This is a genomic window from Microbulbifer sp. ARAS458-1 (assembly GCF_045348205.1).
Taxonomy (GTDB): domain Bacteria; phylum Pseudomonadota; class Gammaproteobacteria; order Pseudomonadales; family Cellvibrionaceae; genus Microbulbifer.
This window is the reverse complement of sequence record NZ_CP155838.1, coordinates 471695-528640: the sequence shown is the minus strand read 5'-3', so window position 1 is coordinate 528640 and position 56946 is coordinate 471695. Positions and strand designations below refer to the sequence as shown.

General features: G+C 57.6%; 57 protein-coding genes. 42 read left to right on the top strand and 15 right to left on the bottom strand.

The genetic code is table 11. The features are described 5' to 3' along the window. Positions 1 to 402: 402 nt before the first annotated feature. Complete coding sequence (locus AAFH99_RS02065) at positions 403 to 2211, top strand: acyl-CoA dehydrogenase (RefSeq protein ID WP_406828524.1); 1809 nt, start codon at positions 403 to 405, stop codon at positions 2209 to 2211. Between the two features lie 105 nt (positions 2212 to 2316). Here the strand turns inward: AAFH99_RS02065 and AAFH99_RS02060 are convergent, their stop codons facing one another. Beyond that, positions 2317 to 3213, bottom strand: coding sequence for a LysR family transcriptional regulator (locus AAFH99_RS02060; RefSeq protein ID WP_406828523.1), 897 nt, complete (start codon positions 3211 to 3213; stop codon positions 2317 to 2319). 186 nt (positions 3214 to 3399) lie between these two features. Between AAFH99_RS02060 and AAFH99_RS02055 the strand changes: the two genes are divergently transcribed. From AAFH99_RS02055 to AAFH99_RS02045, 3 genes are all read left to right on the top strand, one after another. Next, the gene (locus tag AAFH99_RS02055; protein ID WP_406828522.1) at positions 3400 to 4071 is read left to right on the top strand and encodes a histidine phosphatase family protein; all 672 of its coding nucleotides are present in this window, start codon (positions 3400 to 3402) and stop codon (positions 4069 to 4071) included. Positions 4072 to 4116: 45 nt separating this feature from the next. Next, positions 4117 to 5166, top strand: a complete 1050-nt coding sequence (locus tag AAFH99_RS02050) for a phosphotransferase (protein WP_406828521.1) — start codon at positions 4117 to 4119, stop codon at positions 5164 to 5166. 202 nt (positions 5167 to 5368) lie between these two features. Next, on the top strand, positions 5369 to 6295 hold the full coding sequence (locus tag AAFH99_RS02045; RefSeq protein ID WP_406828520.1) for an SDR family NAD(P)-dependent oxidoreductase: 927 nt from the start codon (positions 5369 to 5371) through the stop codon (positions 6293 to 6295). A gap of 188 nt (positions 6296 to 6483) precedes the next feature. Here the strand turns inward: AAFH99_RS02045 and AAFH99_RS02040 are convergent, their stop codons facing one another. Together AAFH99_RS02040 and AAFH99_RS02035 are read right to left on the bottom strand one after the other, a co-directional pair. Next, complete coding sequence (locus tag AAFH99_RS02040) at positions 6484 to 7482, bottom strand: alpha/beta hydrolase (protein WP_406828519.1); 999 nt, start codon at positions 7480 to 7482, stop codon at positions 6484 to 6486. Between the two features lie 40 nt (positions 7483 to 7522). Then, entirely contained in the window at positions 7523 to 9427 is a 1905-nt protein-coding gene (locus AAFH99_RS02035) for an AMP-binding protein (protein ID WP_406828518.1), read from the bottom strand. A 166-nt stretch (positions 9428 to 9593) separates the two neighbouring features. Between AAFH99_RS02035 and AAFH99_RS02030 the strand changes: the two genes are divergently transcribed. Together AAFH99_RS02030 and AAFH99_RS02025 are read left to right on the top strand one after the other, a co-directional pair. Further along, entirely contained in the window at positions 9594 to 10787 is a 1194-nt protein-coding gene (locus AAFH99_RS02030) for an acyl-CoA dehydrogenase family protein (RefSeq protein WP_406828517.1), read from the top strand. Between the two features lie 2 nt (positions 10788 to 10789). Further along, on the top strand, positions 10790 to 11914 hold the full coding sequence (locus AAFH99_RS02025) for an acyl-CoA dehydrogenase family protein (RefSeq protein ID WP_406828516.1): 1125 nt from the start codon (positions 10790 to 10792) through the stop codon (positions 11912 to 11914). Positions 11915 to 11930: 16 nt separating this feature from the next. Here the strand turns inward: AAFH99_RS02025 and AAFH99_RS02020 are convergent, their stop codons facing one another. Next, entirely contained in the window at positions 11931 to 12791 is an 861-nt protein-coding gene (locus AAFH99_RS02020) for a helix-turn-helix domain-containing protein (protein WP_406828515.1), read from the bottom strand. Positions 12792 to 12977: 186 nt separating this feature from the next. Continuing rightward, on the bottom strand, positions 12978 to 15506 hold the full coding sequence (locus tag AAFH99_RS02015; protein ID WP_406828514.1) for a TonB-dependent receptor: 2529 nt from the start codon (positions 15504 to 15506) through the stop codon (positions 12978 to 12980). A 648-nt stretch (positions 15507 to 16154) separates the two neighbouring features. Here AAFH99_RS02015 and AAFH99_RS02010 point away from each other — a divergent pair. The 8 genes from AAFH99_RS02010 to AAFH99_RS01975 all read left to right on the top strand — a co-directional run bounded on the left by AAFH99_RS02010 (position 16155) and on the right by AAFH99_RS01975 (position 22936). Further along, positions 16155 to 17369: an acyl-CoA dehydrogenase family protein gene (locus AAFH99_RS02010; RefSeq protein WP_406828513.1), complete on the top strand. Its 1215-nt coding sequence runs from the start codon at positions 16155 to 16157 to the stop codon at positions 17367 to 17369. 75 nt (positions 17370 to 17444) lie between these two features. Then, positions 17445 to 17903 carry a MaoC family dehydratase gene (locus AAFH99_RS02005; RefSeq protein ID WP_406828512.1) on the top strand — a complete coding sequence of 153 codons (459 nt, stop codon included), beginning with the start codon at positions 17445 to 17447 and terminating at the stop codon, positions 17901 to 17903. Positions 17904 to 17914: 11 nt separating this feature from the next. After that, positions 17915 to 19096: an acetyl-CoA C-acyltransferase gene (locus AAFH99_RS02000; RefSeq protein ID WP_406828511.1), complete on the top strand. Its 1182-nt coding sequence runs from the start codon at positions 17915 to 17917 to the stop codon at positions 19094 to 19096. 16 nt (positions 19097 to 19112) lie between these two features. Next, positions 19113 to 20093: an NADPH:quinone oxidoreductase family protein gene (locus AAFH99_RS01995; RefSeq protein WP_406828510.1), complete on the top strand. Its 981-nt coding sequence runs from the start codon at positions 19113 to 19115 to the stop codon at positions 20091 to 20093. 117 nt (positions 20094 to 20210) lie between these two features. After that, positions 20211 to 21596 (top strand): hypothetical protein, encoded by a 1386-nt coding sequence (locus AAFH99_RS01990; protein ID WP_406828509.1) that lies wholly within the window; start codon positions 20211 to 20213, stop codon positions 21594 to 21596. Between the two features lie 100 nt (positions 21597 to 21696). Further along, complete coding sequence (locus AAFH99_RS01985; protein WP_406828508.1) at positions 21697 to 21918, top strand: DUF3565 domain-containing protein; 222 nt, start codon at positions 21697 to 21699, stop codon at positions 21916 to 21918. After that, entirely contained in the window at positions 21918 to 22379 is a 462-nt protein-coding gene (locus AAFH99_RS01980; RefSeq protein ID WP_406828507.1) for a YaiI/YqxD family protein, read from the top strand. Before AAFH99_RS01985 ends, AAFH99_RS01980 begins: the two co-directional genes overlap by 1 nt. Then, positions 22376 to 22936 carry a GNAT family N-acetyltransferase gene (locus AAFH99_RS01975; RefSeq protein WP_406828506.1) on the top strand — a complete coding sequence of 187 codons (561 nt, stop codon included), beginning with the start codon at positions 22376 to 22378 and terminating at the stop codon, positions 22934 to 22936. The genes AAFH99_RS01980 and AAFH99_RS01975 overlap by 4 nt, the downstream gene beginning before the upstream one ends. On the opposite strand, the gene AAFH99_RS01970 is transcribed toward AAFH99_RS01975, so the two are convergent. Both AAFH99_RS01970 and AAFH99_RS01965 read right to left on the bottom strand, forming a co-directional pair. Then, the gene (locus tag AAFH99_RS01970; RefSeq protein WP_406828505.1) at positions 22923 to 24413 is read right to left on the bottom strand and encodes a YifB family Mg chelatase-like AAA ATPase; all 1491 of its coding nucleotides are present in this window, start codon (positions 24411 to 24413) and stop codon (positions 22923 to 22925) included. The genes AAFH99_RS01975 and AAFH99_RS01970 overlap by 14 nt on opposite strands. Before the next feature lie 66 nt (positions 24414 to 24479). Next, entirely contained in the window at positions 24480 to 24701 is a 222-nt protein-coding gene (locus AAFH99_RS01965; protein ID WP_043320513.1) for an accessory factor UbiK family protein, read from the bottom strand. Between the two features lie 441 nt (positions 24702 to 25142). On the opposite strand from AAFH99_RS01965, the gene AAFH99_RS01960 reads away from it, so the two are divergent. The 5 genes from AAFH99_RS01960 (at position 25143) to AAFH99_RS01940 (ending at position 28708) form a co-directional block, all read left to right on the top strand. After that, on the top strand, positions 25143 to 25871 hold the full coding sequence (locus tag AAFH99_RS01960) for a TorF family putative porin (RefSeq protein ID WP_043319770.1): 729 nt from the start codon (positions 25143 to 25145) through the stop codon (positions 25869 to 25871). Positions 25872 to 25927: 56 nt separating this feature from the next. Next, positions 25928 to 26266: a P-II family nitrogen regulator gene (locus AAFH99_RS01955; RefSeq protein ID WP_406828504.1), complete on the top strand. Its 339-nt coding sequence runs from the start codon at positions 25928 to 25930 to the stop codon at positions 26264 to 26266. A 91-nt stretch (positions 26267 to 26357) separates the two neighbouring features. Beyond that, a complete protein-coding gene (locus tag AAFH99_RS01950; protein ID WP_043319768.1) occupies positions 26358 to 27617 on the top strand; it encodes an ammonium transporter in 1260 nt (419 codons plus the stop codon). A gap of 113 nt (positions 27618 to 27730) precedes the next feature. Then, complete coding sequence (locus AAFH99_RS01945) at positions 27731 to 28069, top strand: P-II family nitrogen regulator (RefSeq protein WP_043319767.1); 339 nt, start codon at positions 27731 to 27733, stop codon at positions 28067 to 28069. Between the two features lie 426 nt (positions 28070 to 28495). Next, on the top strand, positions 28496 to 28708 hold the full coding sequence (locus tag AAFH99_RS01940; RefSeq protein ID WP_043319766.1) for a hypothetical protein: 213 nt from the start codon (positions 28496 to 28498) through the stop codon (positions 28706 to 28708). A 214-nt stretch (positions 28709 to 28922) separates the two neighbouring features. Here the strand turns inward: AAFH99_RS01940 and AAFH99_RS01935 are convergent, their stop codons facing one another. From AAFH99_RS01935 to AAFH99_RS01920, 4 genes are all read right to left on the bottom strand, one after another. After that, positions 28923 to 29684 carry a DUF484 family protein gene (locus tag AAFH99_RS01935; protein ID WP_081848107.1) on the bottom strand — a complete coding sequence of 254 codons (762 nt, stop codon included), beginning with the start codon at positions 29682 to 29684 and terminating at the stop codon, positions 28923 to 28925. 59 nt (positions 29685 to 29743) lie between these two features. Continuing rightward, on the bottom strand, positions 29744 to 30574 hold the full coding sequence (gene dapF, locus AAFH99_RS01930; RefSeq protein ID WP_406828503.1) for a diaminopimelate epimerase: 831 nt from the start codon (positions 30572 to 30574) through the stop codon (positions 29744 to 29746). Between the two features lie 116 nt (positions 30575 to 30690). Next, positions 30691 to 31944 carry a diaminopimelate decarboxylase gene (gene lysA / locus AAFH99_RS01925; RefSeq protein WP_043319763.1) on the bottom strand — a complete coding sequence of 418 codons (1254 nt, stop codon included), beginning with the start codon at positions 31942 to 31944 and terminating at the stop codon, positions 30691 to 30693. After that, a complete protein-coding gene (locus tag AAFH99_RS01920) occupies positions 31941 to 32195 on the bottom strand; it encodes a lipoprotein (protein WP_406828502.1) in 255 nt (84 codons plus the stop codon). The genes lysA and AAFH99_RS01920 overlap by 4 nt, the downstream gene beginning before the upstream one ends. A 113-nt stretch (positions 32196 to 32308) precedes the next feature. Between AAFH99_RS01920 and cyaY the strand changes: the two genes are divergently transcribed. Continuing rightward, a complete protein-coding gene (gene cyaY, locus AAFH99_RS01915) occupies positions 32309 to 32641 on the top strand; it encodes an iron donor protein CyaY (protein WP_043319761.1) in 333 nt (110 codons plus the stop codon). A gap of 57 nt (positions 32642 to 32698) precedes the next feature. Here the strand turns inward: cyaY and argH are convergent, their stop codons facing one another. Beyond that, positions 32699 to 34120, bottom strand: a complete 1422-nt coding sequence (argH, locus tag AAFH99_RS01910; protein ID WP_043319760.1) for an argininosuccinate lyase — start codon at positions 34118 to 34120, stop codon at positions 32699 to 32701. A 111-nt stretch (positions 34121 to 34231) separates the two neighbouring features. On the opposite strand from argH, the gene AAFH99_RS01905 reads away from it, so the two are divergent. Together AAFH99_RS01905 and AAFH99_RS01900 are read left to right on the top strand one after the other, a co-directional pair. Continuing rightward, positions 34232 to 35509, top strand: coding sequence for a sensor histidine kinase (locus tag AAFH99_RS01905; protein ID WP_051687241.1), 1278 nt, complete (start codon positions 34232 to 34234; stop codon positions 35507 to 35509). Continuing rightward, on the top strand, positions 35506 to 36288 hold the full coding sequence (locus tag AAFH99_RS01900) for a LytR/AlgR family response regulator transcription factor (protein WP_406828501.1): 783 nt from the start codon (positions 35506 to 35508) through the stop codon (positions 36286 to 36288). Before AAFH99_RS01905 ends, AAFH99_RS01900 begins: the two co-directional genes overlap by 4 nt. A gap of 26 nt (positions 36289 to 36314) precedes the next feature. On the opposite strand, the gene AAFH99_RS01895 is transcribed toward AAFH99_RS01900, so the two are convergent. The 3 genes from AAFH99_RS01895 to AAFH99_RS01885 all read right to left on the bottom strand — a co-directional run bounded on the left by AAFH99_RS01895 (position 36315) and on the right by AAFH99_RS01885 (position 39273). Then, a complete protein-coding gene (locus tag AAFH99_RS01895; protein ID WP_043319759.1) occupies positions 36315 to 36932 on the bottom strand; it encodes a LysE family translocator in 618 nt (205 codons plus the stop codon). Between the two features lie 24 nt (positions 36933 to 36956). After that, positions 36957 to 38105 (bottom strand): PilT/PilU family type 4a pilus ATPase, encoded by a 1149-nt coding sequence (locus AAFH99_RS01890; protein ID WP_043319758.1) that lies wholly within the window; start codon positions 38103 to 38105, stop codon positions 36957 to 36959. A 133-nt stretch (positions 38106 to 38238) separates the two neighbouring features. Beyond that, positions 38239 to 39273 (bottom strand): type IV pilus twitching motility protein PilT, encoded by a 1035-nt coding sequence (locus tag AAFH99_RS01885; protein WP_043319757.1) that lies wholly within the window; start codon positions 39271 to 39273, stop codon positions 38239 to 38241. Positions 39274 to 39387: 114 nt separating this feature from the next. On the opposite strand from AAFH99_RS01885, the gene AAFH99_RS01880 reads away from it, so the two are divergent. From AAFH99_RS01880 to AAFH99_RS01785, 20 genes are all read left to right on the top strand, one after another. Further along, entirely contained in the window at positions 39388 to 40083 is a 696-nt protein-coding gene (locus AAFH99_RS01880; RefSeq protein WP_406828500.1) for a YggS family pyridoxal phosphate-dependent enzyme, read from the top strand. Between the two features lie 13 nt (positions 40084 to 40096). Next, complete coding sequence (proC, locus tag AAFH99_RS01875) at positions 40097 to 40942, top strand: pyrroline-5-carboxylate reductase (RefSeq protein WP_231491902.1); 846 nt, start codon at positions 40097 to 40099, stop codon at positions 40940 to 40942. A 24-nt stretch (positions 40943 to 40966) separates the two neighbouring features. Further along, positions 40967 to 41572 (top strand): YggT family protein, encoded by a 606-nt coding sequence (locus AAFH99_RS01870; RefSeq protein ID WP_043319755.1) that lies wholly within the window; start codon positions 40967 to 40969, stop codon positions 41570 to 41572. 321 nt (positions 41573 to 41893) lie between these two features. Beyond that, the gene (locus AAFH99_RS01865; RefSeq protein ID WP_043319754.1) at positions 41894 to 43861 is read left to right on the top strand and encodes a dynamin family protein; all 1968 of its coding nucleotides are present in this window, start codon (positions 41894 to 41896) and stop codon (positions 43859 to 43861) included. Positions 43862 to 43940: 79 nt separating this feature from the next. Beyond that, a complete protein-coding gene (locus AAFH99_RS01860; protein ID WP_051687239.1) occupies positions 43941 to 45164 on the top strand; it encodes a homoserine O-acetyltransferase in 1224 nt (407 codons plus the stop codon). Next, positions 45164 to 45754, top strand: a complete 591-nt coding sequence (metW, locus tag AAFH99_RS01855) for a methionine biosynthesis protein MetW (protein ID WP_043320507.1) — start codon at positions 45164 to 45166, stop codon at positions 45752 to 45754. The genes AAFH99_RS01860 and metW overlap by 1 nt, the downstream gene beginning before the upstream one ends. A gap of 68 nt (positions 45755 to 45822) precedes the next feature. Next, on the top strand, positions 45823 to 46272 hold the full coding sequence (locus tag AAFH99_RS01850; RefSeq protein ID WP_043320506.1) for a DUF4426 domain-containing protein: 450 nt from the start codon (positions 45823 to 45825) through the stop codon (positions 46270 to 46272). Positions 46273 to 46311: 39 nt separating this feature from the next. Next, a complete protein-coding gene (gene rdgB, locus AAFH99_RS01845) occupies positions 46312 to 46953 on the top strand; it encodes an RdgB/HAM1 family non-canonical purine NTP pyrophosphatase (protein ID WP_043319753.1) in 642 nt (213 codons plus the stop codon). A 39-nt stretch (positions 46954 to 46992) separates the two neighbouring features. Further along, a complete protein-coding gene (gene hemW / locus AAFH99_RS01840; protein WP_406828499.1) occupies positions 46993 to 48225 on the top strand; it encodes a radical SAM family heme chaperone HemW in 1233 nt (410 codons plus the stop codon). 238 nt (positions 48226 to 48463) lie between these two features. Further along, entirely contained in the window at positions 48464 to 48790 is a 327-nt protein-coding gene (gene trxA / locus AAFH99_RS01835; protein ID WP_043320505.1) for a thioredoxin TrxA, read from the top strand. A gap of 410 nt (positions 48791 to 49200) precedes the next feature. After that, a complete protein-coding gene (rho, locus tag AAFH99_RS01830) occupies positions 49201 to 50460 on the top strand; it encodes a transcription termination factor Rho (protein WP_231758810.1) in 1260 nt (419 codons plus the stop codon). Positions 50461 to 50756: 296 nt separating this feature from the next. Then, positions 50757 to 51026 (top strand): RNA-binding protein, encoded by a 270-nt coding sequence (locus AAFH99_RS01825; RefSeq protein ID WP_010133764.1) that lies wholly within the window; start codon positions 50757 to 50759, stop codon positions 51024 to 51026. A gap of 148 nt (positions 51027 to 51174) precedes the next feature. Continuing rightward, positions 51175 to 52638 carry a 4-hydroxy-3-polyprenylbenzoate decarboxylase gene (gene ubiD, locus AAFH99_RS01820; protein ID WP_406828498.1) on the top strand — a complete coding sequence of 488 codons (1464 nt, stop codon included), beginning with the start codon at positions 51175 to 51177 and terminating at the stop codon, positions 52636 to 52638. A gap of 32 nt (positions 52639 to 52670) precedes the next feature. After that, complete coding sequence (locus tag AAFH99_RS01815; protein WP_406828497.1) at positions 52671 to 53066, top strand: hypothetical protein; 396 nt, start codon at positions 52671 to 52673, stop codon at positions 53064 to 53066. 131 nt (positions 53067 to 53197) lie between these two features. Then, positions 53198 to 53521: a hypothetical protein gene (locus tag AAFH99_RS01810; RefSeq protein WP_043317158.1), complete on the top strand. Its 324-nt coding sequence runs from the start codon at positions 53198 to 53200 to the stop codon at positions 53519 to 53521. 129 nt (positions 53522 to 53650) lie between these two features. Beyond that, on the top strand, positions 53651 to 54052 hold the full coding sequence (locus tag AAFH99_RS01805) for a hypothetical protein (protein WP_043319741.1): 402 nt from the start codon (positions 53651 to 53653) through the stop codon (positions 54050 to 54052). A gap of 602 nt (positions 54053 to 54654) precedes the next feature. Further along, the gene (locus AAFH99_RS01800) at positions 54655 to 54900 is read left to right on the top strand and encodes a hypothetical protein (protein WP_406828496.1); all 246 of its coding nucleotides are present in this window, start codon (positions 54655 to 54657) and stop codon (positions 54898 to 54900) included. Positions 54901 to 55484: 584 nt separating this feature from the next. Beyond that, entirely contained in the window at positions 55485 to 55946 is a 462-nt protein-coding gene (locus tag AAFH99_RS01795) for an SRPBCC family protein (protein WP_406828495.1), read from the top strand. An 87-nt stretch (positions 55947 to 56033) separates the two neighbouring features. Next, a complete protein-coding gene (locus tag AAFH99_RS01790; RefSeq protein WP_406828494.1) occupies positions 56034 to 56549 on the top strand; it encodes a hypothetical protein in 516 nt (171 codons plus the stop codon). 146 nt (positions 56550 to 56695) lie between these two features. After that, positions 56696 to 56946: hypothetical protein (locus AAFH99_RS01785; RefSeq protein ID WP_406828493.1), on the top strand; the 251-nt coding region annotated here is incomplete at its 3' end.

The following is a 56946-nucleotide window of genomic DNA, read 5'->3' as shown; positions in this document are numbered from 1 at the left end:
AGTTATCACCCGCTGTTTCATCAGGAAGCGCCCTCTTCGGTGGCTGCACCATTGGTGCTGCAGCCTGTACATGGATTTCGTGCTGCCGCTTTAGAAAAGCCGCGGCCCCAACACCAGATTGAATTTTGCCGTCACTTCAAATAGCGCGGGGTTGTCGCATACCGCTTTGGCGGACATCGCAATCCATAATCGCAGTTACTGGCAGTTACTGAAAGGTAGCAGACTCAAATGCGCCACCGCTATTGCCGGCCCCGCCGTTGTCACCGGCAATGGATGCTGCCCCCAGATTCGGTCAGTAGCCATTACCTGAGATGTCATTGCCAAGGTTGCAAGCGCTCCCTACCCTGATCTGATTCTTATAAAACTTTTAAAAAATTCTAATAAGATCGCGTTGGAGTGCTTATGAGTGCGCAGTATCTGAATGACCGGGATATCGAGTTCCTGCTGTATGAGTTTCTCGACACCGAGGCACTGCTAGAGCGGCCCCGCTACCAGGAGCATTCCCGCGAGGTGTTCAACGCGACCCTGGAGACCGCCAAGGCCATCGCGGAAAAATACTTCGCCAATCACTATGCCAAAGGTGACGCCCAGGAGCCCACCTTCGACGGCGAAAATGTCACCCTGATACCGGAAACCGCCGACGCCTGGCACGCGTTCGCCGATGCCGGCTTTCTCTCCGCCCACTACGATTTTGAAGACGGCGGTATGCAGCTTCCGGAAGTGTTATTGCGCATCGCCATGGCCTATATCAATGCCGCCAACGTGGGCACCGCTGCCTATCCATTCCTTACCCTCGGCGCTGCCAACCTGGTGCACAGTTTTGCCACCGAAGAGCTGCGCAAGCGCTATCTGCCGCCGATGATGGACGGCCGCTACGCCGGTACTATGGCGCTTACAGAGCCGGACCAGGGCTCCGCGCTCGGGGATATTCGCACCACCGCCACCCCCGCGGGAGACGGCAGCTACCGTATTCACGGGCAGAAGATGTTTATCTCCGGCGGCGACCAGCCGTTTACGGAAAACATCGTGCACATGGTCCTGGCACGCATTAAAGGGGCACCGGCCGGGGTGAAAGGTATTTCTCTGTTTCTGGTCCCCAAGGTGATTCCATCCGAGGGCGAACAGCCCGCGGTGCGCAACGATGTAAAACTGGCGGGCCTGCTGCACAAGATGGGTTACCGCAACACCACCTCAACGGTACTGAGCTTTGGCGAAGAGGAAGGTGCGGTTGGCTACTTGGTGGGCGAGCCCCACAAGGGCCTCAGCTATATGTTCCAGATGATGAACGAGGCGCGTATCGGTGTGGGCACCGGCGCTGCGGTGATTGGCTACCGCGGCTATCGACACGCCCTGCAATATGCCAGGGAGCGCCCGCAGGGCCGCCTGCCATCCAATCGCGATCCACAATCCAAACAGCTACCAATCATCGAGCACGCGGATGTGCGGCGCATGCTGCTCGCACAAAAAAGTTATGTGGAGGGCGGCTTCGCTCTATGTCTTTACGGCAGCACCCTGTTCGAGGATGCTCACAGCGCGACCTCGGACACGGAACGCCAGAAGGCGGCCGAGCTATTGGAACTGCTCACTCCTATTGTCAAATCCTGGCCGTCAAAGTACTGCCTGAAGGCCAACGATCTGGCAATTCAGGTGCTCGGTGGCTCCGGCTATATCCGTGAGTATCCCCTCGAACAACTTTACCGGGACAACCGCCTGAACCCGATTCACGAGGGCACCGAAGGTATTCAGGCCCTAGACCTGCTGGGCCGCAAAGTACCCGCCAATCAGATGGCCGGGTACAAGTCACTGACCGAAGAAATTCACAATACCCTGCAGGAATGCGCCGGCAACTCCACGCTGGAACCACTGGCCTGGGCTCTTGGTGACGCGCTCAATCAGATGCACGGAGTAACTGAAGTCCTGCTTGGATATATCGCGGAAGATGCGGATCGGGGGCTGGCCAACGCCACATTGTATCTGGACGTGGTCGGGCGCGTGGTGGTGAGCTGGATATGGTTGCGCCAGGCGTTGATCGCTGCTGTCAAGCTCTCACAAGAAGCGGCGCTGGTGCAGGAAGATCGTGATTTCTACCGCGGTAAACTGCAAGCTGCGCGCTATTACATCGAATGGGAGCTTCCGGAAATTCAGCCACAGATTGAGCTGTTGCAATGCGGCAATTCCGTTGCGTTTGAAATGCAGAGGGATTGGTTCTGATACCAATCCCTTTTGCATCCGGCAGAGCCTTTCTCGCGCCGCCTCCACTACCGCGATCCGCTCCTGCGCACGCACGAGGTTTTTCAGCCGCCCGCCAGGCTTGTCTCAACCAAACAAATCCAGCACCTGCTCCCGCAACCACCGATTGGCCCCCTCTTCCTCCTGGCTGCGGTGCCACAGCAGGTGCCAGTCCATCTGGGGAATCTGAAAGGGTAGTTCGAAACATTTCGCCGGGTACTGCCGGGCCAAACTGACCGGTACTGTTAACGCCAGGTTTGTCTTCAGTACTACCAGTGGCGCCACTCGGTAATGCTGTACTCGCAGCTTTACCTTGCGCCGCCGCCCCAGCTTGTTCAGCGCGATATCCGCAATCCCCGGCCCGCTGCGGCGGCTGGAGACATGGATATGTTCGAGTTCCAGATACTGCTCCAGTGTCAGGCTCGATACGCTCGCCAGCGGGTGATCCGGGCGCAGCATGCACTGGTAGCGATCCGCCACCAGTCGCTGTTGATTCAACTGGGTCGCCGACACCATCGGAATATCCAGGGCAAAATCCAGAGTATTTGCGGCCAGCTCCTTTGCCAGCTGATCCCTCGGCACATAATAAGACTCCACGCTGATACCCGGCGCCACCGCTTGAAGGTGCTCCAGCAGTCGTGGCAGCACCAGTGTCTCCGCCATATCGTTCATGGATACCCGCAAGGTCTTCTGTGCGCTGGCGGGGTCAAAGCGGTGGTGCTCCGTCACGCTACTTCCCAGCAGGGCCAGTGCCTGCTGTACCTTTGGCATGATGCTTTCGGTGAGCGGAGTGGGGCTCATTCCGTTGGGTGTGCGGATAAACAATTGGTCGTCCAGCGCCCGGCGCAGTCGCGCCAGGGCGTTACTCACCGCCGGCTGGGTAATGTGCAGGCGTTCAGCCGCGCGGGTGAGATTGCGGGTGTTGTAGATGGCATCCAGCACCGTGAAGAGGTTCATATCAAACTGTTGTAACTGCACGGTCACGTCTCTCCAGGGCCTGAGTACTTGGGTATAACCACTGTTAATGTTTGGATATTTACATAATAAACTTTAATGATCCACGAGGGGTCGCTAGCTTTATGGCCTAGTAAAGTCCGCGAGTGAATAACCTGCGACGTAATTCGCAAACGGCACATCATCCTTTAGGGTGCGGTAATGGAGGGAGAGGCAGTGTCAGAGATTTTCGTTGTACGCCACGGCCAGGCATCGTTTGGTAGCGACAACTACGACCAACTCTCGGAACTGGGCTGGCAGCAGGCGCGCTGGCTGGGAGAGCACTGGGCGCAGGAGGAGCTGCAATTCGATCATATCGTCAGTGGGGATCTGCAGCGCCAACGGGAAACCGCCCAGGGTATCTGCGAGGGCCTGGGATTGGATCGCCAGCGGGTGGAACAGTTACCGCAATTAAATGAGTTTGATTTCAAACAGGTGACGCAAGCCTATGGGGATAAAAATCCGCAGGCTGTACCGCAGGCTGGGGCTGAGCGCCGAGAGTTCTACCGTTTTCTAAGAATGGCCATGCACGCATGGTCCACCGGCGAAATTAATGCTGCGGAAAGCTGGCAACAGTTTGAGCAAAGAATTGAAGAGGTGTTGGGAATAATTGCGACCGGTGCGATAGGGGGAAAAACGCTGGTGGTGAGTTCCGCGGGTGCCATCGCCATGATGGTACGTCAGATTATGGGGGCGCCATCCCACAGTGTGACGCAATTGAATATGCAGATAAAAAATACCGCGGTCAGCCATTTTATTTCTGGTCGTAGTGGTATGAGTCTGCACAGCTTTAATTTCGTCCCCCACCTGGAGAATCGACAACGCCGCGAGTTTATTACATACAGTTAAAAAGTAATGCCAAAAGAAACTGCAGCGATGGTTGAGGAACGTTAAATGTCAGAGGTCAAAAGCACAGTTGAGGTGAGTCAGCTGGATACGAAAGTGCTGTCCGATTATCTCGCAGGAAAAATTCCAGGTTTTGACGGCCCGGTGCGCGCGAGCAAGTTTTCCGGTGGACAGTCTAACCCCACCTTCAAGATTGATACCCGCGAGGGCACTTACGTGTTGCGTCGTCAGCCCCCGGGAAAGTTGCTCAAGTCCGCGCACGCGGTGGATCGCGAATATCGTGTTATGCATGCACTTGAGGGGAGCGATGTTCCGGTACCCAGAGTGCTGCATCTATGTGAGGACCAGGGCGTAATTGGCTCTATGTTCTATGTGATGGAGTATTGCGAAGGCCGAATATTCTGGAATGCCGCTCTGCGGGAACTGGGCAATAGTGAGCGCAGTGCTTTTTACGAGGAAATGAACCGGGTTCTCGCGGCGCTACACAATATAGATCTGGAAGCCGTCGGACTTTCCGATTACGGGCGCCCTGGCAATTACTTCGAGCGCCAATTCGACCGCTGGCAGGGCCAGTATCGGGCATCGGAACTGCAAGCGATCAGCGCGATGGATCAGCTGATCCTGTGGCTTGGTGAACACCTGCCGCAGGACGATGGGCGAGTGTCGCTGGTCCACGGTGACTACCGCCTCGACAACATAATGTTCCATGCCTCCGAGCCGCGGGCTATAGCGGTTCTCGATTGGGAGCTCTCCACTTTGGGGCATCCATTTGCGGATCTCGCCTATCAGTGTATGCAGTTGCGCATGCCCGCCGATAGCGGAAAGGTGCCCGGATTGATGGGGGTTGACCGGCACGCGCTTGGCATACCCAGCGAGCAGGAATATGTGGCGAGTTACTGTGACCGCATGGGAATAGCGCATATTGATAACTGGGCCTTCTACCTTGCGTTCAGTTTCTTCCGTCTGGCGGCCATTATTCAGGGCGTCGCCAAGCGCGCCCACGATGGCAACGCCTCAAGTAAAGACGCAGTGAAACTCGGCGCTTTCGTGGAGCCTCTCGCAGTGATGGCACTGGATGTTATCGCGAATGAATCCTGAGCGGAAAAGTTTCGCGTGTCATCGGTGTTGCAAGTGGCTTTGGTGCATTGATTTCCGAAACGCTGGGCCGCCGTGGCGCGCGCCGGGTTCCGCGTTGTTATTTGTGACCAAAATAGATTGAACACTGCCGTTTAAAAGTTTGCTAAACAAAAACTGAAAAAGAATTTCAGCAAATATTCAAAATGCATTAATGGAGAGAATCATGTCTATTTCTTTCGAAGGTAAAGTGGCGATTGTCACCGGCGCGGGTAACGGACTCGGTCGTTCCCACGCCCTGGAGCTGGCCCGTCGCGGCGCCAAGGTCGTGGTCAATGATCTGGGCGCGGGCCGCGACGGCTCCGGTGGCTCTCGGAGTGCTGCGGAAACCGTCGTGCAGGAAATTGTGGCTGCCGGTGGTGAGGCTATCGCCAATGGTGCCAACGTGACCGACTTTGATCAGGTGGAGGAGATGGTCAAAGAAGCGGTGGATCACTGGGGCCGCGTGGATATCCTGGTGAACAACGCAGGTATTCTTCGGGATAAATCGTTTGCCAAGGCACCCATGGATGATTTCAAGCTGGTAGTGGATGTGCACCTGATGGGCAGCGTGAACTGCACCAAAGCGGTGTGGGAGACCATGCGCGAACAGAAATACGGCCGTATTGTAATGACCACGTCCTCGTCCGGCCTTTACGGTAACTTCGGCCAGTCCAACTACGGGGCAGCCAAGACCGGCGTGGTGGGCCTGATGAATACCCTTCATCTCGAAGGGGAAAAATACGGAATCAAAGTGAATTGCCTGTCGCCCACCGCCGCCACCCGCATGACCGAAGACGTCATTCCCGACCCGAAGGCGCTGGAGCTCCTGACCCCGGAATCTGTCACCGCGGGCCTGATTGCCCTGGTGGCCGATGACGCACCTAACCGCTTTATTCTGTGTGCTGGCGCAGGTGGTTATGCCAAGACTCGTATTCTGGAAACCAAAGGTATTTACTTGCCGCCGGAAAAGCAGACCGCAGAAGACGTACTCGCTAATCTAGATGCCATTGCTGATGAAACTGATCAGCAGGAGTTAGTGGGTGGTTTCAACCAGACAGTGAAATTTTTGAAAAAGGCGGCCAGCGCCATGGGCGTTAAGCTGGGAGGCTGAGTGGGGAGAACGCCTTCGCGCGGTACCTGCCGCGCGAGTGGTTTAGTACTGAGGTTGCAGTGGTAAGCAAGTGTGGCGTTGACCACTACCGATGGAGACTCTGACAGTATTGCGCTGAACCCTCGCTCAAGTCCCATGACCGGGCCGGCGCGCCCTGGTGAAATGGGTGTCTCGTTTCCGGATAGAAATTATTGCAACGTCTGCAGGTCCAGTTTCGCGAACAGGAACTTGTTCATGCGCTCCAGCAGGGGCATCTTGCTACCGTCGTCGGCGAGGGTGATGTCGTTCTGGCGGTAGAAGTGGCCGCGACCGGGCACCCACGCTAGCTGGCTGTCGACCCCGGCGCCGCGCATGCTGCGCACCATCGAGGGGGCGATCTGCAGCAGGCCGGGAATATCGTTTTCACCCCATACCATCAGCAGCGCGGGGGCGTTCTCTACAGGTGCCAACTGGTAGAGGTTATAGCCCCAGAAGCCACCGGAATTGGCGATCACCGCTTTGACCGGTGCCTGTGCGCCGAAGCCTACATTAATCGATGTAAAGGCGCCGGCCGACCAGCCGCCAATCGCCACCCGCTCCGGGTCGATGCCGAAAGTTTCGGCATTGGCGCGGATATGCGCCACGGCTTTGCCCATGTCTTCCGAGGAGCCGACGATCGCGCGCCAGAACCAGAAGCGGGTTTCGTCGTTGAGCGGTGCCAGGCCCAGTTCATCGCGCACCTTGTTTGCACCGCCGAGAAACTTGTGCTGCATGGCGAATTCCGGATTCATCAGGCGCTCGGCATTGGGCGGATTGTGCAGGCCTGGGTCTTCCTGGGTCAGTCGATAGTCGATGGCGAAGCAGGTGTAACCTCGGGCGGCGAACGCCTGGCAGTAGTCGGCCATGGGGGTGTTCTGGTTGCCCTCCGCATCGCTCATGGGCGCTGCGTTCTTACCGCCGCGATGCCAGAAGCCCCCGAAGGCCAGTATCAGCGCCGGACGCTGCTGCGGCGCGCCGTTGCCCTTCGGTTGGTAAACGTCCATGGTCAGTTTACGGGTGCGGGGTTTACTGCTGGAATCTACAACGCCCTCGCCGTAGGTCAGGTCCTTTTGCACCTGAACTTTGAATTGCGGGGTTAGGAATAGCGTTGTTTCCCCGTGGGCGCTGCTAGCGAGTAGCAGAAGCGGGACGATCAAAACTCGTAGCATTTTATTAACTCTCGGTTGGCTGGTCTCGATATAACTGGTTTCAGGAAAATCCATTGGATTCCGTGTTGAGCAGGGTCAGAGCGACCGGCAATTGCCCCAGCAGGTTCTTCACTTGCGCCGTGGATTCACTGCCCACACGTACCGATAACTTCAAGCTGCCGCTCGCAAGTAGTGCCTCCGGTTGTGCCTCGATACCTGCGCCGCGCAACAGTTCATCGGCCGCACAGGCCAGGGCGCGGCGACGCAGTTCCGGCTTGAAAATTTTGCCGACTGCAGTGAGCGGCATCTCGGTCACAATGAATATCCGCTTGGGTACCGCTGCGCGCTCGCGGATGTGTTCGGCAGCAAAATCCAGCAGTTCTTCCTCGCGGACATTCGCTCCCGCACAGGTCTGCACGAAAGCCACCGGCAGTTCGCCGGCGCGGGCATCGGGCATGCCGACCGCGACCACTTCCGCCACCGCACGGTGTTCGCGCAGCGGTTCTTCGATCAGCTGGGGGTCGATATTGTGCCCACCACGAATAATCAAGTCTTTGGCGCGGCCGGTGATATACAGGTATCCGTCGGCATCCAGGTAGCCGCAGTCGCCGGTGTCGAACCAGCGGCAACCGTCGTCGTCCGTAAACCAGACCCCCTTATTGTCACTTTCTTCGAGGTAGCCGGCGAACACATTGGGGCCGCTGATCAGGATATTGCCCACATCGTCCCTGCGCAGGGGCAGTAGCTGGCCGCTGGTGAGATTGGCAATGCAGACTTTCGTGTACGGAATGGGCAGGCCAACACTGCCCGCCGGGGCGGCGCATTCGATGGGAACCGGCGAGCCCTGGGCGCGCGCAATCAGGCAGCAGCTTTCGGTCATGCCGTAGCCCTCGGCGATACGCAGGTCAAAGCGTATTTCGAAACGTCGTTTGAGACCTTCCGGCAGTGGTGCGGCACCACTGCCCATTTCCCACAGGCAGGACAGGTCCAGTCCGTCTACATTGGCGTCCAGCAGCAGGCCGAACAGGGTGGGTACCACCGGCACTATATTGGCACGGTGTTCAGCCACCAGCTGCCAGAAGTTTTGAATGACCGCCGGGGTGCGGAAGCCTGCCGGGGTCAGGTGCACCACCCGGCAGCCGTTAATGACGCTTGCCAGACCTGCGGCCATGGAGCCGTAAATATGAAACAGCGGCAGGCCATTCAGCTGGGTGTGACCCTCGGGCAGCGCGGTCACATCGCGCATGGCTTGCGCCACAAATGCGAAGTTGGCCTGGGTCAGCTTGGCGATTTTGGGGCGACCGGTGGTGCCGCCGGTGTGAAAGTAGGCGGCGGTATCCCCGGCCGAGGGCAGTGCTGCCAGCGGCACCGCCTGGGCGTTTGCCGCACGCACGCGGTAATCCACCAGTTGCACCCGCTCCGGCAGGTCGCTTGCGAGGTTGGGGTCCAGTGGCGTGTCGGGAGGGGCGATCAGCAGCAGGCTGTGGATGGTCGGGCACGCACGCAGAAGATATTGCACCTTGGCCCAGCCCTCAGGGTCCAGTTGCGGCGCGCAGGCCGCGAGCATACACGCGCCGGTGGCGTTGATGATAGCGGCCAGATGTTCCGCATCCAGCATGGGGTTGAGCGGGTTGGCGATGCCGCCGCACTGGGCGGCGAAGGTCAGGATCTGGGTTTCCGGCAGTATCGGCAACAGCAGCGACAGCACCTGGTCGCGACCAAATCCCAGTTCTTTCAGTAGCTGGTGCGCGCGCAGGGTCGAATCGAAAAGTTGGCGGTAGCTGGTGGAGATCGGGGTTTCACCTGGCTCGCCGGTCAGTAGTAGCTGGATTGCGGTATCGTCGGTATAGCGCTCGCAGGCTTGACGCAGCAGGGCGGGAATAGTGCTCAGCGGGTAGCGCTCTGCACAGGGAGTCTGCTCCAGGCGCCGGACCTGTTCCAGTGATAGTAGGGGCAGCTCGCTCATAAGTTCTCTCAAAATTTTAATTTATTTTGTACGCGACAATTTCTCCCAGAGTGTGTGCCGGCTCCATTACTTCACAGGTAAGGCAGGTTTGATGCTGCAGGTAATGGCCCCCTGGTTGCAAGCCTTTTAGGATGTGATCCAGCAGAATGCGAGGAGAGAAGAAAAAGTGAATCTCACACAAGAAGAGCAGGCGTTTCGCGAGGAAGTGCGCAGTTTTCTCGAGAATAAATTTCCCAAGGACATTCAACACAAAGCCAAGAACCATATTCCTCTGAGTAAAGACGATATGGTGCGCTGGCAAAAAATTCTATTCGAGCAGGGTTGGGCCGCGGAAAACTGGCCAGTGGAGTACGGAGGCACCGGCTGGACCCATACCCAGAAGCATATCTTCGCCGAAGAGTGCGCCCTGGCCTATGCGCCGGAAGTAATCGCCTTCGGCATGCGCATGGTGGCGCCGGTGATTTTCACCTATGGCACCGAGGAGCAGAAACAGCGCTTCCTGCCGGATATTCTCGCCAGCAATGTATGGTGGTGCCAGGGCTACTCGGAGCCCAATGCGGGTTCGGACCTGGCCTCGCTGAAGACCACTGCCACCCGCGACGGCGACGACTACATTGTCAATGGCACCAAGGCCTGGACCACCCTCGGCCATTGGGCCGACTGGATTTTCTGCCTGGTCAAGACCGCAAGCGGCGACGTCAAAGCCCAGGAATCCATTTCCTTTCTGCTGATCGACATGCGGACCCCGGGGGTGAGCGTGTCCCCGGTGATCACTCTGGACGGCCGCCGTGAAGTGAACGAAGTGCATTTTGACAATGTGCGCGTGCCCGTGGCCAACAGAATCGGCGAGGAAGGCAAGGGCTGGACCTACGCTAAGGTACTGCTTACTCACGAGCGTACCGGCATCGCCCGCGTGGCCCACTCCAAGGTGCGCCTGCGCGATCTGAAAGAACTGGCGAAAAATACCCCCAGTGGCGAGGGCGCGCTGGCGGAGGACCCGATTTTCCGCCAGAAGGTCGCAGATATCGAGCTGGACCTGCTCGCGCTGGAGTACACCGAGCTGCGCACCCTGGCCGCGGTGTCAACGGGCAATGCGCCCGGACCGGAATCTTCCATCTTAAAAATAAAAGGGTCCAGCATCGGCCAGTTAATCGACGAACTCTATCTGGAAGTAGCCGGCCACCACGCGCTGCCGTTTGTGCCGGAACAGTTCGACACGGAATTTTCTGGCGAGCCGGTGGGGCCCTGGTACGCGGCGGATACCGCGCCCCACTATTTCAACTACCGCAAGACCACTATCTACGGCGGCTCGAACGAGATCCAGAAAAATATCATCAGTAAGTTTGTACTGGGGCTATGACCATGAATATTTCCCTCAGCGAAGAGCAATTAATGCTCCAGGAGAGCGTGCGCAAATTTGTGCGCGCGGAGTATGCATTTGAAAACCGCCAGAAGCGTCAACGGCATGCGCCGGGCTACGCGGTGGAAAACTGGAATACCATGGCCGAACTGGGTTGGCTCAGCCTGCTGGTTGAGGAAAACTACGGTGGCTTCAGCGGCGGTGCCGGTGATCTGGCGGTGGTGATGGAGGAAATGGGTAAGGGCCTGGTGGTAGAACCCTTCCTGGCCAGCGCTGTGCTGTGCACTAGCCTGCTGCAGGAACTCGCCAGCGCGGAACAAAAAGACCACTGGCTGCCGCAACTGGCCTGCGGTGACGTAGTTATGGCGCTGGCGTGCTGGGAGGGCAACAACGCATTCGATTTGCAGCGTATCGGCGCGCGCGCGGAAAAAAACAGCGAAGGCTATGTGTTGAACGGTGTCAAGACCGTGGTGCTGAACGGCGCCGAAGCAGACGCACTGCTGGTGACTGCAAACAGTGAACATGGCGTCAGTGTGTTCCTTGTGGATGCGCAGCAGGCCGGGGCGCAGATTGTCGGCTATCCGACGGTGGACGGCGGCCGTGCCGCGGAGATCACCTTCAGCGATGTACAGTTGCCCGCGCAAGCGTTGCTCGGCACGGAAGGCGCGGCGATGGCCGGGCTGGAAAAGGCGGTGGACCTGGCGACCCTGGCGATCTGCGCCGAGGCCCTGGGAGTCATACAAATGCTGGTGGACAAGACCGTGGAGTACGCCAAAACACGCCAGCAGTTCGGCCAGCCCATCGGCCGCTTTCAGGCGCTGCAGCACCGCATGGTGGATATGTTTATGGAGAGCCAGCAAGCCAGGTCAATTATGTTGATGGCGACCACGGTCTGGGACGATGCTGCAAGCACCGTTGAGGATCGCCGCCGCGCAGTCAGCGCCGCCAAGGCGCGTATCGGCAAGGCGGGCCGCTTAATCGGACAGGAGGCGGTGCAGATCCACGGTGGCATCGGTGTCACCGAGGAGCTGGATGTGGGCCACTACTTCAAGCGCATGACGATCATCGGCCAGCAGTTCGGCAATAGCGACCGTCACCTGCGCCGCTTCGCCGACGCCTCCTGGTGAGGCGTCCCTTCAACTATTAAATATTGCGATAGAGCAGCGGGTGGTTCGCTGGCGCGGCCGCCAGCTGCTCTTCGCTAAGAAGTGGTTCGCCGTCGTCGCGGTAAATGCGCCCGATCAGCAGGCGTGGCTGCACCAGTTGCGGCACCGATGATAGGGTGTCATTGAACACGGTGATATTGCACATCCTATCGTCCGTTTTCAGTGCCAGTGGATAGTCACTGGTATGCGTCAGCTTGCGCCCCAGTGCGTGCCAGTTTTCCGGTACCGAACCCGAAGCCTGCAGCCGCTGCAGCAGTTCCCAATTCTTCGGATCATTCCCCTGGAGCGTTTCCATTGCCAGGTACAGTGTCAGGCCGCTGGCCAGTGCGGTGCCGTTGTGCAGCAGCGGGCGCAAACCCTGCCCGTCCATCAGTAGTTCGTAGATATTCGCATCGTCCCCCAGCAGCGCGGGATCCACATGCGGAATAAAAAAGGCCAGCCAGGCGCGATTCACCGCCAGCAATCGACCAAAACTGTCGTGCACAAAAGCCGGCGCCGGTTCGCTGTGCTCAAGGGACGCGCGCATGGCTTTGCGAATCCACATCGCCAGTTCCGGGCTGTCGAAGACCGACTGATCGGAAGAGAAACCGGCCGCAGTCATCAGGTAGGTGCGGTCCCGCGCCGACAGTTCGAAGATGTCTGCCAGCGTCTGCACGACGATACGCGAAGGTTTGGAGCGGCCGGTTTCGAGAAAGCTGATATGGCGGGGAGACACTCCCAGCGGCCCGGACAGCTGTTCCTGGGACATGCCCGAGGCTTTGCGCCAGAAATGCATCAGGCGCCCGAAGGCGCTGTCGCCCCTGGACTTCTCGACCAGAGACAGCGTGGATGGCTTCATGATCGTTAGCTTATCTTCAGCGCGAAGAATCAATATAAGAGGTATCAATATAAAACGAAGTCGCGGTGAGTGCCATGCGGGTTGGCTCACCCGCGATTTCGCTGGCAATAAAGTGGCTGTGCTGGAGTTAAAAAAAGGGCTGCAAAAGCAGCCCTGAAGTTGCAATGGCGTCTTGCGAGGACTCGGTTAGAAGCGCTTGTTGAAGCTCAGGCCGTAACTGCGCGGCTCGCCCGGATAGGCCATGGAGGTGCCTGTCTGGACTACCGCATCAAAGACAACGGTCTTGTAGTGCTCGTCGGTCACGTTGCGGCCCCACAGTGTCAGGTCCGCATCGATACCGGCGAACAGCAGGCCGGCGCGCAGGTTCAGCAGGCCGTAAGCATCCTGTTCCATCAGCGGGTCGTTGACGTTGGAAGTCATCTGATCCGAACGGTAGTTGTACTCACCGAACAGGTAAGCGTCGATGCCGTCGGTGAGGCTGAAGTCCTGGCGTAGGCCCAGTGTCAGGAAGTGCTCGGGAGTGGTCGCCAGCGGATCGCCGCTGCGGTCACACACGCTGGCGCCCGGGGCTGTTTGACCCGGATCCGGCATACCGGTATGCCAGGGGGTGGTGACCCAGCAGTTGCCCATTTCAAACTTTTTGAAGGTGGCCTTGGTGTAGGCGTAGGCCGCGGTAACGGTAGTGTTGTCCGCAGGTGCCCAGAATACTTCCGCTTCCGCACCGTAAGACTCCAGCTCACCGGCGTTCTGCAGGTTGAAACCGTCACCGGTAAAGGCGTTGGCCTGGTAGTCGTCCAGGGTGGTGTGGTGCGCGGCCATGTTCAGACGCACCGCCTGGGCCGGGAACTCGGTCTTCACACCCACTTCAACAGACGCGGAGGTCTCTGCGTCGAATAGTGGGTCGAAACCCTGCGCGATACGGTCGGTGTTGGTGCCGCCGGATTTGTAACCGGTGCCGTAGGAGGCGTACACCATGCTGTCGTCAGACAGTGCATAGCTCAGCTTGATGGTGCCGGTGATCTGATCGTCGGACAGAGTGGTGTCGATATCCGAGCGCGGGCTGTTGGCCGCGAACAGGAAGTTACCCCAGCCCGCTTGGCTGAACGAGTTGTAAGCCGCGATGACTGCCGGATCAGCGAGGCTGGAAGTATCACCAGCGCCAAAGATTTCGCCGAGAGACGCGGCAACAACCGGAATGTTTGCCGGCGAACCGCTCCACGGAGAACCGTTTACCCATTCACTGAAGACGGTCTGCATGGCCTTGTCTTCTTCGGTGTAGCGCAGGCCGGCGGTTAGCGTCAGGTCGTCGGTCAGGCTGTAGTCAAACTGACCGAACAGGGCCCAGCTCTCGTGTTGCTGCTTGGCAGTGTGGATGGGGGTGTAGCCATCCAGGTAGGCCGCTGCCGCAGGCGCCACAGTGCCGGGAGGCAGAATTGAGGAGATGTAGTTCACACCGCCCACAAGGCCAGAAAGTCCAAGCCCTGGAACCAGATAGGCATTGGCCATGGTGTTATTGGACAGGACATAGTCCATATCCAGGTCCTGATCGAAGTAGTAGGCACCTGCCACAGCGTTAAAGCGGTCGCCGGAGAAATTCAGGCGCAGTTCCTGGGAGAAGGAGCTCTGTTCTGAATCATTACTGGTGGATAGGATATCCACATCGCCAAAGTCACTGTCGATGATGTCGTAAGAGGAGTAATCGCGGCTCGCGGTGATCGAAGTCACGGTCATGGAGTCCGACAGATCCCAGTTTACTTCCACAGAGATGCCGGAATCCTCACCTTTGGATTCGGGTGCGAAGGACAGTGCGGTTTCCAGATCGTCAAACTGGCTGCCGGTAAACACGGTTCCACCCAGGCTTTGCAGAATTGCCGAGGGGCGCGGCAGCGGCTGGCCGGTAGCGGGGTCGATACCGCCGTTGGGGCCAGTGGGCTCCAGACTGTCCTGCACGGTCAGGGCGCCACAGCAGATCTCGTCGATCTCGGACTTGTCAACAATCAAACGCGCGGAGAGGTCGTCGTTGGGGGTGTAGAGCAGCTGGAAGCGTGCGCCCCAGCGGTCGCGGTTGTTCAGGTCTACGGTTTCGCCGTCGATGGTGGCATCGATGTAGCCGTCGCGCTTGCTGGTGAATACGGTGGCGCGGGCGGCGAGCACATCTTTCACCAGCGATAGGTTGGCGGCGGCAGAGGTGTTTAGCAGACCGTAGTTACCAGCGGTCACCTCTACGAAACCATCGGTCTCGTGGCTTGGCGCCGCAGTGGTGAACTGGACGGCACCCGCCGGGGTGTTTTTGCCGAAGAGCGTGCCCTGGGGACCGCGCAGTACTTCCACCGCTGCCATATCCACCAGGTTGTTGATCATGGAGCTCGGGCGGGAGCGGTAAACGCCATCTACGTAGAGGCCCACGGAGGATTCCAGGCCGAAGTTCTGGCCGGAGGTCCCGATGCCGCGAATGGCGAAATTCGAAGTGGTAGTGGTCTGGTTTTGACCTGCGCGCAGACCGGGGGTGTTGGTTTGCAGGTCGAAGATATCCTTGATGACCGCTTCCTGCAGCTGTTCGCCGGTCACGGCGGTGACCGCAACCGGTACATCCTGCAGGTTCTGTTCGCGCTTCTGCGCGGTGACCACGACTTCTTCCAGTGCGCGTGACTCTTGGGCCACTGTGGGCATGGCTGCTGCGGCTGCCATCGGCAGACTGAGCAGACGAATTGCCATCGGTAATTTCTTGATCCCGAACATCGCTTCTCTCTCCGGATTTATATTTATTCTGTGGATGGGGTTATGAAAATCAGACGTCAAAAGTCTGTTCGATTGGGATTATTAGCAGAGCGAAAAAATATTAAAACCCTTGCTGAGGGCAAATCGAAAAATAATCTATTTTTATAGGGTAAAAACCGAATTATTTTATCTTGCAGGTAATATATTTTTTTCCGGCGCGAACCGTAAAATTTAAATATTACCTCGCAAGTAATGATTATTACCGGACGTCTGTTCGTTATTGGTCTGGTCACTTCCTCGCGGCGCTCACCGCTCTTGCCCATCTCTGCCTTCTGCGCGCGCTTCGGCACTTCCAGTTGCGCGGGGAGTGGCGGGTTTCGCTATCACCAAAGTGAATGCAGGGGCATTCGCATAATAAACTTTGATGATTCTCTTGGCGGCGATACCTTGTTTGCCAACCGGGGAGACAGGTACCGGCTGGATGTTGCGGGGGGCGCCAAGGGCGGGTCTCGTTACATCTCGCCAGGGGCCTGCACAGACCACTACCGTTTCTCCGAATGGGCGAACGCGGGGTTCGCCCCGCAAACGAATCGAACTGGAACCGAACTCGAATCAATAACTCGAATCCATTCAAGGGCGCAGACAATGAATTTTGAATATTCCGAAAAGGGACAGGCGTTGCTCGATCGCCTCCGGGGTTTTATGCAGGAACACGTGTACCCGGCGCAACCGACGTTCGAAGAGCAGCTGCAACAGGACCGCTGGGGCGAGCCGGCCATTCTCACTGAACTGAAAGCCAAGGCGAAGGAGGCGGGCCTGTGGAACCTGTTTATGCCGGATGCCCGTTTCGGTGCTGGCCTCAGCAATCTGGAATATGCACCGCTGGCCGAGGAAATGGGCAAGGTGCTGTGGTCTTCCGAAGTATTCAACTGCAACGCGCCGGATACCGGCAATATGGAAGTGCTGGCGCAGTACGGCAGCCCCGAGCAGCAGGAGCGCTGGCTGAAGCCGCTGCTGGCCGGCGAGATTCGCTCCGCCTTCGCTATGACCGAGCCGAAAGTAGGCTCCTCTGACGCGACCAATATTGAAACGTCTATCGTGCGCGATGGTGACGACTATGTGATTAACGGCCACAAATTTTATATCAGCGGCGCGCTCAACCGACGCTGCAAAATAATGATCGTGATGGGTAAAACGGACCCGGGAAATCCCAACCGCCACTTGCAGCAGTCGCAAATTCTGGTGCCCACCGACACGCCCGGAGTGAAAATTATTCGCCCGATGACGGTGTTCGGTTACGACGACGCGCCCGAAGGCCACGCGGAAATTATTTTTGACAATGTGCGGGTACCCGCGAGCAATCTGATTCTCGGTGAGGGCCGCGGCTTTGAGATCGCCCAGGGCCGCCTGGGCCCAGGCCGTATCCACCACTGCATGCGCCTGATCGGTCTGGCGCAGCAGGCGCTGGAAATGATGAGCAGGCGCGCCGAACAGCGCGTGGTCTTTGGTCGCCCCATGAGCAAACAGGGTTCGGTGCGCGAGGATATCGCCCGCTCCGCCTGCGAAGTGGAGCAGGCTCGACTGCTGACCCTGAAAGCGGCGGATCAAATGGACCGACACGGCAAAAAAGCGGCCAAGGATCTGATCGCCATGATCAAGATCGTCGCCCCGCAGATGGCCTGCACGGTGCTCGACCGCGCCATGCAGATTCACGGCGCCGCCGGTTTGAGCCAGGATTTCAACCTCGCTTATCACTACAGCTACGCGCGTACCATCCGCCTGGCGGACGGTCCGGATCAGGTGCATATGTCACAGCTTGGACGCAACCTGGCAGCGCGCTATGGCGCTGAAAACGAGTAGCGCTCTAGCTGTTGAATCGAACATCTTTCAACTGTTATCCGTCGCAGTGGCGAGAGAAATAAATCGGAGAAAACAATGCCTACGCTAATACCGCAAAATCAGATTCAGGAATTTATTGGCCACACCACCGAGCCCACCGATTGGCTGAAGGTAGAGCAGCAGCGGATTAACGAATTCGCCGAGTGCACCCTGGACCGCCAGTTTATTCACGTGGACCCGGAGGCCGCCAAGGCGACGCCGTTTGGCACCACCATTGCCCATGGTTTTCTTACCCTGTCGTTGCTGTCGCATTTCGCCGAGCAGCTGCAGGTGGGTATCGAAGGCATTCAAATGGGGGTGAATTACGGGCTCGACAAGGTGCGTTTTATCAACCCGGTGAAGGTAAATAGCAATATCCGCGCGCGCGCAAAAGTACTGGATATTCTGGAAAAAAATCCCGGCCAGTATCAGTTGAAACTCGAAGTGACTATTGAGATCGAGGACGAGAGCAAACCGGCATTGATCGCCGAGTGGTTGTTCCTGCAATTCGTATAAGGGGAAAGATAATGAAAGAAGCGGTGATTGTTTCCACAGCGCGCACGCCCATCGGCAAGGCCTATCGCGGCGCCTTCAATAATCTCGAAGGCCCGAGCCTGGCAGCACACGCGGTGCGCGCCGCGGTGCAGCGCGCGGGTATCGACGGCGGCGAGGTGGACGACTGCGTGTTCGGTGTGGCCATGCAACAGGGTTCCACCGGTTTAAACGTGGCGCGTCAGGTTGCGCTGCGCGCGGGTCTGCCGGTCAGTGTTGCCGGCATGACCATCGATCGCCAGTGCTCTTCGGGTTTGATGGCAGTGGCCACTGCGGCAAGACAGATCGCACACGACGGCGTGCCCATCGCTGTGGCCGGTGGTCTTGAGTCGATCTCGCTGGTGCAGAATGAGCATATGAACAACTTCCGTGCCACCGACCCGGCCCTGCTGGAAATGCACCCGCAAATGTACATCCCCATGATCGACACCGCGGAACTGGTAGCCAGCCGCTACGGCATCAGCCGCGAAGCGCAGGACGCCTACGCGCTGCAGTCGCAGATGCGCACCGCTGCCGCCCAGGATGCCGGATTATTCCGCGATGAAATTGTGCCGGTTACTGCCACCAAGGCGGTATTTGACAAGGAAACCAAAGCGATTTCCTATGAGGAGGTCACTCTGGAAAAAGATGAAGGCAACCGCCCGCAAACCAAACTGGCAGATTTACAGAATCTGAAACCGGTGCGCGAAGGTGGCGTGATTACCGCGGGTAATGCCTCCCAGCTTTCCGACGGCGCCGCCGCCATGGTCCTGATGGACAGCCAGCTGGCGGAGAAACGCAATCTGCAACCGCTGGGTATTTATCGCGGCATGGCCGTGGCCGGGTGCGAACCCGATGAAATGGGCATTGGCCCGATTTATGCCATCCCGAAATTGCTGCAGCGCACCGGCCTCAGCATCGACGATATCGGTCTGTGGGAACTGAACGAAGCCTTTGCCTCGCAGGTACTTTACTGCCGCGACAAACTGGGGATCGACAACGACCGCTTCAATGTCAACGGCGGTGCCATTTCCATCGGGCACCCCTACGGTATGAGCGGCGCGCGCATGATTGGCCACGCTCTGCTGGAGGGCAAGCGTCGCGGCGTCAAGTATGTGGTGATTACCATGTGCGTGGGCGGCGGTATGGGCGCGGCCGGCCTGTTCGAAGTCGTATAAATTTTTGGAGATGGTTATGCGTGCACTGGTATGCGAAGAATACGGACCGGCGGAATCCCTGGTGATCGCGGAGCGCGAGGTGCCGGAGCTTAAGCCCACGGAAGTGCGGGTTCTGGTCCGCGCCGCCGGCCTGAATTTTCCCGATGCACTGGTTATCGCCGGCAAGTATCAGGTCAAACCGCCACTGCCTTTCATTCCCGGCGGCGAGTGCGCCGGAGTGGTGGATGCGGTTGGCAGCGCGGTGGAAAACTTCAAGGTGGGCGACCGGGTTATCGCGATGCCGGGCATGTCCGCGTTTGCCGAACAGGTGAATGTGGACCAGAAGCTGCTGGTGCCCATGTCGGACAAACTGAACTTTGACCAGGGCGCGGGTTTCTGTATCACCTACGCCACTTCCCTCTACGCGCTCAAGCAGCGTGCCGGGTTGCGTGCGGGGGAAACTCTGGTGGTGCTGGGTGCCGCCGGCGGCGTCGGCGTTACTGCAATCCAGCTGGGCAAGGCTATGGGCGCGCGGGTAATCGCCTGCGCTTCCTCGGCGGAAAAGCTCGCCTTCTGCAAAGAGGTGGGTGCCGACGAGCTGATCGATTATTCCAGCGAAAACCTGAAGGACCGCCTCAAGGAGCTGACCGACGGCAAAGGCGCGGACGTGATTTACGATCCGGTGGGCGGCGAACTGACTGAACAGGCATACCGCTCCATCGCCTGGGGCGGTCGCTATCTGGTGATCGGTTTTGCCTCCGGGGATATTCCCAAGTTGCCGCTCAACCTGCCGCTGCTGAAAGCGGGGGATATTATGGGGATCTTCTGGGGCGCCTGGGCGCAGCGGGATCCCAAGGGCAATCTGAAGAATTTTGCCGAACTGTCGCAGATGGTGGACGACGGGACACTGAATCCGCTGACCACGGAGATCTATCCGTTCGAGCAGTATGCGGAAGCATTTGCCGCGATTACCGAGCGGCGCGCACGGGGCAAGGTGGTGCTGACCCTCGGCCAGTGATTTCCTTACGCGCCACATAATGGCACAGCGGCCGGCCGCGACTTAGGCTGGCCGCTGTGGTACAACCTGAACTCGGCAGGGCCGACAGATAATCATAATAAGATAGAGGTAAAGGCGATGAGCGAGCGCGACGGCACTAATGAGTCTGGCAAGGTCAACGGCTGGCGCTGGGGGCCATTTTCCCTACGCCTGCCGCTGCTGCACCTGAAAGCGGTGCCCTCGCAGATACTGCAGGGCCTCGGTGTGGCCGGCGGCACTAGCCTAATAATGGCGCCGGTGATGATCGGCTATTTCGGCCTCACCTTCGAGGAAGCGCTGGCCCTGATCATGCTGGCCAACACTATCCTCTGTGCTTCCTTTATCCTGTTCGGCGAGCCCTTCGCCCCCGGCATGCTGACTCCTGCCTTCCCGCTGGTGCTGACCTTTATCGTCAGCGGTTACCCGGAGGGGCCGGAGCGCTTCCAGGTGATGACGGCACTGTCGTTGTCGCTCGCCGCCATCGCGTTATTCTTCAGTTTGACCGGGTTATCGCGACGGGTCATGAGCGCGCTGCCGGCGGCGTTAAAGGCGGGTATTATTTTCGGCGCGGCCATCTCTGCCCTCGACCGGGTATTTGTGAAAGATGCCGCGCTGTTTGACAGCCAGCCAATTAGCGCCGTCACCGCTCTGGTGGTCGCGTTGCTGTTTACCTTCTCTGCGCCGATTCAGCGGCTGCGGGCGCGCAACCGCCTGGTCGATGCGATTTCCAGCCTCGGCTTGTTGCCCGGCTTTATTGCCGCGGGTGTGGTTGGCGCGCTGGTGGGCGAGATCAACTTTGATATCCGCTGGGGATGGCTGCTGCCGCCGGTGATCGAGACGCTGGCGAAAGTATCGCCGCTGTCCATCGGCTGGCCGCCGCTATCCATGTACCTGGAATTGTTGCCGCTCGCCTTCGTGGCTTACGTGATCGTCTTCGGAGATTTTGTCACCGGCTCCGAGATGATCAAAAGCGCACAGTCCGAACGGCCGGACGACCCCATCGACCTGAACTTTGAACGCACTCAGATCGCGGTGGCGGCCCGCAACGGCGTGTCCGCTGTATTCGCACCGCTGTTCCCCTTTCAGGGTGTGCTCTGGACCGGGGTGCATGCCGTGGTGGTGCAGGCCTGGCGGAGTGGTCGCCACAAGGTGGTGGATTTGCGCAGCGGTATTGCCTCCTACTACGTATTTGGCCTGCCGTTGATCTATATGTGCTGGCCGATGATCAGCCTGGTGAAGCCGCTGATGGCTATCGCGCTGATGCTGACCCTGGCACTGACCGCCTTCGCCTGCTTTATGGTGGCCGCACCGCTGGTGAAGAAACCGCTAGAAATGGTCTGCGCAATGGTGATCGGTTATATTCTCGCGATGTTCGACGTGTGGACCGCAATTGCCGTAGCACTCTTCCTGCTGATTGCAGTGAACGGCAATCTGCCCAGTTGGCGGCGGCCCGGCAGCGATGTTGTCGGGACCGACAAAAACTAGCATTTTACCCCTTCCGGGGCGGCGGCCTGCCGCCCCGCATATACATCCCACGCGCGATTGGCTATAACTGCCCCTGACTTTTCCGCCGGTCCGAAACCCCATGCAGCAAGCTATCATCGGCTACCATCGCGACCAAGAAAATCACTGGGTCGCCCAGCTCGCCTGCGGGCACAATCAGCATGTGCGTCATCAGCCACCCTGGCAGAATCGCCTCTGGGTAACCACGGCTGAAGGGCGCCGGCAGATGCTCGGCTTTGAGCTTGAGTGCAAGAAATGCGAGCAGGGTGCCCCGGCCGATAACCAACCGCGAGAGAATGATTAATGCCAAAAATCTGGGTGGATGCCGACGCCTGCCCCACCGTTATCAAGGAAATCCTGTTTCGCGCCGCCGAGCGCACCGAGACCGAACTGACGCTGGTCGCGAATCAGCCTGTGCGGGTACCCCCGTCCAGATTTATTCGCGCGGTACAGGTCACCTCCGGCTTCGATGTGGCCGACAATGAAATCGTGCAGCGTTGTAGCGAGGGGGACTTGATCATCACCGCGGATATTCCACTTGCGTCAGAGGTGATCGACAAGGGCGCCACCGCACTCAATCCCCGCGGTGAAAAGTATTCCAAAGCCAATATCCGCGCGCGCCTGAATATGCGCGACTTTATGGAAACCCTGCGCTCCAGCGGTGTGCACACCGGCGGGCCACCACCGCTGGGGCAGCAGGAGCGCAAGGCGTTTGCGGATCAGCTGGATCGGTGGTTGGTTCAAGCCAGGAGAGCCGGTCGGTGAAGCTAATTGAGCCGACAACGGAACGCCTGCAGTTGCGCCAGTGGCGCGACGAAGACCGCGAACCCTTCGCGGCAATGAATGCCGACCCTGCCGTTATGGAATACTTCCCGGCACCGTTGAGCCGCGAGGAAAGTGATGCGGGGGTCGACCGGCAAATGGTGCATTTTCAACAAAATGGCTGGGGGTTCTGGGCGGTTGAAACGCTTGCCGACAGTCAGTTTATCGGCTTTGTTGGGATCAAACATGTCACCGACGATATGCCGTTTGCTCCGGCGATAGAAATCGGTTGGCGATTGGCTCGCTCTGCTTGGGGAAAAGGCTATGCCAGCGAGGCGGCCAAGGCGAGCCTGCAGGTGGGATTTGAGCAATTGGGGTTGGACGAAATAGTTTCCTTTACCGTCCCCGGAAATTTTCGTTCGCGTGCGGTAATGGAAAAACTTGGGATGGTTCAGGGTGACAATTTTCTACACCCCGGACTGCCGCAGGGGCACCCAATGCAGGAGCATGTACTGTATCGGTTAAGCGCCCAAGACTACCGGATTGCTAGGCAGGCATAGTAGTTTTCCGGTCCAGGTTGCGATAGGCCAGTGCTTCGGCGATTTGGCTAGTGCCAATTTCTTTCTGCTCGTTCAGATCTGCAAGAGTGCGCGCGACTTTCAATACGCGGTGATAGCTGCGCGCAGACAGGCCGAGTTTTTCCACTGACGCGCGCAGCAGCGAACTTTCCGCTTTACCCAACCGGCAGTGCTCATCCAGCTCGCTCCCCTGCAGTTCGCCGTTGATTTTCCCCTGCCGCTGCAGCTGTATTTGCCGCGCGCTGTGCACCCGTTCGCGTACCACGTCTGATTTCTCTCCGGCCGGTGATTCCTGTAACTGCGCCGCACTCATGCTCGCGACTTCCACCTGCATATCGATACGGTCCAGCAACGGGCCGGATAGCTTGTTGCGGTAGCGGTCGATCTGGTCCGGCGTACAGCGGCAGCGGGGCTCTCCGAGATATCCACAGGGGCAGGGGTTCATCGCGGCCACTAGTTGGAAGTCCGCAGGGAAGGTGACCTGGGCGCGTGCACGGGAAATGCGTACCTCGCCGTTCTCCAGCGGTTCCCGCAAAATTTCCAAAGCAGAGCGGGGAAATTCTGGCATTTCATCGAGAAACAGCACGCCGCGGTGCGCCAGGCTGATCTCCCCCGGGCGAGGGTTGCTGCCGCCGCCCACCAGAGCGGTGGGGGAGGCGGAGTGGTGGGGCGCGCGAAATGGGCGCTGGCGAATGCGGCTAAGCCCGGCGCTGGAATAGAGGGCTGCAACTTCAATCAGCTCACGCTCCGTCAATGGCGGCAGTATGCCCGGTAGGCGGCTGGCGAGCATGGTCTTTCCTGTTCCCGGTGGACCGTAAAAAAGCAGATTGTGGCTACCTGCGGCGGCGACCTCCAGCGCCCGCCGCGCCTTGAGCTGGCCGCGCACGTCCGCCAGATCGGCACAGAGCACTTCATCCTGGGTATCGTCCACCAGGGCGTCGGGCAGCGGTTCGCGCCCGTGTAGCTGGGCGCACACCTGCAACAGGCTGGACGCGGCTTTTACTGGCGCCTTGATCAGCGCCGCCTCGGCGGCGGACTCGGACGCGATCACCAGGGTGCGTCCGCTGTCGCCACAGGCGATGGCCGCGGGCAGGGCGCCGGGAATGGGGCGCAGGCTGCCCGAAAGCGCCAGTTCACCAATAAATTCAAACTGCTCGAGGGTTTCCCCCGGGATCTGGCCGGAGGCGGCCAGCACACCGAGGGCTATGGCGAGATCGTAGCGTCCGCCGGCCTTGGGTAAGTCTGCCGGGGCCAGATTGACGGTGATTCGCCGCTGCGGAAATTCGAAGTGGCTGTTGACGATGGCGCTGCGCACCCGGTCGCGGCTCTCGCGCACTGCGGCTTCCGGCAGGCCGACGATATTGAACGCGGGCAAACCGTTGGCCAGGTGGGTTTCAACGGTTACCAGTGGCGCTTCCACGCCAAGTTGGGCGCGGGCAAAGGTAATGGATAGGCTCACTTTTTCTTCCCTGAAAAATAGTCTTCCGTGATGTGTTGTTTTTCACGCGTTGTCGCGCGCTAGCGGTCAGTCGCCGAGCCTGACTTCCAGTTCGCGCACTTGCGCTTCCAGCAGCGCGAGCTTCTCTTCTGCCCGGGCGAGCTTGGCCGCTTGGGTGTCGAATTCCCGCTGGCTTACCAGGGGCAATTTGCCCAGCGCCACTTCCAGGGCATCCCGCAGATCTGAGGTGATAACTGCCCCTTGTTGTTGCAGTTCATCGAGTAACTGTTGCAATTTTTCCGCTGCCAAGCGCAATTCTCCACTACGAAAACCCATTTCAATAGCGGTAAATAGTACCGCAGCCGGGTTTGACCACCAAGGCGTGAACAGTGTGCGCTGTATTGGTTCGCACCTAGGTGGGCCTCACCACAAAAGTGCCCGCTTGCGGTGCAGGTTCCAAATTGGTGCGCACTGTAATCGGGCAGGGGCGCCGGTGACAGTCTTGGCAAGCCCGTGAATTCCCCTTCGAAACCCGCCTAAGTCGTTGAATTCCCGACGCCTTTTCAAAGTTGGCACCATCTCTGCAAGTACCCCTGTGCAAATCGCCCTGGCAATGCAGGCAGGGGATAGGTCTTCAGTGAAGTGCCTGGGCGAGTGCGGCGAGTGCCGTATCCCCGGCGAAGTCGAAGCCGCAATAAATAAAAAAAACCAAGACGAGTACTTCACACAGAGATCTAGGAGAACCAAAAAGTGGATTTTAATTTCAATAAAAAAGTTGCAGCGATCGTTTCCGGTAGCGTGCTGGCGATGGCTATTTCCAGTGCGGCTACTGCGGAAGATTCTGGCCCCAGTTTCAGTGCAAACGTTGGCGTGGTAAGTGACTATCGCTTCCGCGGTATTTCCCAAACCGACACTGGTCCGGCCATTCAGGGCGGTGTGGACCTCGACCTGGGCAACGGTGTGTACCTGGGTACCTGGGCTTCTCAGGTTGACTTTGCCTACGGCGCTGATGAAACCAAATTTGAGCAGGATTTCTACGGCGGTTACGCCGGAGAAACTGCTGGTGGCGTTGGCTATGACGTTGGCTACATCTATTACGCCTACCACGGCAGTGACTGGGATGAAGACTACCAGGAAGTTTACGGCAGCCTGAGCTTCGGCGATGCCTCCGTAGGCTTTGCCTACTCTGACGACTACTGGCTGCAAAGCGGTGCTTTTTACTATCTGAGTGCCGGCTACTCCTTCGCCCTGGCCAACGATATTTCTCTGGACCTGAGCGCCGGCCTCAACCTGTTTGACGAAGAAGTTTTCCTGGATGGATCTGATTCCTACATCGACTACTCCGTCTCTGTCGGCAAGGAGTTTGGCGGTCTCGCGCTGAGTGCTTCTCTGGTCGGAACCGATGTAAGCGACAAGGAGTGTTTCTACACCGACTGGTGTGAGCCAACCGTACTGGCTGGTGCTTCTTACAGCTGGTAACAGCAAAACGCATTGAGCCCACCTTTGTGTGGGCTCTCATATTTAGGGGGGAGACCATGAAACTGGTAACCGCAGTCATCAAACCATTCAAGCTCGACGCAGTGCGCGATGCGCTGGCAGAAGCCGGCGTCAGCGGTATTACCGTGAGCGAAGTCAAAGGTTTTGGGCGGCAGAAAGGGCATACCGAGCTCTATCGCGGAGCGGAGTATGTGGTGGATTTTCTGCCCAAAACCATGTTGCAGATCGCCGTTGAAGACAGCCAGATCGACGCCGTGCTGGAAGCCATCGGCACTGCAGCGCAAAGCGGCAAGATCGGCGACGGCAAGATTTTTGTTGCAAACCTTGAGCAGGCAATCCGTATTCGCACCGGTGAGACCGGCGCGGAAGCGATCTAATTAATAGAACAGATTGCCAGAACGATTCTTTGATCAATAGACAATAACTGCCGGGGCGACTCGGGATAGTTTGGGTTAAACGGAGCGAAAAATGGAAAATCAAATTTTTCAGTTGCAGTACGCAATTGATACATTTTATTTCCTCGTGTGTGGTGCACTGGTTATGTGGATGGCGGCAGGCTTTGCCATGCTGGAAGCTGGCCTGGTGCGTTCAAAAAACACCACAGAAATTCTTACCAAAAACGTAGCGCTGTTTGCGATCGCGTGCACCATGTATCTGGTCTGCGGCTACGCCATCATGTACGACGGCGGCTGGTTGCTGAGCGGCATCGAAGCCTTCGACCTCGAGGGTGTTCTCACTGCATCCGCAGAAAACGGTTTCGAAGGTGACTCCGTTTACTCCGGTGCTTCCGACTTCTTCTTCCAGGTTGTGTTTGTCGCCACCGCAATGTCCATCGTTTCCGGTGCCGTTGCCGAGCGTATGCGCCTGTGGAGCTTCCTGGTGTTTGCCGTTGTGATGACTGGCTTCATCTACCCGATGGAAGGTTCCTGGACTTGGGGCGGTGCGGAAGTATTCGGCCTGTACAACCTGGGCGACCTGGGCTTCTCCGACTTTGCCGGTTCCGGCATCGTGCACATGGCGGGTGCTGCTGCCGCTCTGGCTGGCGTTCTGCTGCTGGGCGCACGTAAAGGCAAATACGGCCCGAACGGCGAAATCTACGCCATCCCCGGTGCCAATCTGCCGCTGGCGACGCTGGGTACCTTCATCCTGTGGATGGGCTGGTTCGGCTTCAACGGCGGTTCCGTGCTGAAACTGGGCGATGCAGCCAACGCGCACTCTGTTGCCATGGTATTCCTGAACACCAACGCCGCTGCCGCGGGTGGTGCTGTCGCCGCTCTGATTACCGGCCGTATCCTGTTCGGCAAAGCCGACCTGACCATGCTGCTGAACGGCGCACTGGCTGGCCTGGTAGCGATCACCGCTGAGCCTTCTACCCCGACTGCCCTGCAGGCAACCCTGTTCGGCGCCCTGGGTGGCATCCTGGTGGTCTTCTCCATCCTCACTCTGGACAAGCTGAAGATCGACGATCCTGTTGGCGCCATCTCCGTGCACGGTGTGGTTGGTCTGCTGGGTCTGCTGCTGGTACCGGTGACCAACGACGGCTCCTCTTTCAGCGGTCAGCTGATCGGCGCAGCCACCATCTTCGTGTGGGTATTCGCCGCCTCCTTCGCGGTCTGGTATGCCCTGAAGCTCATCACCGGTATCCGTGTTACCGAAGAAGAAGAGCAGCAAGGTGTTGACTTGGCCGAGTGCGGAATGGAAGCTTATCCGGAATTTATGAGCAAATAAGCGCTCATAGGTAGCCGCCAGTGTCGGGACCACTCCCCGCTGGCGGTAAAATAATCTTCCGGTACCGGTTTTCGGGCCGGTATCCGCAAGAACCATAATCAGGGGATAAGCGAATGAAATTGATTACGGCTGTGGTTAAGCCATTCAAACTGGACGACGTGCGCACCGCACTGTCCGAAGTCGGCGTGCAGGGCATGACCGTGACCGAGGTGAAGGGCTTCGGCCGTCAGAAGGGTCACACCGAACTGTACCGTGGCGCCGAATACGTGGTGGATTTTCTGCCCAAGGTAAAACTGGAGCTGGCGGTGGACGACAGCATGGTCGACAGCGCCGTTGAAGCCATTACCAAAGCGGCACAGACCGGTAAAATCGGTGACGGTAAAATCTTTATCACTGCGCTCGAAGAAGTTATCCGTATTCGTACCGGGGAAACCGGCAGCGAAGCGGTCTGATCAAAGAATCGGACACAGTGTTTTCTAAGCCCCGCTCTGCGGGGCTTTTTTGTGCCCGGAATAAATCGCTCGGTGGACTCAGGTTTCAAGGCGCGAAAAGCCTCTCTATCTCGAGTGTGACGTCAAAAGTGTGGCGCCCAAAAAAGCATAACCAACAGCAATAAATCGGGTAAAAACCGCACAAAAAAACTCTACCGGAAATGGGAACCTTTTCTGGCAGCCTGGTTGGACACTGCCTATAAATATTTCGCCGCAGGAAATCTTCTGCCCGGCGGATTTTATTTGCCGTTTTCTCGGTGGCTGATGTTTTAGCGACTGTGAAAAGTGAATGGACCGCCGGTGGAACAGGATGTTCGTTAGAGACTTGCTGCGGCAGCAGGGGTATTCCCTCTGTAACAAGGGGTATCAAGTTACAGGGTAAATGACATGAAAGACGACCAGTCCAGTGCTCGAGTGAAAGACACCGAGGATTTTGCAGAAGAGCGCACGCTTTCCTCCCGCCAGCGGGCCCGCAGCCAACTGAGTGCCGAAGTCGAGGCTTTCCTCGCCAGAGGCGGCGCCATCGATGAGGTGGCACCGGATGTAACTGCAGACCCTCCGCGCAAGCCGCAGCCGAAGTACGGTAGCCGGCCTATCTAGTCTTGAGCGACTAGGCGCGCTGAACGAAGGAAAACACTGGGTGCCGGCACCGCCGGCAGGACGAGGGAATCGAACGGTAGTGTTCCACCAGGAAAGCCACCCGTAGATCGAATGCGTCACCCCGGCAAATGCCGGGGTCCAGTTCCCCTCCGCCCCCGCCACGCCCGATACCCGGGCATCTTCAAAAAAACCGAGCGGCAATGATCAATGGAGATCAGCTGCGTGCCAGCAGATCCGGTAGCAGTCGTTCGAGTACTTCTCCGATATACGACAGGAACATGGTGCCGAGGCTGGAGCGGTAATGATTGGGGTCACTGGAGCCGACCGCCAGGATACCCAGCTGGTCCGCCAGCGGGACCACCGCCGCAGAGGCCACCTTGTCCGCCCCGTCGCCGAACAGATAAGCGGTCTCTGAAGGACGCAGGGTGCCGCACACGGTGCGACCGTTGCGCAGAATGGAACCTATGGCGCTTTCCGCGCTGGTGCGTGAACTGCTGCGTACGGCACCGAGCTTGCTGCTGGAACCGGGCAGGGGGCCGAACAGGGTGAGGGCGGTAGTCTCGACCTGAAAATCTTCTTTAAAGCTTTTTAACAGTGCGTTGCCGGCTTCAGCAACGGTGCGCGCTTCCAGCAGTGCCAACACCAGCTGGCGGCTGTGGGTAAACAGCTGATCATTTTCCCGTGCGGCCTGCAGCAGCTGGTCGAGGCGCTGGCGCATCTCTATGTTGCGCTCGCGCAGCAGGTTGGTCTGGTGGGTCATCAGCGACACGGTCTTACCGGATTCCCTGGGAAGCTGGATGGTTTCCAGCAGCTCCATGTTCTCGGCAAAGAAGGTGGGGTTCTGGATCAGGTAGCGGGCCACCTGTCGCGAAAGCAGCTTCTTGTTGCGCTGGTTTTCGCTGTCGGCGGCTTCCTGGCGGTCCAGGTTGGCCTCGACTTCGCTATCGAGCAGGGGGGCATCGCTGTGATCGGTCATGGTCCGGGTCGTTATCTGGTTATCTGGGTGCGCTCGGTCGGCTGTTGCTAAGCAGAGCCTCAGAGCACGATCTGTCCGTGATATACCGCCGCAGTGGGCCCGGTCATGGTAACCGGCTCGCCGGGTCCCGGCCAGTGGATCGTCAGGGTGCCACCGGGGAGGGTGATCTGCAGCTCCTCGTCCACCAGGCCGCGCAGGCGCGCAGAGACCATGGCGGCACAGGCACCGGTGCCGCAGGCACGGGTCTCACCCACGCCCCGTTCAAATACCCGAAGGCGCGCTTTGCCGCGATCCTCGATCTGCAGGAAGCCCACGTTCACCCTGGCGGGAAAGCGCGGGTGGCACTCGATGGCGGCGCCAAGGGTTTCCACCGGCGCCTTGGTGACATCTTCCACCAGCAGTACCGCGTGGGGGTTGCCCATGGACACGGCGCCGACGTTGTACATCTCGCCGTCGACTTCCAGCGGGTAGCTTTCGGCCTGAATGTCCGCCTGAAAGGGTACTTTGGCGGGCTCCAGAATCGGCTCACCCATATCCACGCTCACCTGGTCTTTCTCGCCCACTTTCAGCTCAAGAATACCGGCAGCGGTTTCCACCAGGATCTGCTCCTTGCTGGTCAGGCGGCGGTCGCGCACAAAGCGCGCAAAACAGCGGGCGCCGTTACCGCAGTTCTCCACTTCGCTGCCGTCCGCGTTGTAGATGCGGTAACGGAAGTCGACGTCCGGATTACGCGGGGCTTCCACCAGCAACAGCTGATCGCACCCGATGCCGGTGTGGCGGTCGGCGATCTGGCGAACCTTCTCCGGTGACAGCTTCACCCGCTGGGTGATGCCGTCGACCATGACAAAGTCGTTGCCGAGGCCGTGCATTTTGGTGAATTTAAGCCGCATTCTGTTTCTCTTGTTGGTGGATGCGCTTGCGCTTATCCACCCTACACCTAATTCCAAGCCATCCCGCAGGGTGGATCCGCAAAGCGCATCCACCAAACGAGCTCAATCCTTTTCTGTCAGTCCCTGGCCGGTACCGTAGTCTCGCCGCGCACCAGGTCCGCCAGGGTCTCCCGCGCGCGCACCAGGTAGGTCTTGTCCCCGTCCACCAGTACTTCCGCGGCGCGGGTGCGGGAGTTGTAGTTGGAGCTCATGGTAAACCCGTAGGCGCCAGCGGATAACATGGCCAGTAGCTGACCCTGCTCCAGTGCCAGCGGGCGGTGTTTGCCGAGGAAATCGCCGGTCTCGCACACCGGGCCGACAATATCCCAGCTCTCAGTGTCGCCATTGGACGGGGTGACCGCAACGATATCCTGCCACGCCTGGTATAGCGCCGGGCGCAGGTTGTCGTTCATGGCGGCGTCGACGATGGCAAAGTTGTGCTCGTCGGTGCGCTTCAGGTATTCCACCCGGGTCAGCAGGGCGCCGCCGTTGGCGGCGATGGAGCGGCCCGGTTCCAGCACTAGGGCCAGATCGCGGCCGGCAAGTTTTTCCTTCACCGCGCCGAGGTAGTCGCTCACTTCCGGCGGTTCTTCACCGCGGTAGCGCACACCGAGACCGCCGCCCAGGTCCAGGTGCTTGAGTTTGGTGCCATCTTCGGCCAGCTCGTCGATCAGCGCCAGCAGGCGGTCGAGGGCGTCGAGGAAAGGGGAGATCTCGGTGAGCTGGGAGCCGATATGGCAGTCCACACCCACCGCATTGAGGCTCTCGGAAGCGGCAATGCGTGCGTACACCGCGCGGGCACGCTCGATGGCGATGCCGAACTTGTTCTCTTTCAGGCCTGTGGAAATATACGGGTGGGTCATGGCGTCCACATCCGGGTTCACCCGCAGGGATACCGGTGCGGTGACGCCCATCTCGGCGGCCACTGCTTCCAGCCGGTCGAGCTCGCCTTCGGATTCCACATTGAAACAATGCACGCCGACAGACAGCGCGCGGCGCATTTCATCGGCGGTCTTGCCCACGCCGGAAAATACGACTTTGCTGGGATCACCGCCGGCCATCAGTACCCGTTCCAGCTCACCGGCGGAGACGATATCGAAACCGGCACCCAGCTGTGCCAGCACCGACAGGATGCCGAGGTTGCTGTTGGCCTTGATGGCGTAGCAGATCAGGCCAGGATGATCGCCCAGGGCGTCGGCATAGGCCTGGTACTGGCGCTCGTAGTGGGCGCGGCTGTAGACGTAAGTGGGGGTGCCGAACTGCTCGGCAATCTGTTCCAGGCTTACGCCCTCGGCCCACAGGCTTCCCTGCTGGTAGGAGAATTCGCTCATTTGGTTACTGCTTCTGCTTCCGTGTGTTGCTCGGTTTGCTGTTCGGATTCCGTTTCGTCCTGACTGCTTTGTGGTGTCTGCACCGCCCCGGGTTGGCCGTGGCTGTGGCTGCCGCTGGTGCTTGAACTCGTTGAGGGTGATGCGGGATCCTGAGGCAGGTAGAGAGGGCCCTTCTGGCCACAGGCGACTAACATCAAGGCGGCGGAGAGGGCGGCCATAAGAGTGACCTGTGAGATCATGGGTGTGCGCATCGGGGACTGCCTTGGCTATATCTGCCGCATTCAAGCGGGACGAGAAGACCGGAAAAGCCTGCTAGTATAGCGACCCGAGCTTCCCAACAACACAGTAACAGTAGTAACGACCCATGACCCAGGCCGATTCCCAGCCCGCATACAATGCCGCTATCGAAGAAACCCTGATTGCCGTCGAGGATGCCCTCGACAACTGCGATGTGGATATGGATTACGAGCGATCGGACTCGGTGTTGACCATCACGCTTGAAGATAATGGCACCCAGGTAATCCTGTCCCGCCAGAGTGCGGTGCAAGAGTTATGGGTCGCTGCGCGTTCTGGTGGTTATCACCTGAAATTCGAGATGCCTGGCTGGAAATGTACAACCACCGGTGAAGACCTGCCGACCCTGTTGGATCGGGTGTTGAGCGAGCAGCAGGGAGCGGCCGTTTCTCTCGGCCTATAAGTCTTAATTGTCATCCCGGAGTTGAGCCGGGCGTTGCCCGGCCTAATCCACGAAAACTTAGCGCGAAGCAATCAGCTTGCGGGCACGCTCGCAGGCAGCCCGCACCTGGGTCGGCGCAGTGCCGCCAATATGATCCCGGGCGGCGACGGAGCCTTCCAGGGTCAGCACGTCGAATACATCCTCCCCGATCACATCGGAAAACTTCTGCAATTCTTCCAGACTGAGATCCGCCAGATCGCAGTCCTTTTCAATGGCAAATGCCACGGACTGGCCAACAATCTCGTGGGCATCGCGGAAGGCCACGCCTTTGCGCACCAGGTAATCCGCCAGGTCGGTGGCGGTGGAGAAGCCCTTGCCGGCGGCAGCGAGCATATTTTCTTTCTTCGGCTTCAGCGCCGGCGCCATATCCGCGAAGGCGCGCAGGCAGTCCAGTACGGTATCGGCGGCGTCGAACAGCGGTTCTTTGTCTTCCTGGTTGTCCTTGTTGTAGGCCAGCGGCTGGCTCTTCATCAGGGTCAGCAGGGCAATCAGGTGGCCATTCACGCGGCCGGTCTTGCCGCGGACCAGTTCCGGCACGTCCGGGTTTTTCTTCTGCGGCATGATGGAGGAGCCGGTGCAGAAGCGATCGGGCAGGTCGATAAAGTCGAACTGGCTGGAGGTCCACAGCACCAGTTCTTCACTGGCGCGGCTCAGGTGCGTCAGCAGCAGGGCGCTGAAGGCGCAGAATTCGATGGCGAAGTCGCGGTCGCTGACGGAATCCAGGGAGTTCTCGGTGGGGGCGTCAAAGCCCAGCAGCTCGGCGGTGCGCGCGCGATTGATCGGGTAGCTGGTGCCGGCCAGCGCGGCGGCACCTAATGGCGAGCGATTAACGCGCTTGCGGCAGTCCATCAGGCGTTCGTAATCCCGGGTCAGCATCTCGTTCCAGGCCAGCAGGTGATGGCCGAAGGTGACCGGCTGCGCGGATTGCAGGTGGGTGAAACCCGGCATGATGGTATCCGCTTCCCGCTCGGCCAGGTCTACCAGGCCGGTCTGCAGGCGGGTTAGCTCAGAGGCTATCTGGTCGATGCGGTTGCGCAGCCACAGGCGGATATCGGTGGCCACCTGATCGTTGCGGGAGCGGCCGGTGTGCAGCTTCTTGCCGGTGGCACCGATGCGGTCGGTCAGCCGCGCCTCGATGTTCATATGCACGTCTTCCAGCGCTACGGACCAGGGGAATTCACCGGCCTTGATCTCCTCGGCGATGTCCTTGAGGCCACCCTCGATCTGCTTGAACTCGTCCCCGGTCAGTACACCCACTTCCGACAGCATCTGCGCGTGGGCCAGAGAGCCCTGTATGTCTTCCAGTGCCATGCGTTGGTCAAACATCACCGAGGCAGTAAAGCGCTCCACGAACGCATCGGTGGCTTCACTGAAGCGGCCGCCCCACAGCTTGGCTGCGGGGTTCTGTGCGGTATTTGCGGAGGAGTTATCGTTGCTCATGCTGCCTCTGGTCGAATGTGACTGGGTTTGTGAATGGTGATGTGGAAGTCGATCCGGGATGGCGGTATCTTCTTTGCCTAGTTGGCAGGTCCAGAATAAAGATAACGTGGTATGACATCTTCCCGGCCCGCGCAAGCGGCGGGCATTATAGCGCAGCAAATTCGCGAAATTGCCCCCAATGGCAAAGATTCTGCGCGTCTGGGCTCCGGGAACTCCCTCATCGAGGATGCTCATCACGACTCTCCTCACTTCCTCCCGGACCTGTGCAGCGTGACCGGTGTGGCTGCGCTAGTGTTGATGGGTGAATTGCTGGCGCTGGTGCTGGTGCTTGCCACCGACGGACTGGCGCCGTTTAACTGGCAGCGTCTGGGACTGGTATCCCTCACCGTGCAGTGGGCGGTACTGCCGTCTGCCGCGATCCTGTGCCGTATGCGTCCCATTCTCGCCCGCCTGTCCCACAAGGTTGCGGCGGCGCTCAGCTATTCCACGGTGCTCGCGGTCTTGCTTGGGGTGCTTGTAGCTCAGCACTGGTGGGCCGCGGATATGACCGGTATGCCGATCGCCTGGCTGTCGCTATTGGCCAACTTCCTGGTCGGCGCAATCTGTGCGGGAGTGGTACTGCGTTACGCCTATGTGCAGCAGCAGTTGCACAACCAGCAGCAGGCGGAGCTCGGCGCCCGTATCGAAGCCCTGCAATCCCGTATCCGCCCGCACTTTCTGTTCAACAGTATGAACAGCCTCGCCAGCCTGATCGCGGTGGATCCGGAGCGCGCGGAAAAACTGGTGGAAGATCTCTGCGTATTGTTTCGCGCATCCCTGGCAGACTCCAAAATGGTACCGCTGGAGCAGGAAATTTCGCTGGCGAAACATTACCTGGAAATTGAGTCCCTGCGACTCGGTGATCGCCTGCAGCAATCCTGGCAGGTGGATGATTTTTCCGGGCCTGCGGAGTTGCCTTCAATGCTATTGCAGCCACTACTGGAAAATGCGGTGCTGCACGGTGTCGCGCGTTTGCGTCGCGGTGGCACCATTGAAGTTTCCATCCGTGAAAATATTGTCCCGAGTAAATTCGGTCGTCGTCAAAATGTCATTGGCAGAGAGTCCCGCGAACTGCTATTGTCGATTCATAATCCTATTGCAGAGTCTGACGGAAAAACTGGGACGGAAAACAACCGTAATGTCCATGTGGACCATGTTCATTCGGGAAATGGAATGGCGATGGAAAATATTCGCCAGCGTCTCAGTGCGTTTTACGGTGAGCGCTTCCACTTTATTGCGGAAAAGCGTGAAGAAAAATATGTCGTAGAAATACGGCTACCGTTAAACGCCCGTGCAGAAGCCAGAACAACTGAGCCAGTCGCAGTGCGTTCAGTGGAGGTGGTTGGATGAGTACTCTCGATGGTTCCCTTGAGAGTACCGCTGAACGTCCGCTGGGTGTTCTGATCGTCGATGACGAGCCGCTGGCGCGGGCCAGATTGGCCCGACAGTTGCAAACTATTCATGGTTGCCAACTGCTGGGAGAAGCTGCCGATGGGGAAAGCGCGTTACAACAGCTGGATTCACTCGACCCGGACCTGTTGTTACTGGATATCGAAATGCCCGGAGAAAACGGGCTCCAACTCGCCACCCAAATCACCAACCGACCCAACCCGCCTGCGATCATATTCTGCACCGCCCACGATGAGTTTGCGCTCCCTGCCTTTGCGGTTGCTCCATCGGGTTACCTGCTCAAGCCCGTCAATGTGGAACAACTGGCACAGGCGATTGCCCAGGCGCGAAGACTGAGCAAACCACAACTGCTGCAAGCCGAACCGAAATCATCACCTGCCAGCGGCGGCCGTCGCCAGATAAAAGCGGTGAGCCGCCGCGGTGTGCAATTGATTGAGGTGGAAGATATCCGCTGCTTTATCGCCGAAGACAAATACGTCATCGCCCATCACTCTGGTGGCGAAACGGTGCTGGATGAATCCCTCAAGGAACTGGAAGCAGAATTCGGCGAGCGCTTTGTGCGTGTACATCGCGGCGCGATTGTTGCAGTGGAGTATATTACCGGCCTGCGCAAGCAGGCATCGGGGACGGTGGTCACGCTCGGTGGTACCGAGCAGACGCCTCCGGTATCCCGTCGTCTGCTTGGGCAGGTGAAAGCCTTGCTGGAAGAATTGGCCTGATATAAATGGAGGCCATCGCTATCGGTTTACAGGCTGCGCAAAACCATCCACAGGCCACTACCCACCAGTAACGCCCCGCCCACCTTATTGAGCGCTTCTCCTGCGCCGCGCTGCTGTACGCGAGAGTGTGCGTGCACCGTAATCCACGCGTATATCAGCATCACACCAACCACACTGACTGTCGTGATGGCAAAAATGATCACCATGTCAGTAAGCGTGATTTCCGCCAGTGGCAGAAACGCGGGGAAGAAACTGAGGTAGAAAAGAATCGCTTTGGGATTCCCGAGGGTGATGGTCAGTCCGATCAACACACTGGAGGTCAGTGAATTTGTCGACGTGGGTGCGACCTTGGTCTTCGTAGACTGCGCCCGCAACAGGCTGATCCCCAGCCAGATCAGGTAGGCCGCGCCGAGATACTGGATAGTGGTAAATACACTCCCCATCATATCCGCGACATAGGCGAGGCCCGAAAGGCACAGGGCGATAAAAATATAATCACCGAAAACGATGCCAATCGACGTAGCCACACCATGCGGCATGCCACCACTGGCCGAGCGCGCCATCACCGCAAAAATCCCGGGGCCGGGAATGGCAGCCAGCACGACCATGGCGCTGAACAGGGCGAGGGCACTCAGTAGTGTCAAAGCGGTACCTCTTCGGGGGAACGATCAATAGATCTGCGGGCCGCTGCCAGTATCGGTGTCGCTGGCGAGGCTCAGTCCGTCGGCGGCGCTGTTGAGGTACTCGGCGTCGGATTCGGATTTGAGCTTGATCATCAGGCGCAGGTCGTTGGCGGAGTCCGCGTGGGCGAGGGCGTCTTCGTAGGTGATTTCGCCGCGGTCGTAGAGCTCGTACAGGGCCTGGTCGAAGGTCTGCATGCCCTGCTCGGTGGAGCGCTTCATCAACTCTTTCATTTTGTGCACCTCGCCCTTGCGGATCAGGTCCGACATCAGCGGGGTGTTGATCATGATCTCGAGACAGGCGCGGCGGCCGTCGCCGTCCGGGGTGGGTACCAGCTGCTGGGCGACCATGGCCTGCAGGTTCAGCGACAGGTCCATCCACAGCTGCTGGTGACGGTCGGCCGGGAAGAAGTGGATGATCCGGTCCAGCGCCTGGTTGGCGTTGTTGGCGTGCAGGGTGCAAAGGCACAGGTGGCCGGTTTCGGCGAAGGCGATAGCGTGGTCCATGGTTTCCCGCGAGCGCACCTCACCAATCAGGATTACGTCCGGCGCCTGACGCAGGGTGTTTTTCAGGGCGGTCTCGAACGAGTCGGTATCCAGGCCCACTTCGCGTTGGGTAACGATGCAGCCGCGGTGCTGGTGGATAAATTCGATGGGGTCCTCGATGGAGATGATGTGTCCCTTCGAGTTCTCGTTGCGGTGGCCGATCATGGACGCCAGTGAGGTGGATTTACCGGTACCGGTCGCACCCACAAAGATGATCAGGCCGCGCTTGGTCATGGCCAGCTCTTTGAGCTGCTCCGGCAGGCCGAGGCCGTCGATGGTGGGGATCTTGGTTTCGATACGACGCAGCACCATACCCACCAGGTTGCGCTGGAAGAAGGCGGATACCCGGAAGCGGCCGACGTTGCGCAGGGAGATGGCGAAGTTGAGTTCTTTGCTCTCTGCGAATTCTTTTTTCTGGCGGTCGTTCATGATACCCACGACCATTTCCCGGGCTTTTTCCGGGGTCAGGGGAGTGGAGGTCACCGGGACGATTTTGCCGTGCAGTTTGATGGACGCGGGTACACCGGCGGTGATGAACAGGTCAGACGCGCCTTTTTCGGTGACCAGTTGTAGGAGTCGTTCGATTTCCATTTTTATTACCGCCTGGGGTAGTCGTTTTCTTCGAATCGTATGTGTTTACTTCGTAGCACAGGATCCCGGATCGAGTCCGGGATGACCAGGCTTTGTCATCCCGGCCTTGAGCCGGGATCCAGCTTGCGGAGGTTTAGAAATTCTCCGGCATTTTCGCTTTTTCGCGCGCGACTTCGCGGCTGATGATGCGCTTCTCGACCAGGTCCTGCAGGCACTGGTCCATGGTCTGCATGCCCACGTTGGCACCGGTCTGGATGGCGGAGTACATCTGCGCGATTTTATCTTCGCGAATCAGGTTACGAATCGCCGGGGTGCCGCGCATGATTTCGTGGGCGGCGACACGGCCGCCGCCGTTGCGTTTGAGCAGGGTCTGGGAGATTACCGCCTGCAGGGACTCCGACAGCATGGAACGCACCATAGCTTTTTCTTCCGCGGGGAACACGTCCACAACACGGTCGATGGTTTTGGCCGCGGAGGTGGTGTGCAGGGTGCCGAATACCAGGTGGCCGGTTTCCGCGGCGGTGAGCGCCAGGCGGATGGTCTCGAGGTCCCGCATCTCACCCACGAGGATGATGTCCGGGTCTTCACGCAGTGCCGAGCGCAGGGCTTCAGAGAAGCCGTGAGTGTCGCGGTGTACTTCCCGCTGGTTCACCAGACACTTTTTGGATTCGTGCACGAATTCGATGGGGTCCTCTACGGTGAGGATGTGCTCGTACTTATTGTCGTTGATGTAGTCGATCATGGCCGCGAGTGAGGTGGACTTACCGGAGCCTGTAGGGCCCGTCACCAGCACCAGGCCGCGCGGGGTGTCGGAGATCTGCTTGAACACCTGGCCCATGCCCAGGTCTTCCATGGTGAGAACCTTGGAGGGAATGGTCCGGAATACCGCACCGGCACCGCGGTTGTGGTTGAACGCGTTCACACGGAAGCGGGCCACACCGGGCACCTCGAAGGAGAAGTCGGTCTCCAGGAACTCTTCGTAATCCTTGCGCTGCTTGTCGTTCATGATCTCGTAGATCAGACCGTGCACCTGCTTGTGCTCCATGGGCGGCAGGTTGATACGGCGCACGTCGCCGTCCACCCGGATCATCGGCGGCAGGCCCGCGGAGAGGTGCAAGTCGGAGGCGTTCTGTTTGGCGCTGAAGGCGAGGAGTTCTGTAATGTCCATACTGCTACCCTTTATTCTTCTCTTACGCTGCTCTCGTTGTGATATGACCGTCGATATGACGTGCGGGCAATGAGCGCATAGAATGCCCGCCGAGCAAAAGTTGGGTCCCAGTATATGCGCAAAGGGTCAATCCCCGAAAACCTCAATTCCGTCACTGAGCGGATCGTCACAGCCTGCGGTAGTTGTGACCGGCAGGCCGATACTGTCACTCTGCTGGCGGTGTCCAAAACCCGCCCCGCGGAAGACCTGCGAGTGGCCTACAACGCCGGCCAGCGCCACTTTGGCGAGAATTACCTGCAGGAGGCGCTGGAGAAACAGGAGGCGCTGGAAGACTGCGAGATCACCTGGCACTTCATTGGCCCGCTGCAATCCAACAAAACCCGCGATGTGGCGGAGCACTTTCACTGGCTGCACTCCCTGGAGCGGTTAAAAATCGCACGGCGATTATCTGAGCAGCGCCCGGCACATCTGCCGCCGCTGAATGTGTGCCTGCAGGTGAATATTGACGGTGAGGACAGCAAGTCCGGGGTCAGCCCGGAAAAGTTGCCGGAACTGGCGGCCGCGGTGGCGGCGCAGCCCAATCTGCAACTGCGCGGTTTGATGGCGATCCCCGCCCCCCGCGGTGCGGCGGATGACCAGCGCACGCCTTTTATACAGCTGGCCGGTCTGTTGGACGATCTCAGGGCGCAGCTGCCGGAGCAGCCGCTGGACACCCTGTCCATGGGCATGTCCGGGGATATGGAGGCGGCGATCTTCAGTGGTGCCACCATTGTCCGTATTGGCACCGATATTTTTGGGGCACGGAAATAATTCAGAGGAGCTTATGGCTGACCAACAAAACGCATCTGATCACAAAATGGTCTTTATCGGCGGCGCCGGCAATATGGCGGGTGCGGTGATCGGTGGCATGGTGGCCAGTGGCTACCCCGCCGACAAGATTGTCGCCACCGGCCGCAACGAGCAGAAGCTGAAAGACTTCTGCAAGCGCACCGGCGTCCACGGCAGCACCGACAATCTGGCGGCGATTGAGGGCGCCGATGTGGTGGTGCTGTCGGTCAAGCCACAGGTGATGAAGGAAATGTGCGAGGCGCTTGCGGAAAAAGTAAGTGTTCACAAACCCCTGGTGATCACCCTGGCGGCTGGAATCCCACTGGCGGCCTATCAGCGCTGGCTGGGTGCCGGTGTGCCGATCGTGCGCGCCATGCCGAACACCCCGGCGCTGGTGGGCACCGGTGTGACCGGCCTGTATGCCGGAGATGGTGTCACCGATGAGCACAAGTCCGTGGTCACCCAGATGGCCGATGCGGTGGGTATTGCCCTGTGGGTGGAGCAGGAATCCGGCATCGATCAGGTTATCGCGGTGTCCGGTTCCGGCCCCGCGTACTATTTTCAGTTTATGGAATCCATGATCGACGCGGCGGAGAAAGCCGGCATGGACCGCGCGGATGCCGAGCGCCTTACCTTGCAAACCGCACTGGGCGCGGCGAAACTTGCGGTGGCCGCGGATGTGGATGTGGCGCAGTTAAAGCGCAACGTCATGTCGCCGAATGGGACCACCGAGCGCGCGGTAAAACGTTTTCAGGAGGGTGGCCTGCCACAACTGGTGGAGCAGGCCATGAGCGATTGCGCGGCGCGTGCCGCGGAAATGGCGAAAGAACTCGACAAATAACAGGCTGCAAAGAAAGGACGTTTGATGGTCAACACCTTCAGCAATATCGGCGTATTTATTCTCGCCACTATCGGGATTCTGTTTCTGTTTGCGGTGCTGCTGCGCTTTATGCTGCAGCTGGCGCGGGCGGATTTCTACAATCCGATTTCCCAGGGCATCGTCAAGGTCACCAATCCATTACTGCGTCCACTGCGCAAAATCGTACCGGGGTTGTTTGGCATTGATATGGCCTCCCTGGTGCTGGCGCTGCTGGTTGCCTGGGTGATGATTATCGGTGCGGGTTTCCTCGCCGGTGCCGGTATGCTCAACCCGCTGAGCGCACTGTTGTGGGCATTCCTCGGTGTGCTGATGACGCTGATCGCCATCCTGTTTGTGGGCATGCTGATCTCCATCGTGGTCAGCTGGATTGCCCCGCAGAGCTCTCATCCCGCGCTGATGTTGCTGCGCCAGCTGCTGGAGCCGGTTTACGCGCCGGTGCGCAAGGTGATCCCGCCGCTGGGGGTGATCGATATCAGCCCGATTTTTGTCTTTATCCTGCTGACGGTTGTGGATAAGTTGCTGGTTGGGTTCGCGCAAAGCGCGAATATGCCGCAGCTGGTGTACAACCTGTTCTGGCACATCCCCTTCTAAGAATCACCGCAGAGCTACTGCGCAAGCCTGTGGCGAATCCGGCGGTGCTATTGGTGCTCATGTACTGCGTGTACATTCCGCTCAATGCGCTCCGACGAATCCACCACAGGCCTGCTCGCTACGCTCTGCAGCGATTCTTATTGCACTCCTCAGAACTGTCTTAACTGTCACCTTTTTCGCTTCCCGCTCACTCCCCTTCTTTATTTCTTCTTTCTCTGTCTATCCAGTTCGCGAAATTGCGGTGTCAGGCTTTAACTCCATGGCGGCTTGCTGGAAAATGGCTGTCAAATCCGTAAGTAGTACCAACAAGAACTTATAAACATGGAAGATGCGACCTTGCGCCAGCACATTGCCGATTACGACCGTTGGAAGAAGGGGCTTGATACCCAGTTCAACCGGTTCAGCCACTGGTTGGAAGAACACTTCCCCAACTCCGCCGGCGCCCGGCAGGTGGTTCAGCAGGCGCGCCAGTTGCTGGTGGAAGATCAGTTTACCGTGGCGCTCGTGGGCGAGTTCTCCCGTGGCAAGACCGAGCTGATCAACGCGCTGTTGTCACACACTTACGGCAAGCGCCTGCTGCCCTCGCGCCCCGGTCGCACCACCATGTGCCCTACGGAAATCTTCAGCGATGGCACCGAACAGGCCTCCGTGCGCCTGCTACCCATCGAAACTCTGGCGACCAATACCAGCCTCGAGAGTTTCCGCCGCATCCCGCAGAAGTGGGTCAATTTCGACTTTGACCCGGACGACGCTGATGCCACCCGCGACGCGTTGATGAAGGTCGCCGCCACCAAAGCGGTAACCCCGGAAGAGGCCGCCCGCTACGGTTTCGATCGCCGCCATCTCGATGGCAACGGCAACCTGGTACAGATTCCCGCCTGGCGCTACGCGCTGATTTCACTGCCGCACCCGCTGTTGGCCCAGGGCCTGCGGATTATCGACACCCCCGGGCTGAATGCCCTTGGCAACGAGCCGGAACTGACCCTGTCCACCCTGCCAGGTTCTCAGGCGGTGGCCTTCCTGCTCTCCGCGGACGCCGGTGTCAGCGGTACCGACCTGAATATGTGGGAAACCCACCTGGTGCCACTGAAAGAACACCGCGGTACCGCGGTCATGGCGCTGCTGAACAAAATTGATGTGCTGTGGGATGACCCGGACGAAGATGCGGACCAGATGCTGCGCAAAATGCGTGCGGAAGTGAGCAAGCTCCTCGCGCTGCCGCAGGAAAATGTAGTGGGGGTCTCTGCGAAAAAAGCCCTGCTGGCGCGCGCCGAACGGGATCCGGTGATGCTGCAGCAAAGCCGTTTCGGCGACTTTGAAAAACTGCTGGTGCAGCGCCTGATGGAGCATCGCGACAAGGTCGCCAACCATCGCTCCCTGCACCAGGCCCTGACCCTGATGGCGGATACCCGCGATCTGCTCAAGCGCCGCCTCAACAGTGGCCGCGCAACTCTCGAGCACCTTAAGCGCCACGGTGCCACCAGTCCGGATCAGGTCGAAGAGCTGAAACAGCTGCATTCCACCGCCAAGGAGCAGCACAAATACTGTCACCAGGAACTGCTGACCCTGAAATCCAGTCAGCGCATGCTCGCCCGCCAGCGCGCCTCTCTGCTGGCTCCGGTTTCCAGTCAGCAGCTACAGCAATTGATCGATGAAACCCGCAGAGCGCTCAACGAGCGCTGGTCTCCCCTCGGTCTCGCCCGCGCCATCGACGGCTTTATGGGTGGCGTGGAACACCAGCTGGGCAATCTCGAGCGTGAAGTGGATCAGGCCAACCGCCTCGTCGACGCCATCTACGACCGCTCCACTCTGAGCAATATCATCTCCGCCGAACAGCATTTCGACATCGCCGGCTTCCGTGCCGCCCTGCGCGGCCTGCACCGCCAGGCGGCGCAGCTGCGTCGCTCGCCACAATTGCTGCTGGCCCGCCGCAATCGCCTCACCGAGCGCTTTGTGGCAACTCTCGCCAATGAGGTGGGCCGCATGTATAGCCAGATGATCTCGTCTGTGGATGGTTGGCTCGAACAGGTTCTGGAACCATTGAAACAGCATGTTCAGTACCAGAAGCACCTGCTCAACCGCCACTTGATCAAGCTCACCGAGCTTAAACAGAAAACCCAGAGCAAACGCACCGACCTGCGTGCACTGGAAGAAGAGCTGGTACGCAACCACAGTGCACTCGGTGCGCTGGAAGACCTGCTCAAGCACACCCACGCAGCCCCCCAGCCAATTCCACCGGCACCGGTTGCGAACAACGTGACTCCACTGAAAGCCCCGGCGACCACCTAAGTGCGTCTGTAGTAATACGGATGGGCGGTGTACTACCGCCCCCAGCTTTCGTAAACTTGGCGCCCCGCCCAGTAACCACATGCGAAAGATTTTGACCACGGAAGCGCACACTCCCCAAGCAGGAAAACCGGCAGGATTGCCCGCAAACTCTGTCGGCATCGTCGAGCCGAAAAGCCACACCTTCCCCGGCCCGTTCAAACTGGCCTGTGGCCGTGTACTCGATGAATACACTCTGGTGTATGAAACCTATGGCACCCTCAACGCCGATAAAAGCAACGGCGTACTGATCTGCCACGCGCTCTCCGGCCACCATCACGCCGCCGGTTACCACAGCGAAAGCGACAAGCGCCCCGGCTGGTGGGATCACTATATCGGCCCCGGCAAGCCCATCGACACCAACAAATTCTTTGTGGTCGCGGTCAACAACCTCGGCGGCTGCCATGGTTCCACCGGCCCGTCTTCCGTCAATCCGCAAACCGGTAAACCTTGGGGTCCGGATTTCCCGCCACTGCGTGCGCGGGACTGGGTCCACAGTCAGGCACAGCTGGCGGATTTGCTCGGCATCCAGCAGTGGGCCGCAGTGGTCGGCGGCAGCCTCGGTGGGATGCAGGCCATGCGCTGGTCCCTGGAGTACCCGGACCGGTTGCGTCACTGTGTGGTAATCGCCTCGGCGATGAAGCTGTCCGCACAGAATATTGCGTTCAACGAAACCGCCCGTCAGGCCATCACCTCGGACCCGGATTTTCGCGATGGCCGCTATCTGGAAGAGGAAACTCTGCCACGCCACGGTCTCTCGGTGGCGCGGATGATCGGGCATATCACTTATCTGTCCGACGACGGGTTGGGGAAAAAATTTGGCCGCGAGCTGCGCTCCGGTACTTTTGAGCAGGGCGTGGAAGAACTGGTGGAATTTCAGGTGCAGAGTTATCTGCGCTATCAGGGCGATACCTTTTCCGGTAGCTTCGATCCGAACACCTACATTCTGATGACCCGCGCACTGGATTATTTTGACCTGGCGCGGGAATACAACGACGACCCGGTGGAAGCGTTTTCCCACGCACGCTGCAAATTCATGCTGGTTTCGTTCACCTCGGACTGGCGTTTCGCCCCCGAGCGCTCGCGGGAGATTGTCGATGCGCTGATGCACGCAAATATTCCCGTGACTTACGCAGAGGTGGAATCTCCCATGGGGCACGACGCCTTTCTGCTACCCAATGAGCGCTACGAAAAGTTTTTCTCGGCCTATATGAATAATGTCGCCCGCGAACACAGTGCAGAGATTACCAGTGGGGTGGCCAAATGATTCGTCAGGACCTGGATATCATCTACGACTGGGTACCGGAACAATCCCGCGTGCTCGACCTTGGTTGTGGCGATGGCACCCTGCTTGAGCGGTTGACCAGAGAAAAACAGGTCAGCGGTTACGGCCTAGAAATTGATCCGAAGCAGATTCAGAAGTGCGTCGAGCGCGGTGTGAATGTGGTGGAGCAAAACCTGGACAACGGCCTGAAAAATTTTGCCGACCACAGTTTCGATACCGTGGTGATGACCCAGGCACTGCAGACCCTGCGTTTCCCACACCTGGTAGTGGAGGAAATGCTGCGGGTAGGGCGGGAGTGTATCATCACCTTCCCGAACTTCGGCCAGTGGAAGGCGCGCTGGCACCTGGCGGTGTCCGGTCGTATGCCAGTGTCGGACTTATTACCCTACGAATGGTACGACACGCCCAATATTCACTTTTGTACTTTCAAAGATTTTGAAGTGCTCTGTCGGGAGCACCGCTGGAAAATACTGCACCGGCAGGTGGTCTCAGAATCCCCAGTATCCGGGGTTTTGAAGGATTTTTTGCCGAATCTCTTCGGTGAAACAGCGATTTACCATCTGACTCGCTAATATTGGTAGCAGAAGGTTGTTTCTGGCGCCGCCGAGAAACCAAAGAAACCGATCTACAGGAGAACGCCGTGAAACGTTATTTTGCAGCATTTATTTCCATAGCCCTGTTGCTTTGGGCTACAGCCGCCGCGGCCCAGGGTGCGAAAACCATCGAGAACCACAAGGTCTTTGGCGATTACCGGGTTTCCTACTCGGTATTCAACAGTGACTTTATTTCCCCGGAAATTGCCCAGCACTACAAACTGGTACGCGCCCGGGACCGCGCCTTTGTCAACATCTCCGTCAGCAAGATTGATGAGACCAAAGGGAGCAGTGTTGGCGTGTCCGGAAATGCAACCAATCTGATTCAACAGTCCCGCCCGCTGGAATTTAAGGAAATTCGCGATCAGGGCGCGGTGTATTATCTGGCGCCCTTCCGCTTCGAGCACGAAGAGAGCCTTACGTTTAATATCGACCTGGTTATGCCCGATGGCAGTACCCAGGAACTGACTTTCCGTCGTCAGCTGCACAAGAACTGATGCACACCCGCCGGATTGCGCCGGAACAGTAGAATTTTCATGGATAAAATTGTTCTCGCCAGCGGAAACGCCGGCAAGCTGAAAGAGTTTTCCCAGCTGTTTTCCGGCTGGCAGATTGCGGTGTTTCCGCAGTCGGATTTTTTGCAGGAAGAGGCGGCGGAAACCGGCCTCAGCTTTATCGAGAACGCCCTGATCAAGGCTCGTCACGCCAGTAGAGCCAGTGGCCTGCCGGCGCTGGCGGACGACTCGGGCCTGGCGGTGGATGCCCTCGGTGGTGCACCGGGTATTTATTCTGCCCGTTATGCCGGTGCGGGCGCCTCCGATGCGGACAACAACCAGAAACTACTGCAGGCGTTGGAGGGCGTACCCATGGAAAAGCGCGGTGCCAGCTTCCATTGCGCCCTGGCCTTCGTGCGCTCCGCCGAGGACCCGATACCCTTGGTCTGTACCGCGCGCTGGGCGGGCCATATTCTCAAGCGCCCGGCAGGTGATCAGGGGTTTGGGTACGACCCGCTGTTTTACGTCGAATCTGAACAGCTCACCTCCGCACAGCTGCCCAGGGAGGTGAAAAACCGGCTCAGCCACCGCGCCCTGGCGGTGCGGAAGTTCGAGCAACTGTGGCACGAAGAGATGGTGCTGCCACAGCAGCGCCGGCCCGACACCGGCAAGACACTGTTCTGACCTGTTTTGAAAACAACTCCACAGGCCACCGGGCTGGCAATGCAACTTCCTCCTCTGAGTCTCTATGTGCATATCCCCTGGTGTGTGCGCAAATGCCCCTATTGTGATTTCAACAGTCATGAATTCGCTGCGGGCGCTCACCAGATCACTGCGGGCGCGATCGAGCATGCCGAGGGGGCGACTGCCGGTGATCGGCAATTGCCGGAAGCCGAGTATGTGGACCAGCTGGAGCGGGATCTTCGCAGTCAATTGCCCTGGGTCCAGGGACGCAAGCTGGGTTCAATCTTTTTTGGTGGGGGCACTCCGAGCCTGTTCTCACCACTTGCCATAGGCCGGATTCTGGATCTCGCCGAGTCCCTGACGGGCTTTGAAGAGGGGATCGAAATCACTCTCGAGGCCAACCCCGGCACCTTCGAGCAGGCCAAGTTCGCCGGCTATCGCGCCGCCGGGGTCAACCGCCTGTCGATCGGCGTGCAGAGCTTCGACCCGCTGCAACTGCAGAACCTGGGCCGGATCCACACCGGCGATGAGGCGCAGATCGCCGCCAGCCAGGCACGGGCGGCGGGCTTCGACAATATCAATATCGATTTGATGCACGGACTGCCGGGGCAGAGCGAGCGGGATGCCCTGGGGGATCTTGAGCAGGCGGTAGACCTTGGGGTCGAGCATATTTCCTGGTACCAGCTCACCATCGAGCCCAATACCGCCTTTTATTCCGCACCACCGGTGACACCGGGCTCAGAGCAGATCGCCGCCATACAGCGGGCAGGGCGGGCCTATCTGGCGGGCGAGGGCTACCAGCGCTATGAGATATCCGCCTATGGCCGAGCCGGGCTCGCCTCCCGTCACAACCTGAATTACTGGTCTTATGCGGACTATATCGGCATCGGTGCCGGCGCCCACGGCAAGTTCACACTTCCCGAGAGTGGCCGCATCATCCGCACCCAGCGCACCCGGGCGCCCAAGCACTACCTGGCCCTTGGCTGCGAGACCGGAGAGCGGGGTATCGCGTTCCCCCAGCCAAAAATCAAGGAAGTCACCGCGAAGGAGCGCCCGCTGGAGTTTCTGATGAACGCCCTGCGCCTGGAAGAGGGCGTGCCGTCGGGGACATATCCCGGCTACACCGGATTGCCACTGGAGGGGCTGGGCAAGGAGTGGCGCCACCTGGAAGCCATGGAGCTGGTGCGGCCACTGGGGCCCACCATCGCCACCACGCCCTTCGGCTATGACTACGTAGACGAGATCCTGCAACGCTTTCTGTCAGATGACTGATGCGGGCGATCGATATGGGAGCCCCACCCCTTGAAAAGGTGGCTGCGGCCCTCATATAGGGCGCAATGCCAATCTGTTGTAATGACGAGCCCGTACAATGGGACGAATTGCCAGTGGCGACGAGACCATATGCCTTGCGGGGCCAGCGTGCGGTACTTATGATGACTTCCGGCGCGGCCGCTGTATGTCTGCCGGCACAGCCGCTGGGCCTAAAGAAACTGAATCACAGGAAAGCACTATGAGCGCGAACATCGTCAACGTAACCGATGCAGAATTTGAAGCTGAAGTACTCAAGGCGGAAGGCCCGGTACTGGTGGACTTCTGGGCACAATGGTGTGGCCCCTGCAAGATGATCGCACCGGTGCTGGAAGATCTGGCGGGTCACTACGGCGAGAAGCTGAAAATCGTCAAAGTGGACGTGGATGCCAACAAGGAAGCCGCCGCCAAGTACAACGTGCGTGGTATCCCCACCCTGCTGCTGTTCAAGGGCGGCAATGTGGAAGGCACCAAGGTCGGGGCGCTGTCCCGCGCACAGCTGACCGAATTCATCGACAGCCAGATCTGATCTCCGCGAGCGGGGCGCCCTGGGCGCCTCGCCTGCCGTTTTAAAGGCCGGAATGTATAAGAATTAGGCCTTGCAGGATGCCGAACTGCGGTTATACTGCCTAGTAATCAAATTAACTGTTCAGTCCAGACCTGAGCCAAGTCGCCAACCCCGCTGCTGACGCAGCCTCTCCGGCGCAAACTCCTCAAGTTGAACGATCCCCGCCTGGCACTTCTGCCGCATCCGGTGTGCCCTTGCGAGTGGTCATTCGTATTTAGCGAGTCGTTTATCTGTGAAGAGTTGCGTGCGGTCAGTCAAACCGTCGGCATGTCGAACCGGGCAATATCACCATCGAAACTTCAACCCCCTCCGCAGAAACGTCCGGCGCGTCCGCGCCAACCGACAGAAGAAACCGTAATAAAGCAATTGGTATGAACCTTTCTGAATTAAAAACCAAACCCATTGAAGAACTGATCGAAATTGCCAAGGGCGCGGGACTCGAGAATGTCGCCCGCTCGCGCAAACAGGACATCATATTCAATATCCTGAAGCGCCACGCCAAAAGCGGCGAAGACATCTATGGCGAAGGTGTATTGGAAATCCTTCAGGATGGCTTTGGTTTCCTGCGGTCTGCGGACTCCTCCTATCTGGCCGGCCCCGACGATATTTACGTATCTCCCAGCCAGATCCGACGCTTTAACCTGCGTACCGGTGACTCCATTTCCGGCAAGATCCGTCCCCCTAAAGAAGGTGAGCGCTACTTTGCCCTACTGAAAGTCAGCGAGATCAACTTCGACAAGCCGGAAAACGCCCGCAACAAGATTCTTTTCGAAAACCTCACCCCGCTGTTCCCCAATGATCGCCTCGGTCTTGAGTGTGGTAACGGCTCCTCCGAAGACCTCATCGGCCGCATCATTGACCTGGTTGCCCCTATCGGCAAAGGCCAGCGCGGGCTGATCGTCGCACCGCCCAAGGCCGGTAAGACCATCATGTTGCAAAACATGGCCCAGGCCATTACCCGCAACAACCCCGAGTGTCATCTGATCGTACTGCTGATCGACGAGCGCCCGGAAGAGGTTACCGAGATGCAGCGCTCCGTACGCGGCGAGGTGGTTGCTTCCACCTTTGACGAGCCGCCGGCGCGCCACGTACAGGTCGCGGAAATGGTGATCGAAAAGGCCAAGCGCCTGGTCGAACACAAGAAAGACGTGGTGATCCTGCTGGACTCCATTACCCGCCTGGCACGTGCGTACAACACCACCGTGCCGAGCTCCGGTAAAGTGCTTACCGGTGGTGTGGATGCCCACGCCCTGGAGCGACCCAAGCGCTTCTTTGGTGCAGCGCGTAACATTGAAGAAGGCGGCAGCCTGTCTATTATCGCTACTGCCCTGGTGGATACGGGCTCCAAAATGGACGAGGTGATCTTTGAAGAATTCAAGGGCACCGGCAACATGGAACTACAGCTGGACCGCAAGATCGCTGAAAAACGTGTATATCCCGCAATCAATGTGCGCCGTTCCGGCACCCGCCGCGAAGAGCTGCTGATGCCGGAAGGTGAACTGCAGCGCGTGTGGATCCTACGCAAGCTACTGCACGATATGGAAGATCTCGCCGCCACCGAATTCCTGATCGACAAGCTCAAGGACTTCAAAACCAATGACGAATTCTTCCTGTCCATGAAACGGAAATAATTCCAATACAGAATAAAGGCCTGCGCAATATGCAGGCCTTTTTTGCATGGAATGAACAATTTTTGCAATGCGATAAAACAGGCGTGAAATTACGCCGAATTCAGTTGAAAAGGCATTGCGATAGGCATATAAAGGCCAACAACGAAGTGTTGAACAGTATTTCAACACTGACCGAATTGATCCCGCGCGGCTGGGAAGTCGAGCGACTCTGGATCAATCTCAAATGGTGAACTCGGTGGAGCTGGTTGCCATTTGTGTATTGCTCGACAGCCCACTGACTCTAGTGAGACTTTTTTGTGAATATCTATATCGGAAATCTGGCCTACGGCGTAACCTCTGACGAACTGCACGAAGCATTTGGTGCGTTCGGTGAAATCTCCCGGGCTACTGTAATCACTGACCGGGAAACTGGCCGTTCTAAAGGTTTTGGTTTCGTAGAAATGCCGAACGACGACGAAGCGCGTAAGGCTATCGAAGAAATGAATGATCAGCCGCTGTCTGGCCGTAACATCCGTGTTAACGAAGCCAAGCCGCGCGAAGACCGTCCGCGTCGCCCCCGCTTCTAAGACCTCTTAGAAGTTCGGCAGCCCGCAGCACACCCGCTGCGGGTTGTTCTCCTCCCCCGTTTTCCCTCCGCCTTATACAAGCGCGGCGTTATTTTTTGCCCTGTCTGTTTTACACTGGCCGCTGCTTACAGTCATCGACCGGTAAAACATGAAATACAAAGACCTGCGCGACTTTATCCAACTACTGGAAAAGCGCGGCCTGCTCAAGCGTATCAAGCACCCCGTCAGCCCTGTGCTGGAAATGACAGAGATTGCCGACCGCGTTCTGCGTGCCGGTGGCCCCGCCCTCCTGTTTGAAAACCCCACTGGCTACGACACGCCGGTTCTCGCCAACCTGTTTGGCACACCCGAGCGCGTGGCCCTTGGTATGGGTAAAGAGTCCGTCAGTGAGTTGCGGCAAGTCGGTGAGCTGCTCGCTTTCCTGAAAGAGCCGCAACCCCCGGAAGGCTTCAAAGACGCCTGGCAAAAGCTACCCATTTTCAAGCAGGTCATGAACATGGGGCCGAAAGTGGTAAACAAGGCGGATTCTCAGCAATTTGAAATCGACACAGGGGATATCGATCTCAACCGACTGCCGATACAAACCTGCTGGCCCGGCGATGCCGCCCCGCTAGTTACCTGGCCGCTTGTGATCACCCGTGGTCCGGAAAAAAAACGCCAGAACCTGGGCATCTACCGTATGCAATTGATCGGTAAAAACCGCCTGATCATGCGATGGCTGTCTCACCGCGGCGGCGCCCTGGACTTCCGCGAGTGGCAGCAACAGCACCCGGGGGAGCCCTTCCCGGTCGCCGTCGCTCTGGGTGCCGACCCTGCCACTATCCTGGGTGCGGTTACCCCGGTGCCGGATACCCTCTCCGAATACGCCTTTGCCGGACTCTTGCGCGGCAGTAAAACCGAAGTTGCCGACGCCAGGCTCAGTAACCTGCAGGTGCCGGCCAGTGCCGAATACGTGCTCGAAGGTTACATCTACCCCAACGATATGGCCGACGAAGGTCCCTATGGCGACCACACCGGCTACTACAACGAGGTTGATCGCTTCCCGGTATTCACGGTGGAGAAGATCACCCACCGCAAAGATCCCATCTACCACAGTACCTACACCGGCCGTCCGCCAGATGAGCCCGCGGTACTGGGGGAGGCATTAAATGAAGTGTTTGTACCAATACTGCGTAAACAGTTCCCGGAAATTGTGGATTTCTATTTACCACCGGAAGGCTGCTCTTACCGGCTTGCAGTCGTCACAATGAAAAAGCAGTACGCCGGTCATGCTAAACGGGTGATGATGGGGGTCTGGTCATTCCTGCGGCAGTTTATGTACACCAAATTTGTTATCGTCACCGATGACGACGTCAACGCACGGGATTGGAAAGACGTGATCTGGGCCATGACCACCAGAATGGACCCGGCCCGGGATACAGTGATGGTGGAGAACACACCCATTGATTACCTGGATTTCGCCTCGCCGGTCTCCGGCCTCGGTTCAAAAATCGGGTTCGACGCAACCAACAAATGGGAAGGAGAGACCACGCGGGAATGGGGGCGGCCCATCGAAAAAGATCCGGATATCACCCGAAAAATTGATGAAATCTGGGGTGAACTCGGCCTTTGAGAAAGAGATCATGACAACGCCAGGGAGGGCGTATGGAAATTATAAAAACAATCAAACCGGGAGATGATGGCAGCAAACGCTATCACGATAAATATGGCGAGCAACTGTGCGCGGTACGGTACCGGCGATCGCCATGTAAGAAAACCGTATACACCACGGTAGAAATCATCGTCGCACAGCGCGAGGCTTACCAAAAAAATCAATCCAAACGCATCGACACAACCCACCCCCCACATACCAGCGAATGGGTGGCGGTAAAAGTTGCCTACGATGAGGCTGAGCTACGCGCAGCAGTCCGGAGAATGGGCGGCCGCTGGAGCAACCGCGCCAAAGCGTGGGTGGTAAAACGTAGCATGGCGACGCGTCGAAATATAAGCCACCGAATCGTCGAAGGCCTGATTGACGAATGCCTAGATATAGACATATAAACCGGTAAAGGAAATGTCTAAATATAGCCATACTGGGTATATCTAGACATGTCATGCCTATATGTAGACATTATGTCTATATCTGGGGCTATTGAATAAAACTGTTATGAATCTCGGTATCGAGTAAAGCAATGAATATAGATATAGACAGTTTGTCGGAAGATGAGTTGATCGCTCTCAATCAAAGAATCGTTGAGCGCCTGAAATTTCTTGAATCTATGCACACTCATAAAGAGATGATGCAGTTCAATCCAGGAGAGAAGGTTAGCTTTGAGCCTCCAGGTCGCGGCCGCCAAATCGGTACGTTAGTAAAGTACAATAAAAAGACGGTCACAGTCATTACGGAAGGCGGCCAAAAATGGAACGTGTCTCCTCATTTACTGAGTAAAGTTAAAGAGATAAAGGGTGGAGCATCGGGCTCAGGTAAAGTAATTGACCTCCCGAGCAAGAAATAATTCATAACAATCAGCGGCAGAGCGACAGCCAACGCTACGCACCTTTTGTGTTACTCGCTATCGCTCAAACATTAACACAAAATGCGCTCCGCGCTGTCTGCGCCTGCGCTGGGCGTTAAGCGTCAATACATGTCGAAAATTAAGATTCTAGTAAATTTGGGTTTGATCTGTATTGCTGTAGCGGCATTTTTATGGATCGATAATCTATTTTTCCGAGATAATTTCTCTGTAAGAGTGACAGATAACTCGGGTTGTAAACTTGAAAGATATGAAATATCTCTTCCGGAAAAAACTGTAGTTGTCAATGAAGAGCAGGCTATAAAAGGTACGATTGGAGCTCTCGGAAAAATTGATACCTTGATTCATGTATACGGTAGGGAAGATAGAGATGGAAAAATTTCTTACGTACTGAGGGCTAGGTACTCAGATTGTGATGATATCGTGGGTGAAAGAAGGGCTGTGAAAAAAGGGTATCTTTTGTATGAATATATAAAAGATGGAAAAGTACATTTTCAAGTGAGGTCCACGTAAGTGGACACGCTTAACAAACAGTGGCAGAGCGACAGCCAACGCTACGCACCTTTTGCGTTACTCGCTGGCGCTCAAACATTAACACAAAAAGTGCTCCGCGTTGGCTGCGCCTGCGCTGGGCGTTTAACGTGTAGAGGTAAGAACATAGTTCATTGGTCTACTGTGAAAAGCCGAGATTTAAAATTTTGAAATGGCGGATTGTGGTTGAATCCATACTCGCATAGTAGAAATGTTGATTCGTCAGGCTTGGTGCGAGCTTCCCAAGTTGTGGAGAGCATCTGAGCCTGCTGAAAATTGCGGGCTGCAAGTTTTTGGCTAAATTCGGATAGCGTTTTAAATCCCAAGATTTTCTTAAAATGCTTAGAGATCTGTGGTTACTTTTACCCTTGCTAAAGGGGTGCGGGCGGCAAGTCTCAAGTGAAAAATTGAATCCGTAGTGCTTCAATGGGCATCGCACGTTAACAAGGCACTGCAGCCGACAGCTTACTTTGTGCACCTTTTGCGCGGTCGCGGTCGCGGTCGCTGTCGCTCCCATTTTCGCGCAAAATGCGCCCAAAGTAAGCTGCGGCTGAGCGCGGCGTTAAAAGGCATTAGCAATGTGCATGCATCTGAAAAAGACACTTGATTATTTAGAGAATGCTCATGGGCTTAAAGTGGCCAGAACTGTTAATGGAAAGGGTTGGGGTGTGGGTTACCTCATGAATGGGGAAATTCCATTTCAGGAAATAATAAGGGAAAAGCAATTAGAAGGTGGTGTTACGGTATCCACGGAGCATGGTCTGATATCTTGTGCTGCATGCTGGGAGAATATTGCAGAATATGCGCGCTACAATGGCAATTGGGCGTAACCATGCCTTTTAACAAGTTGCTCAAGTACACTCCGGCCGCAAAAAGCGCGGCCTCCGCGGGACAACCTACACTGCGTTTCGGTTGCCCCTTAGCAAGGCGTTAACGTAGGTAATCACGAAAATAAAAGTGGTTATCCTATAAAAAAAATGAAGGATTCCGGTAGCAGGTCTTGTCGGGCTCGGGAAGTCAGCACCAAGTAGATAGAATCCCGGTAGCTGATTCTGTGCAGGCTGAGAGTCTGCTGAAGGTAAAGATCGTGCCGCATCAAGCACAGATTCTCGAATCAATGCCACTTTTGTTGCTGGTGTTAAGAAAAGAATGAGATTTTCAAAATGCGTACAAGAACTCACTCTTTTTGAAGGCAGCCAATTAGGCCAATTTTGGTTCTTGGTTTTGCGCGCTTCGGCGGTGGAAACCGAGGTTCACGTTAACAAGGCGCTGCAGGCCGACGGCTAACCTTGTGCACTTTATGCGCTGGTCGCTGTCGCTCCCATTATCGCGCATAAAGCGCACAAGGTTAGCCGCGGCTGAGCGCGGCGTTATGCGTCCAGTAAATTCCACACTCGATGTATGGAGGTGTTAAATGGAAATTAGTAATTCAGTAGTAGAATCTCAAATGCTTATCCGGCGCCCTATAGCTGAATGTTTTGAAGCATTTGTAAACCCGGAAATCACAACAAAGTTCTGGTTCACGAAAAGCAGTGGCTGTCTCGAGCTTGGCAAGAAAATACGCTGGGATTGGGAAATTTTTGGCGTTGGTGATTCTCTCACGGTCAAAGAGCTAGAAGAAAACCATCGCATATTGGTTGAGTGGGATTCAGATCCGACCACCGTTGAATGGCTCTTCGAGCCTATCGGGAATGACGCCACATTAGTCAAAATATCTAACTGGGGCTTTCCAGGAAGTTGCGACAAGGTATTACCTCAAGCGATTGATGCTAAGGGTGGTTATACAATGGTTCTTGCTGGCCTGAAAGCGTGGCTCGAGCATGGTGTCGAACTTAACTTGGTTCGAGACCAATTTCCAAAGGGATGCCCAGCATGAATTATACGCATAACAAGCAGCGGCAGAGCGACAGTCAACGCTACGCACCTTTTGTGTTACTCGCTGGCGCTCAAACATTAACACAAAATGCGCTCCGCGCTGGCTGCGCCTGCGCTGGGCGTTATGCATCAGAGGGAATCGATGAAGTATTCAGTAAATTGGAAAGCGTTATGGAAAAAACTTTCGAGGTTCATGACGCTAGCAATTTCGGTGGCTGTCACACTCGCTCTAATTGTTCGCTTTTTCAAGACGGGTATGGATGTAGAGGAAACATTTCGGCATGTGAGCCTTCTGCAACTTCCTCTTATGTACTTAGGGATTTCAGTTTTATCATTATTTTTCGCGTTTATTATAGCGGTATCCTTCAAATTGGCTTCCGTTACAATTACTGACGAATGTATTTCAGGTAGAAATTACTGGTTTTTTAGAAATACAATTCCGCTAAAATGTATTAAAGAGCTGTCGTATTTTAGTAGTAATGGTATCGAGGCTGTGGTTGCCAGCGGCGGGAAACATGGAAAAGTGTATATATCTACAAGTACAGTAAACCTAGATTCGCTCGTTGAAAAACTTGAGTATCACATAGCACAGAACAATGCATAACAAACAGCGGCAGAGCGACAGCCAACGCTACGCACCTTTTGTGTTACTCGCTGGCGCTCAAACATTAACACAAAATGCGCTCCGCGCTGGCTGCGCCTGCGCTGGGCGTTATGTGAGTAGAAGTCCAATAAACTCTAAGGTATAAGATGAAGTTAAATAAATCGTTACTTGTATTGCTTTCTGTCATTTCTTCTAGCGCAATTTCTTCTGAAATTTACGACTGCAAAATTTCGGAATCATATACCTTGGGAAAAAACGCAGAACTTAACAAGTATTCCTACGATAAATTCAAAGGGAAAAGTATCACTTTCAATAAGGTTGAATATAGTATCGACGTCAACGGCGAAGGAGAGCTTATGCCTATACAAAGCTCTAGTCTCAGCGCAAACTATATGAA

Excerpts from the sequence above, each read along its gene's own strand:
- rho (WP_231758810.1), top strand. The coding sequence starts at position 49,201 with ATGAACCTTTCTGAATTAAAAACCAAACCCATTGAAGAACTGATCGAA.
- AAFH99_RS02005 (WP_406828512.1), top strand. The coding sequence starts at position 17,445 with ATGCCTACGCTAATACCGCAAAATCAGATTCAGGAATTTATTGGCCAC.
- AAFH99_RS01885 (WP_043319757.1), bottom strand. The coding sequence starts at position 39,273 with ATGGACATTACAGAACTCCTCGCCTTCAGCGCCAAACAGAACGCCTCC.
- AAFH99_RS01945 (WP_043319767.1), top strand. The coding sequence starts at position 27,731 with ATGAAATTGATTACGGCTGTGGTTAAGCCATTCAAACTGGACGACGTG.
- dapF (WP_406828503.1), bottom strand. The coding sequence starts at position 30,574 with ATGCGGCTTAAATTCACCAAAATGCACGGCCTCGGCAACGACTTTGTC.
- AAFH99_RS01995 (WP_406828510.1), top strand. The coding sequence starts at position 19,113 with ATGCGTGCACTGGTATGCGAAGAATACGGACCGGCGGAATCCCTGGTG.
- AAFH99_RS02065 (WP_406828524.1), top strand. The coding sequence starts at position 403 with ATGAGTGCGCAGTATCTGAATGACCGGGATATCGAGTTCCTGCTGTAT.
- AAFH99_RS02040 (WP_406828519.1), bottom strand. The coding sequence starts at position 7,482 with ATGCTACGAGTTTTGATCGTCCCGCTTCTGCTACTCGCTAGCAGCGCC.
- argH (WP_043319760.1), bottom strand. The coding sequence starts at position 34,120 with ATGAGCAACGATAACTCCTCCGCAAATACCGCACAGAACCCCGCAGCC.
- AAFH99_RS01880 (WP_406828500.1), top strand. The coding sequence starts at position 39,388 with ATGCGCAAAGGGTCAATCCCCGAAAACCTCAATTCCGTCACTGAGCGG.
- AAFH99_RS01985 (WP_406828508.1), top strand. The coding sequence starts at position 21,697 with ATGCAGCAAGCTATCATCGGCTACCATCGCGACCAAGAAAATCACTGG.
- AAFH99_RS02020 (WP_406828515.1), bottom strand. The coding sequence starts at position 12,791 with ATGAAGCCATCCACGCTGTCTCTGGTCGAGAAGTCCAGGGGCGACAGC.
- AAFH99_RS01865 (WP_043319754.1), top strand. The coding sequence starts at position 41,894 with ATGGAAGATGCGACCTTGCGCCAGCACATTGCCGATTACGACCGTTGG.
- trxA (WP_043320505.1), top strand. The coding sequence starts at position 48,464 with ATGAGCGCGAACATCGTCAACGTAACCGATGCAGAATTTGAAGCTGAA.
- AAFH99_RS02015 (WP_406828514.1), bottom strand. The coding sequence starts at position 15,506 with ATGGCAATTCGTCTGCTCAGTCTGCCGATGGCAGCCGCAGCAGCCATG.
- AAFH99_RS01790 (WP_406828494.1), top strand. The coding sequence starts at position 56,034 with ATGCGCTCCGCGCTGGCTGCGCCTGCGCTGGGCGTTATGCATCAGAGG.
- AAFH99_RS01940 (WP_043319766.1), top strand. The coding sequence starts at position 28,496 with ATGAAAGACGACCAGTCCAGTGCTCGAGTGAAAGACACCGAGGATTTT.
- AAFH99_RS01815 (WP_406828497.1), top strand. The coding sequence starts at position 52,671 with ATGGAAATTATAAAAACAATCAAACCGGGAGATGATGGCAGCAAACGC.
- rdgB (WP_043319753.1), top strand. The coding sequence starts at position 46,312 with ATGGATAAAATTGTTCTCGCCAGCGGAAACGCCGGCAAGCTGAAAGAG.
- ubiD (WP_406828498.1), top strand. The coding sequence starts at position 51,175 with ATGAAATACAAAGACCTGCGCGACTTTATCCAACTACTGGAAAAGCGC.
- AAFH99_RS01955 (WP_406828504.1), top strand. The coding sequence starts at position 25,928 with ATGAAACTGGTAACCGCAGTCATCAAACCATTCAAGCTCGACGCAGTG.
- AAFH99_RS01860 (WP_051687239.1), top strand. The coding sequence starts at position 43,941 with ATGCGAAAGATTTTGACCACGGAAGCGCACACTCCCCAAGCAGGAAAA.
- AAFH99_RS01870 (WP_043319755.1), top strand. The coding sequence starts at position 40,967 with ATGGTCAACACCTTCAGCAATATCGGCGTATTTATTCTCGCCACTATC.
- AAFH99_RS01900 (WP_406828501.1), top strand. The coding sequence starts at position 35,506 with ATGAGTACTCTCGATGGTTCCCTTGAGAGTACCGCTGAACGTCCGCTG.
- AAFH99_RS02045 (WP_406828520.1), top strand. The coding sequence starts at position 5,369 with ATGTCTATTTCTTTCGAAGGTAAAGTGGCGATTGTCACCGGCGCGGGT.
- AAFH99_RS01795 (WP_406828495.1), top strand. The coding sequence starts at position 55,485 with ATGGAAATTAGTAATTCAGTAGTAGAATCTCAAATGCTTATCCGGCGC.
- AAFH99_RS01805 (WP_043319741.1), top strand. The coding sequence starts at position 53,651 with ATGTCGAAAATTAAGATTCTAGTAAATTTGGGTTTGATCTGTATTGCT.
- AAFH99_RS02000 (WP_406828511.1), top strand. The coding sequence starts at position 17,915 with ATGAAAGAAGCGGTGATTGTTTCCACAGCGCGCACGCCCATCGGCAAG.
- lysA (WP_043319763.1), bottom strand. The coding sequence starts at position 31,944 with ATGAGCGAATTCTCCTACCAGCAGGGAAGCCTGTGGGCCGAGGGCGTA.
- AAFH99_RS01990 (WP_406828509.1), top strand. The coding sequence starts at position 20,211 with ATGAGCGAGCGCGACGGCACTAATGAGTCTGGCAAGGTCAACGGCTGG.
- AAFH99_RS02025 (WP_406828516.1), top strand. The coding sequence starts at position 10,790 with ATGAATATTTCCCTCAGCGAAGAGCAATTAATGCTCCAGGAGAGCGTG.
- AAFH99_RS01920 (WP_406828502.1), bottom strand. The coding sequence starts at position 32,195 with ATGCGCACACCCATGATCTCACAGGTCACTCTTATGGCCGCCCTCTCC.
- AAFH99_RS02010 (WP_406828513.1), top strand. The coding sequence starts at position 16,155 with ATGAATTTTGAATATTCCGAAAAGGGACAGGCGTTGCTCGATCGCCTC.
- proC (WP_231491902.1), top strand. The coding sequence starts at position 40,097 with ATGGCTGACCAACAAAACGCATCTGATCACAAAATGGTCTTTATCGGC.
- AAFH99_RS01950 (WP_043319768.1), top strand. The coding sequence starts at position 26,358 with ATGGAAAATCAAATTTTTCAGTTGCAGTACGCAATTGATACATTTTAT.
- AAFH99_RS01810 (WP_043317158.1), top strand. The coding sequence starts at position 53,198 with ATGAATATAGATATAGACAGTTTGTCGGAAGATGAGTTGATCGCTCTC.
- AAFH99_RS02035 (WP_406828518.1), bottom strand. The coding sequence starts at position 9,427 with ATGAGCGAGCTGCCCCTACTATCACTGGAACAGGTCCGGCGCCTGGAG.
- AAFH99_RS01800 (WP_406828496.1), top strand. The coding sequence starts at position 54,655 with ATGCATCTGAAAAAGACACTTGATTATTTAGAGAATGCTCATGGGCTT.
- AAFH99_RS01890 (WP_043319758.1), bottom strand. The coding sequence starts at position 38,105 with ATGGAAATCGAACGACTCCTACAACTGGTCACCGAAAAAGGCGCGTCT.
- AAFH99_RS02050 (WP_406828521.1), top strand. The coding sequence starts at position 4,117 with ATGTCAGAGGTCAAAAGCACAGTTGAGGTGAGTCAGCTGGATACGAAA.
- cyaY (WP_043319761.1), top strand. The coding sequence starts at position 32,309 with ATGACCCAGGCCGATTCCCAGCCCGCATACAATGCCGCTATCGAAGAA.
- AAFH99_RS01980 (WP_406828507.1), top strand. The coding sequence starts at position 21,918 with ATGCCAAAAATCTGGGTGGATGCCGACGCCTGCCCCACCGTTATCAAG.
- hemW (WP_406828499.1), top strand. The coding sequence starts at position 46,993 with ATGCAACTTCCTCCTCTGAGTCTCTATGTGCATATCCCCTGGTGTGTG.
- AAFH99_RS01935 (WP_081848107.1), bottom strand. The coding sequence starts at position 29,684 with ATGACCGATCACAGCGATGCCCCCCTGCTCGATAGCGAAGTCGAGGCC.
- AAFH99_RS01905 (WP_051687241.1), top strand. The coding sequence starts at position 34,232 with ATGACATCTTCCCGGCCCGCGCAAGCGGCGGGCATTATAGCGCAGCAA.